This is a genomic window from Sporosarcina sp. NCCP-2331 (assembly GCF_023707945.1).
Lineage (GTDB): Bacteria > Bacillota > Bacilli > Bacillales_A > Planococcaceae > Sporosarcina > Sporosarcina cascadiensis.
The window spans coordinates 1-57671 of sequence record NZ_BRCD01000001.1; the positions used below are offsets into that span (position 1 = coordinate 1).

The following is a 57671-nucleotide window of genomic DNA, read 5'->3' on the forward strand; positions in this document are numbered from 1 at the left end:
ACCTTCATTGAAATGATTACGTACCGCAAAGTAAAACAGTTTCAATTATTGCCGGATTCAGGAGTTACGGGGCAGGTATTCACTGAAATAGCAGTCTATTTACCCAGAGATCCCTCTGCGCCCCCGGTCTCACAGCTGACACAGTTGGCCGGCAAACGCCATTGCAACGCGTCTGCCGGGGTGGTACAATGGGAGGCAGGATACTGATTAAAGGAGTGGATATTCATGTGGTTCATCTACATCATGTATGCATTGTTCGCGTTTATTCTCGGTGGAACAGTACTCGGCTTAGTCCGTACGTTCAGCAGCAATAACTAATAATAAATAGCAGCGTATGAAAGGGTACCCGCCTTTTCATACGCTGCTATTTTTACTTTATGACCGGAAAAGAGACACCAGCCAGGACGTCGCATCCATTCCGCAGCTGCTGCGGATTTCATCAATCGTTTTATGCGCCAGTACCTGCCCGCCCTTCAGGACAATCAGTTCATCGAGCAACGGCTCTACTTCCTTTAGTTCATGCGTGGACATCACAATCGTCTGCCGCTCCGTATCAGTAAAGCGGATCAGCCCTTTCGCAATATCCTCGCGCACCATCGGATCCAGCCCTGAAAATGGTTCATCCAGCAAATAATAGTCCGCATCCCGTCCCAGTGTAACAGCAATTTTGACACGGCCGCGATTGCCTTTGGACAGCGTGCTGATTTTCGTGCCCAATGAAAGATCCAGAAATTCCGCAATCTCCCGTGCCTTCTTTATTTGAAAATCCTCAAATTGCGAATCATAAAAATCAAACAACTGGCTGATCGTAAAATATGGATAAAACAAATCAGTATCCGGCATATAGGCAACTGTTGCCGCTACGCGTCTGGTAATCACCTGACCGTCGAGCGCCGCCACGCCCGTGTTCGGCGACAGCAAGCCCGCCATCAGTTTCAGCAGCGTGGTTTTCCCGCTGCCATTTTCACCGACAAGCCCGACGATTTTCCCTTTAGGCAATGAAAGCGTTACACCATCGAGCGCCTGCTTAAATCCATAGCGTTTTGAGACTGCTTGCAATTTAATCATCACTGCCACCCCGTTTCTGCAGATAGCTGACCATTTCATGTGTCGTAAAGCCCAGTGCTTCGACATTCTGAATGAACGACTGTACTTGCTGCTCCTTCATTTCTTCCCGAAGTTCCTGAATCCGCTCTATATTGTCCGTCACGAATGATCCCTGCCCCCTTCTCGTTTCCGTAATTTTCATTTGCTCCAGTTCCTTATAGACCCGCTGCATCGTATTCGCATTGACACCGACTGACACGGCATAGTCACGGACAGACGGCAGTTTCTCCCCCGTTGCGAGTGCGCCGCGGATAATTTCACCGATAATATGATCGACGAGCTGCTGGTATATCGGTTTATCCGGAAGGAATTCCATGCTCATCGTCACAACCTCACTTTCTTTTCAAACAACCGCGATCCCGCTGCGAACAACGCATAGATAAGGACTACATAAAACAACAGACTGCCGACAGAGAACACGATCCCGTTCGGCACAAGTCCTGTGAAAAAGTAACTCGTCTGTTCATTGTAAAATGGTTCATTGGTTAGTTTTATCGGCAGCAACTTGCGCAGCCAGTCGAAGAAATTGTTGACTCGAAGCATTTCCCCTATCGTCAAGGCTAAGAAGAAGAGCATAACCGTCAGCGGAACCGCAAAGAAACGCGTACGGAACCGGATGACCTGATACAGACACCAGAAGAAAAAACCGACCGCCATCATGAAACTCAGTTTTAACGAGATGGCAAGCAGCACACTGACAAGCGCCAGTACTTCCTGCCATACAGACGCCATTGACCCATCACTCAGGATAAAAAGTGCGATGCCCGCCAGCATGCCACCGAAGAACAGCGTAATGATGGCAATGAATGCTGCGAACAGTCCTTTAGCACCCGCTAACTGAAGCATCGTTCTCGGCGAATGAAGCCAAATTTCTGGAGTATTCATTTCTTTCGCCAGACTGTAAAACAAAATACCGACACCCGAAAAGATATAAAATGCAAACCAAGTTCCCGCTACGATATGTGTGTGTTCATACAGAACTCCAGAAATTCCCACCCAATTAGCAATTGCAGAAGGCATCGCTAAAATAACGAGTACATTCAGCACAACAATCCATATCGTAAGCCCTTTCAGCAGCACCCATTCTTTGCGGAACAACCCGCGCCAAGCTGCACTCATATTCATAGCCTCACTTTCCTTTCAAACAGCCAGGCGGAAGAAAAGAAGAGAAACGCCAGGAACACAATTACTAATAAAATTTGTCCGGCATACAGTGTTTCAAAATTCAAGGCGTAATAAAAATTTCCGACCTGTATATTCTTTGAATTAAAAGCACCCGGCAATTGACCAAGATGAGCTAGTTTTTGGTATAGCTCAGATTTCAAAATAAATTGCAACAGCCACATTGAAACAAATAAAACACCAAGCCAGATGAATATGGTTCCTCGACGGGCATACGACTTGATCATCCGATAGACAACGGCTAAGAATAAACCGACAAGCATGAATCCGGCTGCCCCTAAGAAAAGGGAGGAAGTGAAAGCATAAATCATACGAATGAACTCCGCCACTCCTGATCCACCTATGAAAGCTTCGGTAACGGATGCGTATACAGCAAGCGTAGTCCCTGGCACCAGCATAATAATCAATCCCATTACAACTGCAAACAATACTTTGCTTCCGAACAATTGATAGACCGACTGAGGTGAATGCAGCCAGACATCCGGTCGTTTCCATTCACTCGATAAACTGTTCAAAAGTAAGGTGACAGGTACGCATACAGCGATCAATATCCACATCATCAATGAAATCCCCAACATGAAGGACATCTCTAGTTTTCCTTCCACGAGAAATGATAATCCAGCCGCCACAACGATGACCAATAAAACCGCCATCACTGCCGTGGCGTAGAGCCAATCTTTCATCATCAGCCATTCCTTTTTCCAAAGCCCTTTCCACACCGTCATCATCTTTCCGCCTCCTTCTCTCTAGTGTATTAGTTACATAGTACACTGTATGATAAAGTTTGGCAAGTGGTGATATTGCCTTGCGCGCGAAAAAGCGGTGGAACGCGCAAAAACAGTCTCCATCCGCACGAAAAAAGTGGCTGACCGAACCAAACCTGGCCGGCAACGCGCGTAAAATCTGTTCTGCCGCACATTTCACATGTTTCACCGCACCAAACCGGCGGCCAGAGTAGAACAGCAGCGTAATATTCGGCAGAATGATCATTGAACACAGGTTTGCGATCATAAACTCCCGCCGTGCGCTCATACCGTCCCGCCATCCGCTCATTCAGCATCCGCACATGATCATACGCCCCGCGAATATGATCATAACAACCCCGTGCGTGATCATAGAGCCGCTTTCAGCCACGTCAGACAACGTGCTGGCCAGGCAAAAAAAAGAGACTGCCAGAAAAGTCACGTAACATGACTTCTCTAACAGTCCCGCATCTTACCATCAATGTTTCATCAAACGGCGCTGCTGACGCAATTCCCTCCTGGCCGGCGCCGAATCAAACAGCCTACGCTCCACTTCCGACTCCGGAAAAACTTTCGGCACAGGCACCGGCCGGTTCGTGTCATCGACGGCGACCATCGTACAGAAAGATTCCGTCGTCAGCTTCGTTTCCCCTGTCACGAGATTTTTCGAATGAACTGAAACAAACACTTCCATAGACGTGCGCCCGACAGACGTGACGACAGCTTCGAGTTCAATCATTTCTCCGAGCATGGCAGGCGAGACGAAATCGACCGAATCAATCGAAGCCGTCACCGCCGCCATCGTCCCAGCATGCTTCATCGCACAGATCGCCGCAATTTCATCAATATAGGCGAGAACCTTTCCTCCGAATATAGATTGGATATGGTTGGTATCAGGCGGCAGAACTAACTTACTTTGAATCGTTCTGGATTCACTCATCGACTTTTCTGCAGACATTGCGACAGCTCCCTTACATGTTCTTTTCCTTAGTATAGCGGAAAAGTTGTGTATTTCATTCATTATTGATTCAAATCAAGGCTGATTGTATGCGGCGGATTTATAATATAACGGAGGTGAGAACGATGAAAAAGTGGATGATGCTTAGTTGTATGTTGCTAATCCTCTCTGGCTGTGACAATGCCGAATCAGTAAAAACACTGGCGGAACCTGTACCTGACCAATTACTGCCTGCCCAGTCGGAAGGGATTTCATTGGCATTGATACAGGACGAGTTTGAAGGGTCACCGGCTGTGATTCCAACAATTGTCCGGAACAACACAGATGATCCCTATGAAATCGGGCCGTTCTATCATTTAGAGTTTTACAAACAGGCACAGTGGTATATCATCACGTACTCGGATGCCGTGTTCCTGCTCGATCCGCATTACCGCGACGGCGGGATTCCGCTGGGAGCGCACAGTGAAATGGCCCAGGAATTTTCCGTCGAGGACTTGGGCGTTACACTGTATCCCCGCAAATACCGGCTCGTCAAAACGATTACCCAGCGCAGTCCTTACCATGAAATAACTGTCGCTGTACCGTTTACCGTATATTAGTTTTGGATTCGCCGCACGCTGCAGAGTTTCTGACGGTATGCTGAGCCGGCAAGCGGAATCTGCTCCACATTCCTTCCCGTCGCCGGCGCATGCATTATCTGCCCTCCACCGGCATACATCGCCACATGGCTGACAGGTCCGTCCTGCGTTTCCCGAAAGAACAGCAGGTCGCCTTTCCGCCAATCTTCCTGTTTCAGCGAAATCGGAAGTCCGGTCTCCGCCTGGTCCGCCGCATCTCGCGGCAACAGTACACCGCAGGATTTCCACAGCTGGTGGACGATTCCCGAGCAGTCAAAACCCCATCCCGACATGCCGCCCCATACATACGGCAGTCCCAAAAACTTTCTGCCTTTTTCAAGTGGCCTGCCGCTTTCATTTTCTTCAATTTGATTCACGTCTCGCGTACGGATTAATTTCCATCCATGCGGTGTCCATACGCGGAACTGATCGCCCTGACGTCTGCTGACCGGAAAAACCGTATTGAATGAAACTTGCATAAAACGCTGACCTGTTTCATCGTTCAGCCAGGCCTTTGGAACAGTCACTCGCACATGGCCTCTCGTATACGAAGCACAGCGCTGAGACAATTGCACAAGCGGCACCCAGCCAGGATAGCCGCGTGGATCTTTCGACGAAGGCTGTCCGCTGGCAATTATTTTCGCCCAATCCTCCATGACTTCTTCCACAATGACCGGCTCGCCGTATAATAGCTGTGTCTGAATCCGATTTTCTTCACTCAGCGCGAGGCGATCTTCAAACATCAGCTGTCCAAACCACTTCTCCAGTTGGACTGGCTGCTGAAGCGCAGGCAGATCGACGAGCCGCGGTGCATCCGGATCGGTCCAGACGGTTGCGACACTGACCGCGCATACCCAATTTTCATTCATTTGCATATTCCTTAACCCATTGCTTCATGCGTTCCGAATCAAATCCTAATCCCAGTCCGCCCGCAAACTCCATGACGGAACCTTTATAAACAATCCCTCCGCAATCAAATACACCCGCCAATAAAAGCGGCGCATCTAAATCCGTACGCGTTATATTTGGCTGGCTCGCTGCAAAATGAGCAGCTGCTGTGACACCGACAGCCGTCTCCATCATGCTGCCCGCCATGCATTCCACTCCGTAGCTTTGCGCCATTGCATTAATCTTCAACGCTTCGTGGATTCCCCCCGACTTCATCAATTTAATATTCAGCAAATCGGCAGCTCGCATTTCCAGCAGTTTTCTCGCATCACCTATCGAAAACAGTGATTCGTCTGCCATAATTAACGTCTCCGTATGCATGGTCACTTCACGCAATCCTTCGAGATCATTCGCTGCAACGGGCTGCTCGACCAGCTCGATATCCAAGCCGTCATCTTCAAACTGCCGGATGACCCGGATTGCTTCTTTCGGTTTCCAACCTTGATTGGCGTCCAGCCGAAGCACAATATCGGGCCCGACTTCTTGCCGGATGGTCCGGATTCTTACGCGCTCTTCCTGAAAATTCCCTGTACCGATTTTTATCTTCAGTACAGAGAATCCCTTTGCCGTATGTTCTGCTGCTTCTTTCACCATTTCTTTCGGAGCGCCCGCGCTGACCGTCAAATCGGTCGTCAAACGGTCGCTGTATCCCCCGAGCATCTGCATCAGCGGCAACCCGCAGTGCTGCGCGAAAATGTCGTGAACGGCCATATCAACTGCTGCTTTCGCACTCGAATTGCCAAGCAATGAACGCTGAACTTTTTCAAACAGCACTTCACGCCTTACCACGTTTTCTCCTATTAAAACCGGTGCGAGCACCCGTTCAATGGCATAGCGGATACTTCCGACAGTTTCACCGGTGATCACATGCGCCGGCACGGCCTCTCCCCAGCCGGTCAACCCGCTTTCCGTTGTCATTTTTACGATGATCGACTGCACATTGAAAACAGTCCGCAATGCCGTGACAAACGGTTTCTTAAGCTTTGACTGCACCACAAATGTTTCGACGGTGCGGATGTTCATTCATTCCACTCCCGGTAAGATAGTGAGTGTCCTTTCATTCGCATTCAGACGTCCTTTGACACCGAGCGGGATGGCAATATGCGGTTCGCAGTGTCCTATTTGGAAGCCCTTTACGACAGGTTTGCCCAGATCTTTGAAATAGTGGGCAAACACCTCGTCAAGCGACAGCGATTTCTCTGGATTGGAAGGTTCTGCTTTTGCAAAATCACCGATAATGACCCCCGATGCTTCACGCAGCTTGCCCGCCAGACGCAGCTGATTCAGCAGGCGGTCGATCTTGTAAGGCTCTTCTCCGACATCCTCAATGAACAGTAATTTTTGATTCGTCTCGATTTCAAATTCACTGCCAAGGCTGTTCGCGAGCTGCGTTAAGTTGCCGCCGACTACTTCTCCTTCTGCTATGCCTGCGCTCAGTGCTTCAAGCGGCGAAATCGCTTCTGTATAATGCACTTCTACAGGCTCAAACAGCTGGCTGAACATCTTCCCGGATAGTTCATGGAATTCATCCTTTGCCACACAGGAAGCAAGCATCGGCCCATGGAATGTCACCAGACCTGCACCTTGACGAATCGCTGTGTGCAAATACGTAATATCGCTGAATCCCCAGAACACTTTCGGATTTTCATGGATCAATTCCATGTCCAGACGATCTGCAAAGCGAGCTGAACCATATCCGCCGCCAGCGCACAGAATTCCTTTCACTTCGGAATCGCGGAACATTTCATGCAGATCAGCAAGACGCTCCTCGTCGGTACCTGCCAAATAGCCATTCTTTTTATAGACAGACTGCCCGATTTTATATCGAAGACCGAGCTGTTCCAAAAATGAAAACGAACGTTCCACGTCTGCCCGTGCCACGGGACTCGCCGGCGCCACAATTCCAATTACATCACCTTTTACTAAACGATTAGGACAGATCATACTAGTCATCACCCTTTCTGTGTCCTACTCTATCATATTCATTGCGGAACGCAGATAAAACCGCCGGCTTCATCTATGCGGAAGCCGCGGTTTTTGAGGTGCTATGAGCGCACGGGAGGTGGTTATGATCACGGCGGGTTGCTGTATGAGCATGCAGCGTGAGGCTATGATCACGTACATGCCGGCTATGAGCGCTGCTGCGGTTTCAATGAGCATGCGGCCGCTGTGTATGATCATCTGCCAATAAACGCCTTCATTCCGAAACACCCCATTTCCAAACACGGCTGTTCTCCGACTTTGGATCAATGGAATAATTCACAACACGTTTATTCACACCCAGAATCTCATAGCGATACAGTGTCGGGGCAAGCGGTACGTCTTCTGCCATCAAAGCCTGCCATTCGTTATAGATTTCACGCCGTTTCTGCGAATCAAATGCCGCTTCAGAAGTTCCCGCCTCGAGCAGCTCATCATTCTTTCCGCTTACATACCGCGAATAATTAAACATCGCGCTGCGTCCATAAAGACCGGACGGATCCGGGTCAGATCCTGCCCCCCAGGCCCCTTGAAAAATATCCACTTTCGGGTCATCTGATTTCACCAGATCATAAAATGCATTGAAATCATGCAAGCGGCCGTCCGTCAGTTCCACCTTCAGCCCGACATCCGCCCAATTTTGTATATAGTACATGGCAATAGGCTCCGCCGCGTCTCCTCCCGCCATGGAAGCAAAACGCAAAGTGAACGGCTGGCCGTCCGGATCTTCCCGGAAACCATCGCCGTTCACGTCAAGATAGCCTGCTTCATCGAGCAGGGCTCTGGCTTTTTCCGGGTCATACGGACGGCCGGCATTTTTTTTGTCATGATATGTTTCAAAAACCGGAACAATTAATGTGGACGCCGGAAAACGCAGGCCGTGATAGACGTACTTTCCTACAGATTCATTATCCAGCGCATGCCACATTGCCTGCCGCACTAATTTGTTCGCAAGTTTTGATTTGGGATCCATACGATTTTCCTTTTTCTTTTCATCCCAATTGCCCAATTTAAAGCCGATATAGGTGTAGGCCAGATCGACATCTCCCAGCAGTTCAATATTGCCAAGCCTCTGCACGGCTTCCGTCTGATCTGCCGGGATTCTGGCTATATCGATGTCTCCTCTTTTCAATGACTCTGTTACAATTGCCTCATTCACGGTCTTCAGCACAACAGATTGAAGTTGCGGCCTACCTCTCCAGTAGTTTTCATTACGTTCCAATAAAACGGACTCGCCGGGCACGATCTTGACGATTTTATAAGGACCGTAACCAATCGGCGTGACGCGTATTTTTCCCGATGACTCTAATTCTTTCATTGTCAGCTCGCCGTTTGTGACGTCACCCGTATGATGTCGAGGCACGGGCGACGACCAGAAACCCGACAGGATAGAAGGTGAGGCAGTTTTGAACGTGACGCTGATTGTCTGGTCATCCTGCACCTGTATCCCGGAAATTTCTTTGGTCTTTCCCGCATGATAATCCTCCATGCCTGCCACGTTTTCAATCATAAATGTGTAACGTTCGCCGGAATAATCAGGATGACCGATCAGCTCATAGGCATACAGCAGATCACTCGCCTTCACCGGTTCCCCGTCATGCCAATTAACGCCGTCTTTAATCCGCAGTGTAATCGTTCGTCGGTCTTCAGACAAAGTGAATGATGCCGCGCCTTCATTGGAAATTTCGAAATCACTGTCTGTTGAAAGCAGTGATTCGTCAAACCAGTTCATGATTTCGGCATCGAATGAACCGCTGTAAAATGCCCGGCTCAAAGTCCCTTCAAACGGATCTGAACTGACCAGTGCGACGACCATCTCACCGTCTTCTACCGGCTCACTTTGATTGGATACTTCTAAAGGAAAAGTGAGCGATCCAGCTTCCTGTGCTTGCGGCTGCACCGCACTGCATCCCGCGAGCATTATCCCAAAACTGATTATTAACAGCAATTTTTCGCGCAAATTCTTCTCCCCCTTATTAAACCCGCTGTCTTGCATCTGCGGCCCGTTTCACCGCCTGGCCGATATAATTAATGCACAGCATAATGACTAAAATCAGCAAAGCAGCCGGCAGCCAGACCCACCATTTGTTTTGGACGATATCAGGATTTTTCGCCAGGGCAATCAATGTACCGAGCGAAGGCGTACCGGACGGCAGGCCGAACCCGAGAAACGTCAGACCTGTTTCCAAGCCTATATTGCCAGCGAGTGTCAGCGTCATATTGACAATAATGAGCGAGCTCAAATTCGGCAGCATCTCAAACAGCATAATCTTCCAATCCGGCGTACCTAGTGTTTTGGAAGCACTGATATAATCCATTTCCCGCTCTGCCAGCCCTCTTGACCGAATAAGCCGCGCTTTGCCGAACCAGGCGAAAATACTCATAATGAAAATGAAATGATAGACAGTGTAATTCGGCACCAGCACGACGAAAACGATAATAATCATTAGCGATGGTAAAATCATTAGGAAATCCAGTATGCGGCTGATAATTTGATCGGCCCATCCGCCGTAATACCCGGCAATGAGACCAATTGTCAATCCATAGAAACTGGACAGCAGCGTAACGCATATGCCGATCGTCAGGGAATTCCGCGCACCGAGCAGCAGCTGACCGAAAACATCTCTGCCGCCGTCATCGGTACCGAGCCAGTGTGTAGCGGAAGGAGGATGGTAGATTTGGGAAAGTTCAATACGGTTCACACGGTCTATCGAAAGAAAGAGAGGAGAAAGATACGCGATGGCCATAATAAAGATCAGTATGACCGCCGACACATAGGCCATCCGATCTTGACGGATCTCTGCCAGTATCTTCGACAAAAAAGAAGAATGACCTGAACTTTTATGCTGTACTCCTTTATTCAAACTGATCATCATATGCTCCCCTCCTTCATCCGAAACGAATCCGCGGGTCTGCGATGCGCAAGATAATGTCAGACAGCATCGTTCCGACAATGACCGCCGCTCCCGAGATGAGGACGAGTGCAGTCACTACTGTAAAATCACGCGTCATTATAGAATCAATGAAAAGTCTCCCCAGCCCCGGATAGCTGAAAATTGTCTCGATAAACACCGATCCTGCAATCAGCCCAGTGATCTCATAGCCTAAAAACGCAGCGATAGGAAAAATGGAATGACGCAATATATGATTCCGGTATACCGCGTTCTCAGGCACTCCTTTTGCCCGTGCCGTCTTCACGAAATCCTTCATTTTCGTATCAATCATTTCATTGCGTAAGTACTGCACAGTTGAATACGTCAGCAGCAAGGAACCGGACAGCACAGGCAGCACTAAGTGTTTCAGCTTATCTAAAACATACTCCGGCGTTCCCTCCGTGATCCGAATATCGACACTGCCGCCGCTTGGAAACCAATTCAGCAGGAAGCCAAAGACATAGAGCATCAACAAGGCAAATACGAAGACCGGGGTGGCAAATGAAATATAGTTATAGGTGACGATCAGCTGATCCGCCCAGCTTCTTGTCCACCTGCCCGCGATCATCCCAAGCGGTATCGCAAGACTGTAGGTCACGGCCAATGTTGCGACAGAGAGCCAGATTGTATTTTCGATCCGCCCTGCCAGCAGTTGTGTAACCGGCTGTTTATGCACAAAAGACTGACCCAGATCACCGTGAAGCGCATCCCGGATCCAGCGTCCGTACTGCACAATCCACGGATCATTCAAGCCGTGCTGCTCTCTGATTTTCTCCATCTGTTCCGCCGACACATTCGGTTTTCCCATAAATGCTCCCGTCACCGCATCCCCGGGCATCTGTTTTGCCAAAAAGAATATGAGGATACTCAATAGCAGCAGCTGCGGAATCATCAAGACGGTCCTTTTTATAATAAATGTCAGCATGCCTTTGCCTCCTTACTTCACAGCCGCGCCCAGTGCGTGTCCGAGATCTGCTGCAACTCAGCGTCAAGAAACGTATCCGCCAGCCGATCAAATTCTTCATTAATTTGCAGGCGCTGTTTGATCTTGTGCTGTCTTTTTTCGGGATCCATTTCCGGCATGGCAGCGAGCAGCCGTTTTGTGTAGAGATGCTGCGGACGTCTGAAAATATCCTCAACAGTTCCTTCTTCCACTACACTTCCCCTATACATGATGCCAATCCGATCGCACAGGTGGCGGACCACTCCTAAATCATGTGAAATAAACAGCATCGTCAGCCGAAACTCTTCTTGAATTTCTTTCATGAAATTCAATACTTGCGCCTGCACGGAGACATCGAGCGCCGATACCGGCTCGTCGGCAATTAATAGCTGCGGCTGCAGAGCCATTGCACGCGCAATACCGATACGCTGTCGCTGACCGCCTGAAAACTGGTGCGGATACTGATAAACCGACTCTTCATTCAAACCAACCCGCTGTAAAAGTTTCTGTACCTTCTTCAATTCATCTGCCTTAGAGAGCTTTTCGAAATTACGCAGTGGTTCCGCAATAATATTCCAGACATTTTTTCTCGGATTCAACGAAGAATAAGGATCCTGGAAGATCATTTGAATTTCTTTCATTTGCTGCTTTCGCGCCTTTCGGGTGAGCTGCGACAAGTCTTCTCCATTGAAAAAGATTTGACCTGCTGACAGTTGATGTAAACCAATGATCGCTTTTGCTGCTGTTGACTTCCCGCAACCTGATTCACCAACCAGCCCGTATATTTCGCCTGGCCGGAGTTCAAGGCTCAATTGGGCAATGACAGGAATGACAGCGCTCTTGCGTTTGAAAAAACTGCCGGTCTTTGTATAATGAACGGACACATCACGTAGCTGCAGCAGAGACATCTTTTTCTTCCTTTCCATCCGGTAAATAGAAATGTTGATAGCAGCTGCAGCGCACGAAATGGCCGGGTGCAATTTCCTGTAGCACCGGTTCTGCATCATGTCCTTTCTCGGCAATCCACGGAATACGCGGCGCAAAACGGCAGCCGGCCCGCTCCAGATTTTCAATGGCAGGCACGATTCCCTCTATTGCATGCAGTTTCTGCTTCCTTTCATTAGATGAAGGGAGTGAATGAAACAGCGATTGTGTATAAGGGTGACGCGGATGACGGAACAGCTCTTCGGCCGGCGCCAGCTCCACAATCTCTCCGGCATACATGACCGCCACCCGATCCGCCATTTCCGCTACCACGCCCAAATCATGGGTAATCAATAAAATACCAGTTTGCGATTGCCGCTGCAGTTCTTTCATCAGCTCAAGAATCTGCGCCTGCACTGTCACATCAAGCGCCGTCGTCGGTTCATCTGCAACGAGCAAAACCGGATCGCAGGCTAATGCGATGGCTATTAAAATCCGCTGCCGCATACCGCCTGACAGTTCGTGGGGATACTGTTGATAGACTTGTTTATATTTTTGAATTCCTACAAGTTTCAACAATTCAAGAGTTCGCTGTCTTCTCTGTTTTGTGGATAACATTGAATGGTATTTCATCGGTTCTTCTATTTGCCGTCCCACTTTCCACAATGGATGCAGGGCGGTCATCGGATCTTGAAAAATCATCGCGAGTTTTTTCCCTCGGATTTGATTGAGTTCTGAAGTGGACAGCTGCAATAGGTTCCGTCCCTGAAAATCGATGGAACCTTCCACTGCTGACTGATCTGGCGGATGCAAGCCCATAATCGACAGCGCGAGTGCACTTTTCCCACAGCCCGATTCACCGACGATGGCGAGCACTTCATTTCTGTGGATAGTTAACGATATTCCGTCAACTGCTCGATGAAACCTGCCGTTAATTCGAAAAGATGTCCGGAGATTGTGGATAGTCAGCAAGTTATCCTCCATCTCATCAGCTCCTTTGCGGATAGTGTGAATAGTTCCGGGAAAATTATGCATGCGAATTAAATAGTTATGCACAATTTGGGTTTTATGGACAGTTTGTTGCGATGGACAATGAATTTCTTGCGATGCGAAATGGGATTGGTTCGGTGAGGTAGTGGTTTCGCGCGGCGAGGCGTTAGTTTGGAGCGGCAAAAAGGGCTTTACGTTTGGCGCGCCAGAAGGCCTTTTTCGCGCGCGGCTGATCCATTGCACAGAAAAAACCGAACAACTGAAGTTCACCAGTCGTCCGGTCTGCCATTATATTTGAGATACTTGATTTTTCGATGCAGCGATTAAAGTATTGATTTTCGGCAAGTCATTCTCATGCAGAGCCGTTACAATTGCGCTGCCGACAATGACGCCGTCAGCCAAAGCACCGAGTGTCTGCACCTGTTCAGGAGTGGAAATTCCGAAGCCTGCCAATACAGGTACCGAGCTTGCTTCTTTCAGCTTCTGCAGATGTTCTTCCAAACCTTCATTGAATGAATTCCGCACGCCTGTAATGCCGTTCACTGTGACTGCATAAATGAAACCTTCCGCCGCTTCCGCAATCGCTTTGATCCGCGCAGCCGGACTTGTCAGTGAAATCAGCTGAACGAGTGCGACTTCCGAATTTTTCAACGCTTCTTTCAGCAGTCCGCTTTCTTCCAGCGGCAAATCCGGTATGATCAGTCCGTAGACACCGCTGTTCTCGCAATCCGCCGCAATTTTATCCAATCCGTAACTCAGCACAGGATTTAAATACGTCATGATGACGAGCGGAACTGTCACTTCTTCCTTAAATGAAGCCAGTTCGTTCATCACTTTGCGCAGTGTCACGCCTTCTGCCAGCGCACGTTCGCCCGCCTGCTGGATTACTTCTCCGTCCGCAACGGGATCTGAAAATGGAATACCGACTTCAATTGCCGTGGCACCTGCCTCCTGTAAAAATAAAATGGTCTTTTTCAATGTCTCCAGCCCACCGTCTCCAGCCATGATATATGGTACGAATGCTTTGTCTCCTTGTTCATTACACTCTAAAATAGCTTGTTTCACTCGTGATTTCGTCATTTCCCCCGGCCTCCCAACGCGTCGCGCACCGCAGCCACATCTTTATCGCCGCGTCCTGATAAACAGATGACGAGCAGTTCGTCTTCTTTCATTTGTTTCGCAAGCTGTACTGCATAATAGACAGCATGCGCACTTTCAATAGCAGGAATGATGCCTTCCGTGCGTGACAGCAGCTGCAGCGCTTCAAGGGCTTGCTCATCTGTGACAGAATCGTACTGCACACGTCCGATATCGTCTAAATGGCAATGTTCAGGGCCGATTGCAGGATAATCCAGACCTGCTGAGATAGAATGTGCTTCCTGAATGAAACCATCTTCGTCCTGCAGCACATACATATACGCGCCGTGCAGCACGCCTTCTTGCTTGCCCGGTACGGCTGCCGCGTGTTTTCCAGTGGAAATTCCGCTGCCCGCCGCCTCGACACCGTACATTTTGACACTTTCATCTGCAACAAAAGGATGGAACATGCCGATTGCATTACTGCCTCCGCCGACACATGCAACGACTGCATCAGGAAGACGTCCTTCTTTCTCCTGAAGCTGTTTCTTCGTTTCATTGCCGATTACGCATTGGAAATCACGCACAATCTGCGGAAATGGATGCGGACCGAGTGCTGAGCCCAAAATATAATGCGTATCTTCCACATTAGCAACCCAATAGCGCAGTGCTTCATTCACTGCGTCCTTCAGTGTGCCTGATCCTTTATCCACCGAAACAACCTTCGTTCCGAGCAGCTCCATGCGGAAAACATTCAATTCCTGACGGCGGATATCCTCTTTCCCCATGAATACGACACATTCAAGACCGAGCAGCGCGCAGGCTGTTGCCGTAGCCACTCCGTGCTGGCCGGCACCAGTTTCTGCAACGATTTTCTTCTTGCCCATACGAATCGCAAGAAGTGCCTGCCCCAATGAATTATTGATTTTATGGGCGCCCGTATGGTTCAGGTCCTCACGCTTCAAATAAATTTTTGCACCGCCTGCATGCTTTGTCAGACGCTCTGCTAAAAATAATGGATTTTCCCGCCCGACGAAGTCTTTCAGATAATAATCCAATTCTTCTGTAAAGGCCGGATCCTTCTGTGCTTCTTCGTATGCTGTTTCTAACTCCTGCAATGCCGTCATCAGCGTTTCCGGAACAAATTGTCCGCCGAATCTGCCGTAACGTCCTTTAGTTTCTGCTGTCTGCATCCTGATCACTCCTGCCCTTCGCTCTATGAATAAACGTCCGAATACGTTCACTGTCTTTTTGTTTATCAATCTCCACGCCGCTCGATACATCGACCATAAACGGCTGAACCTGTCTGATTGCCTCCTGCACATTTTCTGCATGCAGTCCGCCTGCTAAAATCGTCTTCGCGAGCGGCACACCGGCATCTTCAAGCAGTGACCAGTCGAACGTCTTGCCGCTGCCGCCTTTGTACTCTATCCCGGGGGTATCAAATAAATAGTAATCCACGTCGTAAACAGCCGCCCGTTTCGCATCTTCTTCATTCTGAATGGCAAGCGCCTTGATAGACGGCAAACCAACTTCCCGAATGAATTCCGGCGACTCCTCCCCGTGATACTGAATATAATCTAGCGGCACTTCCTTGAATGTCCGCTGCAACTCTTCCTTTGATGCATCCACGAATACACCGATCTTCAAGACAGCATCAGGAATAATGGCAGCAAGCTTCTGCGCCTGTTGAATCGATACTTCCCTGCGGCTCGGAGCGAAGACAAAACCGATTGCATCAGCTCCGGCATCCACCGCCGCTTTCACATGCTCTGCTTTCATCAGTCCGCAAATCTTCACTTTTGTCATGAACGAACTACCGGCTTATCCACTTGCAGCGCCTGCAATGCTTCCTTCACAGAATCACTGCGCATCAACGATTCTCCGACCAGCACTGCACTTGCGCCGGCCTCTGCAGCACGCTCTGCATCTTCAGCATTCCAAATGCCGCTTTCACTGATCAAAACCCGCTCTTCATCGAATGGAAACTCTTTCGCAATCCGCTCTGTCTGCACCAGATCCACTTCAAATGTATGCAGATCCCGGTTATTGACGCCAATAATTTTCGCATCAATCGCCAGCGCACGCTGCAACTCTTCCGTATCATGCACTTCCACCAATACATCCAATCCGAGCCTGTTCGCATACGTATACAGTCTTCCAAGCGTCTGATCGTCTAGAGCCGCCGCTATCAGCAAAATTACCGAAGCACCTGCACTTTTTGCCTGGTCAATCTGAATTTCATGAATCATGAAGTCTTTGCATAATAAAGGAATTGGCACCACATCTGCAACAGCCGCCAGATCATCGAATGAACCTTGGAAAAATTCTTTATCCGTCAGAACAGAAATACATGCGGCGCCTGCTTTGTAATAAGCCGAAGCCTGTCTGACGGGATTTGCGCCTTCTGCAATCAGACCTTTTGAAGGAGACGCCCGCTTTATCTCTGAAATCACTTGCAGCTGTTTTGCAGTCTGCAGGGATTTATAAAGAGACGGCCGTGTAATTGCACGCTCCGGAAATGTTGCATCCTTTGCCAGCAGCTGCTCTACCTCTATTTTTTTTTGCACTAGAATTTTATCTAAAATCGTCATTGGACAACCGCCTTCTGCTGAATTGATTCGCTGAACGCGACCACAGCGTTTAATTTTTCTAATGCTCTACCTGATAAAATACTATCAGTTGCCCGTTTGACACCTTCTTGTATCGTCTTCACCTGACCATTCGCAAACAGTCCGATACCCGCATTCAATACAACCGTGTCAAACTTTGGCCCTCGCTCTCCATTCAGTATCGCACGCGCCATCGCTGCATTTTCTAGCGCATCCCCGCCCCTGATCGCAGACAGCGGCGCGTAATCCAGACCTACATCATCCGCCGTCAATGAAAACGGAATTAAATCACCATGATCCAATAGTACAAATTCATTCTGCCCGGCAAGAGATGCTTCATCCATGCCGCCTGCTCCGCTGACGACAATCGCCCGCTTCCGTCCAAGCATCCGTAGCACAGATGCGTACTCCATAATGAAGTCGGGACGGTTGATGCCCGTGAACTGTGTTTCCAATGCTACCGGATTCGTCAGGGGGCCGACCAAGTTGAAAATCGTCGGCTTGCCGATTTTATTGCGAATGGCGCCAATCCGTTTCATTCTCGGATGGATGGCAGGTGCAAATAAAAATGCGATTCCTTCCTGTTCCAGCAGATTCTGCATATCAGCTATCTGAAAATCCGTATGAATGCCGAGTGCATCCAGCACGTCCTGGCTGCCTGCCGCACTCGAAATTTTACGGTTTCCGTGCTTTGCCACCTGCACGCCTGCCCCCGCGAGGACAAATGAGGCTGTTGTGCTGATATTGAATGTATTGACTCCGTCCCCGCCCGTACCGCAGTTGTCCAGATAGCGTGCTGCTGCCGGCGTGAATTCATTTGCATAGGACTTCATAACGGCTGCAAGGGCTGCGACTTCATGTGAAGTTTCTCCTTTTTGCGAAAGAGCCGTTAAAAACGTAATAATTTGGTCCTCATCTGTCTGTTCATTAAAAAGCAGTTCGGCTGCTTCTCTCATTTCTTCATACATCAAGTGACGCTGTTTCTCTACTATGCTCAAAAACTTCTCCATGCTCATCTCTCCTCATCTCTTCTGGTAATTCAATCACTTCGCTATTTCAACTGCTTCAAGCAGTGAACGGGCTTTATTGGCTGTTTCTTTAAATTCCAGCGCCGGGACAGAAGCTTCCACGATTCCTGCTCCTGCCTGGACGTACGCTTTGCCTTCCTTGACGAGCATTGTGCGGATCGTCAGGGCAAAGTCTATATTGCCGTTGAGGCCGATATAGCCGATCGCGCCTCCATAAATGCCGCGGTGCTGATCTTCAAGTTGATCAATGATGGCCATCGCTGCCGGTTTAGGTGAACCTGTCACGGTACCTGCAGGCATTGTCGCTTTCAAAGCATCCAGTGCATGCAGTCCGGGTGCAAGTTCGCCTTCCACTTCCGAAACGAGATGCATGACGTGTTCGTAACGCACAGTTTCCAAATAATTTGCTACTTCAATCGTTTCCAGACGGCACACTTGCTGCATTTCTTTTTTACTGACTTCCACCAGCATGTCATGTTCAGAGAGCTCTTTCGGATCGTTGCGCAGTTCTTTCTCGAGAGTCAGATCTTCCGCTTCATTCCTTCCTCTTCTGCGGGTGCCGGCAATCGGATTCGTCAGCACTTTGCCGTCTGTTACTTTGACGAGACTTTCAGGAGATGTTCCGATGACTGTGTGATCGTCGAACTCCATATAGTACATATAGGGTGACGGATTTCTTCGGCGCAGCCTGCGGTACAGGGCGAATGGATCGCCTTTAATGTCCGCTTCCAGTCTTCTGGAGATGACAACCTGCTCCGCCCGCCCTTCTTTGATTGCGTCGATGACGAGCTGAACCCGGCGTTCAAACTCTTCCTGCGATATCGCACAATGATAATCGGAAAGCGACACGTCTTCCTCTTTCTCTGTGCTGCCGTTGACGATCATCTCTTCGATGGCATCAAGGTCCGGCGTTTCGTACACCGGATTAATTTCCGTATGCAGCAGTGTCACCTCGTGCAGATGATGATCATAGATGACCACCGTATCGTAAATATTGAAGTAGACATCCGGTATGTGCAGGTCATCTGCCGAGCGCTGTTCCCCATTGCGTGCAGCTCCGTACCCTACATAGCCGACCGCACCGCCTGTAAACGGGAAACCGGAGTCTTCCGTAATTCTCGGCATCAGCCGTTTAAGCAATGTGTACAGATCACCTTCATGTGTGTACGTCTTATTTGTTGAATAAACGATTTCCTCCACGATGCCGTCACTTCCGCGGTAGGCTTTTTGAGGATTCAGTCCAATGAATGAGTAGCGTCCTGAGCCTTCTGCCTGCGAAGAACTCTCCAATAAAAATTTATGCTTGCCTTTCAATCTTCTGAAAATCAATATAGGCGTTAGTGAATCTCCCTCAATCTTCCGTGATGTAACCCGTAAGTTCTTCTCTGCCGTCATGTCCATTCTCCTCTTCTCTATAGACTGTGCCCGGTACACTTCAAAGTGAATATAAAAAGCCCCCTGCAAACAGACAGATTCAGCCTGTTGCAGAGGACGATTGGTAACCGCGTTGCCACCTCAAATTGAAGTGCCGCAGCACTCCCACTTTATGTGTTTTCACACTGCCTGTAACGAGGGCACACGTCTGTTTCTCACCGAAACAGCTTCCATAAGTCCATTCACGACTGCCGTGTATCAGTTCCCACCAACCACTGACTCTCTAGCAAGCACGCACAATCGCTACTCTTCTTATTCCTATCTTTTCACTATTCTCTTCTCAAACTGTCTCAGCTAAGCTAACGTGGACGATTCCGCTGTCGAAACCTTCTGTCCATCCTATAATTACACTAATCTTAATATGCTGAATCTTTAATGTCAACTACTTCTTCCGTTAAAAACGGGTCTTCATCAAAATATGTGCTTGACAGTTTATTTCATGAGCAGTTTAAGATTTGACTGTGATGGCGCAGTATAGAATGGTAAGTGGGAAGATACCGTTTCCCTGCGTTCCAGGCGGACGCGTTCCGGAGGGCCCGCGGTAAGCCAACTTGAAGTGCAAAGATGTGCTCCTAACGCTTCGCTTTTACTCGCAAAAGCCGTTCTTCGTGACGGCTCTCGCTTCGCTCCCGCAAGTTGTCTCACCTGTCGGGCTGATCCTCCCGGAGTGGTTTTGCCGCAGGCTCACACGAAGTGAGTCATGCAACCGTTGCCGCAGGACGCGGCGTACTTAGGTTGCCTTCCACTTCGGTACACTGGCATGTTTTTCAATATTCTTTGTGTGAGTAGGCAGTATGAGCATACTATTCGGGACTATTATAATAAGTATGTTGTTCATGCAATACTTAGTATTCTGCAAAGGTTAGCAACGAAATACGTACCCTGCAAAAATCAATGTGATATTCTTTCTACACACCAGCGAAGGCGCAACTGCGGGGTCGGCCGTTGCTAAGCGAACAGCGCAGGGTTCGCTTTGCCGTATTTCTGCGTTCTTTGCAGAAATTAAGGCAGTGTGGCATGTTCTTCGCCAGTAGGCTCACAGCGTAAGGCAATCCCCCAGCGCCTAAGCGGGTTTAAACTGCAGCAGGATTTTCGCAATACACACGTGACAGGTTGTCAAGAACAGACTTCGGTGTTCGGCCCTAAAACGTTTCAAAAATGTTATAATCACCTTATCGTAACCAGTTCGGAAGGAGAGTATATATGCGCATCAATAAATATCTGAGTGAGGCGGGTATCGTGTCCAGGCGCGGTGCAGATAAGTGGATTGCTGACGGCAGAGTCAAAATAAACGGCCAGCTTGCAGAACTCGGCAGCAAAGTCGAAGCCGGTGATCAGGTGGAAGTGGACGGCAAGCCGGTGGAGAAAGAAGAACAATTAGTCTATATTGCCCTCAATAAGCCGGTTGGCATTACCAGTACAACAGAACGTCATATTAAAGGAAATGTCATCGATTTTATTAACCATCCCCTGCGGATTTTTCATATCGGACGGTTGGATAAAGATTCGGACGGATTGTTATTGCTGACGAACGATGGCGATATCGTCAATGAAATCCTCCGCGAAGAACACGGTCATGAGAAAGAATATATCGTCACTGTGGAAAGTCCTATTACTGAATCTTTTATTTCGCAGATGGAAAAAGGCGTGAAAATTCTCGACACGGTAACCAAGCCATGCACCGTCACAAAACTCGGTTCCCGGACTTTTTCTATCGTACTGACACAAGGGCTGAACCGTCAAATCCGCCGAATGTGCGCAGCTCTCGGCTATCATATTCAGCGGCTGCAACGCGTAAGAATACTGACAATCGAATTAGGTGATCTGCCGATTGGCCAATGGCGGGAACTAACTGATTTAGAGAGAACAGAATTATTTCACAAACTCAACTACAGGCCAAAGAGATGAACCAGGCGGAAGCAACCAGGGCTTCCGCCTTTTTATACTTTATTACTCTCCGTGGAAATACATCCTATATCCTCTAATCCGCCTTATTTTTCCCTTTAAAACTAGTTCATTCCTCTCTTTTCATGTGTTATAATTATACGAATTCACTATTTTATCTTACTAATAAAATATATTAATATACATTAGGGACTTTTGAACGCTTTGCCGTTAGTTTTATATTCTATGTATCTAAGAATTGCCTGTAGAGAGGAAGTTACCATGATGCCATTACACACGCCAATATTTAATCCATCTTTGTCGACTTTATTTGAAGAAACGTTCTGTGTATCGCTGATTGATCTGGATGGCAGACTCACGTATGTAAACCATAATTTTTGTAAGTTAACTGGATACAGTGAGGAAGAACTAATCGGCAGTACTTGGGAGCTGTTAAATAAAGGTCTGACGGTCGGCGTGACACTGAATGCTTTAAAGGAATATTTTAAGAAAGAAAAAGTCTATCAGGAATCTGTAAAAATCTATGCGAAAGATGGGACTAACTATTGGCTTGATATCACGATTGTCCCTATTTACGATACAGCTAACGTCTTAACACATTATCTCTCCTTAGACATTGATGTGACTGGATCAACACTGGTTTCCCACGAGTTTGCAAAAACGCGGACAGATTTACAAAACTTCAAATATGCATTAGATCAGTCGGCAGTCGTAGCCATTACGAACGCTCAAGGTATGATCACTTATGTAAATGAACAATTCTGCAAGCTTTCCAAATACTCCAGGGAAGAACTGATCGGAAAAACACATCGGGTAGTCAATTCGGGCACCCATTCGAAAAATTTCTTCCAAGATATGTGGCAGGCCATTCAATCCGGTAAAGTCTGGCATGGAGATATCTGCAATTTATCTAAAGCCGGCGATTATTATTGGGTAAATACCACCATTATTCCCTTCATCGACTCGAATGGGAGACCGTATCAATATATTTCCATACGACAGGATATCACTACACATAAAGCAGCTGAGAAATCCTTGGAAATCGCTATGAAGAATGATTTCGCAACGACAGTCAAAAACCTTCAAAATGGAATTTTCAAATATACAGTTGAAGATAATGAAATTACTTTCACATTGCTCGAAGGGAAAATCATTGAGCTGCTCGGAATTACAAAGGAAATGCTAAACGAAATATCTTCCGAGTGGAACTATGATCTTTACTACATCCGCAGACAACTGCTGGACGGATCGCTCGGACGCAGCTCACAATTTGAAGTGGTTTATAAAACATTCACATTCCTTGTTTACTTATCACCTATTTTCGAAGAAGGGAAAGTGTCTGAAGTCGTTGGCACCGCTATCGATATTTCGGACCGGAAAGAGGCAGAACGAATGGTCGAGCATATGGCGTTTCATGATCATTTGACAGATTTGCCAAACCGCCGGCTGTTGAAACGTACGGTGACACAGCTCATTGCAGACCGCAAAAAAAGTCAGGAAGCATTCGCACTGCTTTATATCGATTTGGATCGTTTCAAGAATATTAATGACTCCATGGGCCATTATGTAGGTGACCAGCTCTTGAAAGCAGTCGGTGAACGGCTGAAACTGATTATACGTCATAATGACATGGTGTCGCGGCTCAGCGGAGATGAATTCATCGTTCTCTGTACTTCTGCCACTAAAACAGGCGTGACGCTAGTAGCACGCAGAATAGTGGAAGAGATATCGAAGTCATTTCAGATCGATCATCTGGAAGTATTTATTGCTCCGAGCATCGGTATCAGCGTCTTCCCTGAAGACGGCATGGATTACGATTCGCTCCTTCGAAATGCAGATTCTGCGATGTATTTGGCGAAGCAGTCGGGTAAAGGGACGTATCAATTTTTCACAGAAGAGCTGTATAACGAACTGATCGAACGGACTCTGATCGAGATGGAGCTGAGACAGGCGCTCAAGAAAAATGAGCTGTCGCTTCATTATCAGCCCCAGCTAGATTTTATGACGGGTGAAATGAAAGGCGTAGAAGCATTGCTGCGCTGGAACCATTCTTCCAGAGGCATGATTTCGCCGGGAAAGTTTATTCCTATTGCTGAAGAGACCGGGTTAATTTTACCCATTGGTTTATGGGTATTAGAAACGGCTTGCAGGCAGGCGAAAGAATGGCAAAACCTTGGCTACACTCCTATCCGTATGAGTGTCAACGTTTCACTGCGTCAATTTAAGACCCATACTTTTGTTTCAGATGTAAAACAGACATTGAAACTAACTGGCTTGGAGCCGCATTATTTGAATATCGAAATTACCGAGAGTATGACTTCCGATGTGGATTATTGCCAGAAAATTCTTCAACAGCTTCGGGAAATTGGTATTAAAGCAAGTATTGACGATTTTGGAACCGGCTATTCTTCATTAAGTTACCTTAGCAAGTTTCCGATTACTCACCTGAAAATAGACCAGTCATTCATTAGAGAACTGACTGACAACTCCGTCATTGTCAAGGCTATTATTGACCTAGCTAAGAATTTGCACTTGAGTGTCATTGCAGAGGGAGTAGAGACCGTGGAGCAGGCAGACTTTTTGAAGCGGCTCGATTGTGATGAAGCACAGGGTTTCCTTTATTCACGGCCGGTCCCCAGCGAGGAAATCATCCCTTTGCTGAGTGGAAAGGCGTGATAATTTACTGCTTAGTATTGGATGGTAAGTGGGAGTATACCGTTCCCCTGCGTTCCAGGCGGACGCGTTCCGGAGGGCCCTCGGTGAGCCAAGCGAACAGCGAAGGGTTCGCTTTGCCGTATTTCTGCGCTCTTTGCAGAAATTAAGGCAATACAGAGTTTCTTCTACACGCTAATTTCGCTTCGCTCCCTTTAGTTGTCTCATCCTGTCGGGCTGATCCTCCCCGAGTGGTATTTGCCGCGGGCTCACACGAAGTGAGTCATGCAACCGTTGCCGCAGGACGCGGCGTACTTAGGTTGCCTTCCACTCCGGTACACTAGGCTGGTTTTTCAATACTTTTTGTGTGAGCAAGCAGTATGAGCGTACTATTTGGGGCTATTACGATAGACAAGGTGTTTCATGCAAAACTTATCATTCTGCAAAGTCTAAGTTTCTTGTGATCAATGCATTTCCAAAGTCCAAAAACGAAAACACACCAACTAAATCTACACATTGCAAAAGAGCAATATGCTATACATTCCCCACACTAGCGAAGGCGCAACTGCGGGGTTAGCCGTTGCTGGGAGACTGTTGGCATGCTCTTCGCCAATAGGCTCCCAGCGTAAGGCAATCCCCCAGCGCCGCAGCGGGTTTAAACTGCAAAAACATACTTCATTCAAACCTCCCGCAAAGTCGAGCAACGAAACCATACCAACTAAATTCACACTTAGCAAAAAATCAGCATAAGATATTTTCTGCAACACCAGCTCAGGCCCAACTGCAGAGCGGCTATGAGCGCGGAGGCCGGTTCAATGATCACGGCGGGTTGCGGTATGATCACGAGGCCGAGCCGAATGATCACGTGGCAGGTGTGTATGAGCGGCTGAGGCTGAGTCATGAGCGCTTGAGCGGGTACTATGATCATCCGCAAAACATCTTTGGCAGGCAGCCGCGCTTTTCGCCAGCTGGCTCAAAGCAGAAGTCAATCCCGGGCGACGAAGCGTTTTTAAACTGCAAACACACACTTCATTCAAACTACCGGCAAAGTCGAACAACGAAACCCGCAAAAACTAAAACTCACCTTCTAAATTAATGACTTTTCATCAGCATGTAACATTACTAATTCATTTACTAGTATGCTATAGTTTTCTTTATATTTAAACTTTTTCATTAAGTCAAATTACTGAAAGAGTTTGCACAAGGGGAGATGTTGATGGGAGCAAATCAAATGCGGCATTCAGTTACCGCATTGGCAGGATTTCAGTGGCTCTTTTTCATGTTTGCCAACACGGTCGTTATTCCAATTTCCGTAGGGGCAGCATTTGAATTAGAACAAATTGAAATCGTTTCTGCAATCCAGCGTTCATTTATCTTTACAGGAATTGCATGTCTGCTGCAAGGGACGCTCGGACACCGTTTAGCACTGATGGAAGGTCAATCCGGGCTTTGGTGGGGGGTTGTACTCAGTCTGGCAGGCACAGCGAGTGCAATGAATGTAAGCTTAACGACTGTTGGGGGTAGTATTGCAGTCGGCGCGATGATATCAGGGGTATTAGTCGCGATTTTAGGAATGCTCGGTATGGGTGAGATATTAAAAAAATGGTTTACGCCCGCCGTCATGTTTGTCTTTCTGTTATTGCTGGCGAACCAGCTGATCACCATCTTTTTAAAAGGGATGATTGGTCTGAATGACGGAAATTACATAAACTTATCTACTGCATTGTTTTCATTTGCTCTGGCTGCACTGACCATACTCGTGCATGTAAAAGGCAAAGGCATCCTCAGCAGCTTGAATCTGCTGGTGGGAATGACGGTCGGCTGGATCAGTGCTGCGCTGATATTCCCGCAAGAAGCCGCGGAAACAATTAAAACGACGCCGTTTATCCAATGGTTCCCATGGGGTGAACCGACGATTGAAATGGGGATTGTCATTACGGTGATTATCACAGGCTTATTGAACACAACCAACACGGTCGCCACATTAAAAGGCGCGGAAGATATTTTTGAGAAGGAAACGACAAAAAAACAGTACAAAATATCCTTCCTTATTACCGGAGGATTGAATGTCGGAGCGGGTGCACTCGGTTTAGTTCCTTACGCTCCTTACGCTTCTTCAATCGGTTTTTTACAATCCAGCGGCATCAAAGAACGGACACCTTTCTTCATTGGTTCGGGTCTGTTTATTATCTTGGGGCTGGTGCCGCCGTTAAGTGCGTTTTTCTCTACTATCCCACAAAGCGTCGGAAATACGGTGCTGTTCGTTGCGTATTTACAGTTATTCCGGTCTGCACTGCGCAATGTGGAAGGTCTGACGTTTGAACCGAAGACTATTTATCGGGTCGCATTGCCCGCTTTGCTCGGCTTGTCGATCATGACGCTTCCTGCCGAAGTGTTCGCTTCTCTGCCTGAATTGCTGCAACCGCTCCTTTCCAGCGGATTGCTGGTCGGAATTTTGGCCGCCCTGTTAATGGAGCTCATTTTCTGGATCGGGCAGCGCATCAGCACACGGACAGCGTCATAATGTAAAGCCCTGACCAATCACTGGTCAGGGCTCTTATACGTATAGACAAGAAAGCGTTCGTTAGGGTCATACAGCTGTAAATGGGTAATAGGGAGTTCTGCAGCTCTTTCGAATGAAAGATGCTCATTCAGGAACTGTTCATAAGCTGACGTCGGATAATATAAAATCACTTCAGCATCTCGATCTGCTTCTTCGAGAGACAACACAATATTTCGGATGACTGACCGGAAAATATCAAGTGAGAACGGGTTGAAAAAGTAGAATGTAGAAGCATCGGCAGGTATACTAAAACGCTCAGCCAAAATGCATTCAAAGGACACTGCCCCCTTTTTCTTTGGAAACGCCCCGCGATAATCTATCAAATTATTCATCGCATCCTGATACAGCACGCTGTTCATTTCAATTCCTGTAATATCCAGTGCATAAAGATAATGAACGTAAAACGGCACTCTCCCTTTGCCGCAGCCAAAATCGATCCAGCCGCCGCTTGTTAAGACTTCATGCTGTGCAAATAAGTAATCCAGCGCGTCATATGGAGTCGCTTCATACCGATTATAGTGAGCGGACTGAAGAGCCCACTCGCGTATACCCGCCGTCTGAATATGAAGCCGGCGGTCAAGCTCTCGTTCTTCCACCCTGTCATCTCCTTTCCCCCTGTCCATTCATTCAATAAAGCAACTCAAGAAAACCCCAACACATCTTACTCATGTTGAGGTTCGTCAGGCGCTACAACGGTTTTATTCCGACCTGTCCGTTTTGCTTCATATAAACTCTGATCCGCCAGTTCAATCAGCCGGGCAAGGTGTTCTGCATGTAATGGATATGCCGCTACGCCTGAAGAAATCGTTACAATCTCTCCGCATGGGCTGATTTTGTTTTCCAGCGTTTCACGAAGTCGTTCTGCCTTGAGAAAAGCCGTTACTTTATCTGCTTTAGGAAGCAAAATCACAAATTCTTCCCCGCCATACCGGCAGCAGATATCATCTTTTCGAACACATTCCTGCATTAAGTCCGTTAAGTAAATCAATACCTCATCGCCGACTGCGTGGCCATAGCGGTCATTCACACGCTTAAATTTATCAATATCCAGGATAATTATCGCAAAAGGCGTCCGTTGCTCGACCCACTTTTTCATATAATCGTCCATCGTCCGGCGATTTGTTAATTTCGTCAACGGATCAGTAGTCGATTGATGAATGAAATAATTCATTTCATTTCTGAAGTAATCCAAGCTGTGCAGCATTGCCGCTTTTAACTGTCTGACCTCATAATACCACTCCGAGACATTTTCCATTTTTTCTTTATGGTCAGTTTCTGTACTCGTTTCCGCATAGTATGCCAACTTTTGCAGCGGTAATGCAATCTTTCTTGACAGATACCATACTAAGAAAAAGGCCAGGAATAACAACGGCAGCGATTTCCATGCCATCTCCCATACCATGCTTTTTGCAGACGCGACGGAAATCTCAACCGGCCGCTGAGATATAATTCCCCAGTCTGCTATAGGAACATAAGAGTAGCCGGCCAGCATGGCGATGCCTTTCGTGTTGACTATCTCCTCTGCTCCGTCTACTCCTGTAATCACTTTTTTCACGACTGTATTACTGGACACATCATCTTTTAAACGATCTTGTAATTGGTGGTAGATCAGCATTCCATTCCCATCGACCACATATACATATGATCCATTATCATAAAAATGCTTACCCAGCATTTTCTCTAGGACATTCGATTTATTGAGATAGATGGCACCGCCCATATAACCTCTGTATACACCGTCATCTGACATTAACGGAACACTTATGAAGATCAATAGCTCTCCTGTAATACCGACATACGGTTCTGAAATTATTGGCTTCTTTTCCTTCAGTGCCTGGCGCGCGCCGGCCGATGTCAGTTTTTCGCCAAGCAAGTCAAGACTTGGCGGTGATACTCCTATCACTGTACCTTCAGGGTCAGCGATTGCAACAGAGTTAAATGTGTCGGTCTGTGTCCGAATCCGCTCCGCAATGGTATTCAACTTTAACCGGTCACCCGGCTGATCAAGTAATGGCATGACTTCTTCTGCGTTCACTGTCAACGTCTGAAGGATGTCCCGTAAATATGTATCTGTGGTGGAAGACAATTTCTCGGCATACGCTTTATTCGTTTCCAACGTTGATTCAATTAAGTTTTGCTTATTTACGCGATAGCCGACTGTAGTGCTCGTTAGGAAGGTCAAAACGATCGCCAATATTGCTACGATCTGAATTAAATTTCTCAAGGACCATCTCATTTGTCTTCCATTCTCCTTCTCCCCATGATGCTATTAACCTATTATATCACAGATAACATGCAATGTTATCCATCTTTTCACTTGATTTTAGTTCAAACGTTACATCCATTCTAATGATAGTCACAAATCAATATGATTTTAATAGGAAATTCCTACACGATAGCCAATATGCTGCTTTTCAATTAATTCATGATAAGCAAATGCTGCGGTATCGCCCACAGTAATCTGTTTTCCTTCAATTGGCAGCCGGTCCCGTTCGATTCGATAGTTTCCAGCTGCCTCTCCGTCGGGTAAATAGGTAGGACAGACAATTGTCCATTCCAATGAAGAGCCGCTTAGCATATCGTATACTTTATGGTGCTCTTCCGCTGCAAAAGTCAGTTTACGATGGGATTCATTTGATTGGTACCGCAGTTTCGAAGGTTGAGTCCGGCTTTCTAATATTCCTGCAGTCCCGATTGTGACGAGACGGGAAACACCACAAGCTTTCATTCCCTCGATAAAGGAAGAAGTTGCTTCAGTCAATGTGGTTGTGCCGTCTGTACCTAATGCGCTTACTACTGCATCGACGCCTTCTATGACTTGTTTTACTGCTTGTGCATCTCGCACGTCCCCTTGAATGACAGTCAAATTCGACTGCGGAGTACATTTTTCAGGTGTCCGTACAAAAGCCTTCACTTCATGGCCGTCTGTCAATGCCATCCGTACGATTTCACTGCCCGTTCTCCCCGTTGCGCCAAATACCACAATTTTCATCTGATCTCTCTCCTATTAATTAATCTGCTATAATGTTTGCTTATTTAATACGTGGTCATCTTGATCCAGCGCTGGAGAGCGTAAATTCCCCGCTGGAAAAAGGTCAGTTTATTTTGATACTCTTCAACATCCACCGTGTAAAGGGCGTCTTCATTGTTCCAGAGTCTGTCGAAATACGCATTGATTTCCTCGGTCAGCTCACTGTCTGCAGGGGCGACAATGCGTAAATTCGCTTCCAGATTATAATCGCGAAGTGTCCGTTCTGTCAGATTGGATGAACCATTCGTAATGAAAGTTTGGTCTGCCGTCTGCACGGTGACGAGCTTCGTATGATACTGGCCAATGACGGTATTATACCAACGGACTTGAATCTTGTCGTCAGTGTTTTCCTGGATTTCCTGTACGACCGGACGATTTGGCAAGCCGGACTTCTTACTGCCGAACGAGTTTTCATTCGGGTCGAGAATCATCTCGATGTCCACACCGCGATTGGCTGCTTCTTCCAAAGGCCGTATGACCTGCTGTTCAGAAAGATAGAACATACCCATGCGGATACGATCACCCGTCTTGGCTCTCTCTATATCTTTCACCAGAGCATCGAGCACCTTACTTTCTGTCAGATACTGCACTTTATATGGGCCTTTTTGCTTTTCCAGTCCCTCTGCACGCGGCAGCTTTCCTTCATTGGTATATTGCAGTACTGCTTCTTCTGCTTCCAATATGTCGTTTTGCACGGGACCCGTCACTTTAAATGCCACATTCCCATGACGGCCGCTTGCAGCATGAGGGTTGGAGGAAGTAACAAGTGCCGCTTTGTCCGTCACCACTGTTTTTCGGTGGTTCGCTTTGACATTAAGCAGTTTTAAATACGATGTGAATTTGACTTTGGGCGCATCACTTGCCAAGAAATTAGGAAAATGTGCTTTGCCGTCTATTTCAATCCACTGAAACAATATGCGGTACAGTCCTGAATAGATCGGCATAGAATCACGCAGCGGTTCAAGATCCGTATAAACTACTTCGACTCCTGCTTTATCAAGCTCCTTAAACCATCTTGATTCATAGGAATCATAACCGGTATTTAAAGGATCAGTTATGTAAATGATCGGCATGTCGGGATTACTTCTCTTTTTTTCCACCAGCACTTCCGTCATCTGATCGGCAAGCTGCGGGAAATCCTCTTTTTCATCATAATAATCATCCATTAAAAAGAAATCGAGAACGACAAACTGTTCAGCTTCCTCAATCATTTGAAATACTTCATCAAAAATATGCAGTTCCGATTTATAATCTTCCTTCGATTTTGTTTTAGAATAGGACAGATCATAAATGAATTCTACGTCTTCCACTTGATGCAGGCCGCCCGCATAAGATATTCCAGAAGGCAGTGGTTTATAGGTTTGCCAGAGCATGACTCCTGCATAAAGCAGCGTGAACAGCAGCAACGCGTACGCGGCAATTCGTTTTTTTGTCCATTTCCTTTTTCTATTCGCCATGGCGCTGCTCCCTTCCGGAGTGTATCGCTTACTATAGATAAAATTCCCTCTCTGACTCTTTATAAACTATGTTTGCCAGCTTTACTTTATAGATAAGTAAGGGCGGTCAGCACGCCATTCTAAAATGAAGAAAACCGGCTCGTGCGCTGGGCACCGAGCCGGTCTTCTTTTACTTAATCGTCCTCTTGTTCTTTTTCTTTTTCGTACTCCCGATACTTCTTCTTTTCAAGCTCTTGATATTTTCGATCTCTATTCAACTTGGCTTTTTCCTGCTTTTCTTTCTCTCGGCGCATTTTTTTCTCTTTTTCGCTCTCTTTACGCTTACGTTTTTTCTTAACTTCACCCTCTACATGCTCAAATTGGCGAATATCAGTTGGTCTGACTGTAATCGGTTCGCGTGAGAGCAGTTTTCCCAATGAAAACATCAGCAGCAGCATCAGCAGCGTAAAAGGTAATGCGGACACCAGAGAAGCTGACTGCAGTGCTTCCAAACCACCTGCTGAAAGAAGAACAGCAGCAATCGCTGTCATCAGGAAGCCCCAGACAAACTTTACTACCAACGGAGGGAATAAACTGCCTCGCGTAGTCATGCTTGCTAAAATGTACGTGGCTGAATCAGCAGACGTAATAAGGAAAGTAAATATTAAAACGATAGCCAGAAAAGAGACCAGTCCCGTCATCGGCAACTGCTGAAGCGTTGCGAATATGGCAGACGTAACGTCTTGATCCACTTCTTCCGCGATTTGTGTGCCGTTGCGCAAGTCACTGTACAGCGCGGTTCCACCCAGTGTCGCGATCCACATACAAGAAAAGGCAGGGGGGATTACCATTACACCCATGACGAATTCCCGAATTGTCCGTCCTTTTGACACCCGTGCAACAAATGCACCGACAAAAGGTGACCATGCGATGGTCCAGGCCCAGTAGAAAATCGTCCAGTCTTTCACCCATGTACCGCCTTGATAAGGTTGCAGCCGCAAGCTGTACGTAATGAAATTATTAATATAATCCCCGATAGCAAGCGTAAATGTTTCCAGTATGAAGACTTTTGGTCCTACCAGGAAAAAGAACGCCAGCATGGCAATTGCCATTCCCAAGTTAAAGTTCCCTAAATAAGCGATTCCCTTCCCCAACCCTGAAGCGGCGGATGTCATGTACGCAACAAACACGACCGCAATGATGAGGAGCTGAATGGTAAAAGTACTCTTAATGTTGAAGACGTATTCCAGCCCTCCGCTCATCTGCAGAACACCCATACCGAGAGAAGTAGCAATCCCCATAACTGTCGCGACCACAGCAAATGAATCTATGCCTGTTTTCACATGACGGTTGCTGCCGATCAGCGGCTCGAGTGCAGTGGAGATCAAGCCGTCTTTTTTCTTCCGGAACTGCATAAAGCCAATAACGAGACCTACCATTCCGAAAATCGCCCACTGTGAAATTCCCCAGTGGAAGAATGAATAGCCCATAGCAACGCGTGCTGATTCTTCCGTTTGCGATTCCACTCCTGCAAGCGGTGATTTGAAATAGTGACTCATCGGCTCTGCTACGCCCCAGAATACAAGACCCACACCGAATCCGGCGGAAAACAGCATGCCGATCCATGTGAAGAAAGGATATTCCGGACGCTCCGTATCGCCGCCCAGACGAATAGCACCGAACTTACTGATAGCCAGTCCCACTAAAAAAACAATGACGATAAATACAGCGAGCAAATAAAACCAGCCGAAATTATCTGTTGTAAAGTGGTAAAGTCTTTCTGAAACTGCTCCAAACTGATCCTTCTTAAGCGCGCCCAATAATACAAGTATAAAAATAAATATTGCAGATATAGAGAACACGGGGTTTTTCCAAAACTTTTTATTCACAACTAAATCGACTCCTAGTGTTCATATGGTAACTTCCTTACTAACTTCCATACCCTTTCTTGAAAAGATATAACGCAAATACTTCCTATTTGGAACAAGTTATCACTGATTCTAGTCTAGCTGTATATAATACACACCAAAAAAGGCATCTTCAAGTGAAAATGCCTTTTCGCTGACTCAGTTAAAGTCTTCTTCGATTCCTTGTGACCATCGCATAGCCTGTAAAAAGATTTCTCCCAGTTTTCTTTTCGGAATTCCGAGCTCTTCTGATAACCGGCTAACCTTGTCCCATTCAAATCGCTCCACTGCCACAATCAATTCCAGATAAGCTGTCATCTCCGTCGTACTCCCGTTGAGAGTGTCGATAATCACATCTGACAGGGATAATAAAGGCAGGATATCTTCCCATTTCATACTCATCACTGCATCAATCAGGGAAAACATTCCGGTTAGGAAGTACTCATCTTTATTCGGCTTGCCATTATATTTCGCGAGCAATTCAAACGCTCGTGCACGTCTGAGGGAAAGTTCCACCAGCGCGGTAACACGACCGCTTTTTGCATCTCTCGCCAGATCATGCAGCATCAGCACTTGCAGCCACTTCTTTGTTTCATCCAGCCCAATCAGAACAATCGCCTGCTTGATCGAACTAATCCGCCTCGGGATTTCAAATCCATACGAATTAATAAATCGCAGCAGCTTATAAGAAATGGATACGTCACGCATAATGACTTCAGAAAGATCGCTGATCGATGGTGACTCCTTTTGAAAATACTCTACAATCTGCATGTGAATCAGTGTGTTGGCCGGTATTTCCGCACTCTTAATAATTTCCGGCTTCGCAAAGAAGTACCCTTGGAATAAATCATATCCGCTGTTTAATGCCAGCTGATATTCTGCTTCTGTCTCCACTTTTTCAGCCAATAAAATAATGTCCGGATAATCCTTCAAAAAGACTCTTATCGCATCCCGCTCTGCCTTACTGGTATTCATAAAATCCACTTTAATGATATCGATTAGTTCAAACAGCCGCGGATGCTGTGTGTATTGACTTTGTAAAATGAAATCATCCAGGGCGATTGTAAACCCCGCTTCTTTGAAGTTCTCCAAGCGCCGCAAGAGTGCAGGGGTAATTTCAACATCCTCCAATATCTCAATAACTACTTGATTGGGATCTAAACTCATAAATAAATCCTGAGCGAGCAGCTTCCCAGAAAAGTTGATAAATGAAAGCATGCCGTCAGTAACCTGATCCACTCCTACTGAAAGGAAGGTATTCACCAGCAGGCTGATCGTTGCCTGTTCAGGATTAATATCAGGAAAAAAATTCTCTTCACTATTTCTGTATAATAACTCATATGCATATATATTTCCTTGCCGCTCGAGTATCGGCTGTCTGCCGATAAATATCGAGTAATCATTCATTTGGTTCAGCTCCATGTTTAATTTGAGGTTCAGGCAGTATCATCTTCTCTATATGTATGTAATTTGCATGAATTCACTTCATTATATATATATGTGAATGAAGTGGATTCTCTCCACTTTTCAACTCACTCCTGTCAAGAGAACTAAAGTTTATCCGTATTTACTACTTTTATTTTGATACATCAACCTTTACTCCCTCTATTGTACTTGATTAATAGAAATATAGAAATGTATTACTCAGAAAGACTCTCCTTCAGGACTGGTACTTGACAGATTTATCTACCACAGTCTTTTATGCAGTATAGGCTGGTTAGTGAAAGTGCGGGTAAGTAGAAGGAGACCGTTTCCCTGCGTTCCAGGCGGACGCGTTCTGGAGGGCCGGTGAGCCAAGCGAACAGCAAAGGGTTCGCTTTGCCGTATTTCTGCGCTCTTTGCGGAAATTAAGGCAATACAGAATTTCTTCTGCACGCTAATTTCGCTTCGCTCCCCATAGTTGTCTCATCCTATCGGGCTGATCCTCCCGGAGTCGCCTAAAACCAGTGCTCCTAACGCTACGCTTTTACTCTCAAAAGCCGTTCTTCGTGACGGCTTTCACTCCGGTACACTGGCTGGTGTTTCAATCATTTTTATGTGAGTGGCAATATGAGCATACCAGCTTAGATTATTATAATAAGTACTGTATTTCATGAATTACTTATCATTCTGCAGAAGCTAAAATTCTTGTGATCAATGCATTTGCATAGTCGAGAAACGGTAACAACACCAACTAAACTCATACTCTGTAAAAATGCAGTATGTCATACATTCCCCACACCAGCGTAGGCGCAACTGCGGGGTCGGCTGTTGCTAAGCGAACGGCGCAGGGTTCGCTTTGCCGTATTTCTGCGGTCTTTGCAGAAATTAAGGCAGTGAGGCATGCTCTTCGCCAGTAGGCTCATAGCGTAAGGCAATCCCCCAGCGCCGCAGCGGGTTCAAACTGCAAACACATACTTCATTCAAACCTCCTGCCAAGTCGAGAGACGAAACCACGCCAACTAATTGTTTAGGAATCGACATTCAATGGTATCTTTTTAAATAGGATAGTTTATGGAGGTGATCTGCATGTTAAAAAGGAAGATGAAAAACGCTCAGCGTTCTCAAGAAATCATAAATGTATTTTTAAAAAATGGATTCAGCCATATTTTGTTCCGTCTGGGACTGACTGACCGAAAGTTTTCAACAACAGATGAAGCCGCAGATCTAAATTTATATCATGTAGGCAAAAAATTGCGGACTGCTTTGGAACAGCTGGGCCCTACTTTTGTCAAGCTGGGACAGATCGCCAGCGGACGCAGGGATTTAGTTCCGGCAGAGATTGCAGAAGAGCTGGAGAAGTTGCAGGATCATGTAGTGGCTTTTCCTTTCAAAGACGTGCGCAGGATTGTTGAACAGCAGCTGGAAGGAACGTTAGAAGAGTTATTTCAGGAGTTTGAAGAAGAGCCGCTCGCTTCTGCTTCTATCGGCCAAGTACATAGAGCCCGCCTGATCAGTGGAGATTTAGTGGCGGTGAAAGTCCAGCGTCCGAATATCCAGCAGCAGGTAGAGACGGACCTTGCCATTTTGCATGATTTGGCCGGCTTTTTGGAAAAGAATACGGGTTGGGCGAAAGCTTATCATCTGCGCGATCTAATTTATGAGTTTTCTCATTCCCTGCGTGAGGAGTTGGATTATCAGCTCGAGGCACGCAATGCAGAGAGAATCGGACGCCAGTTTGAAAAAGTTGCTGAAATCCAGGTGCCCCGTGTGTACGATGAATATTCTACACGTGTTTTGCTGACTACCGAGCTGATCACCGGAATAAAAGTGAGCAATATAAAACAACTCGATGAAGAAGGCTATGACAGGCAGATTCTGGCACAACGCATAGCGGACTCCATGCTGTCCCAAGTGATGGAACACGGGTTTTTCCATGGGGACCCGCATCCCGGAAATATCTTCATTACTCCCGGCAATACGGTCTATTTTATTGATTTTGGGATGATCGGACAGCTGAGCAAAGAAATGACCTATCATTTCATCTCTCTCATGCTCGCATTGCAAAAGGGGAACATCGAGCGGATGATTGATGTCTTTTCAGCGATGGACATTTTGGATGACGATACGAATACTGATGCTCTTTACCGTGATTTGCAGATTATTGAAAGAAAGTATTATGAAACTTCTCTAACGGATTTGCAGCTAAGCGATGTCTTTATGGAAATTTTCTCCATTGCGTACTATCACCGAATCCGGCTGCCCAACGAAATGGCGATTTTATCCAAAGTCATCATCACATTAGAAGGTGTGATCAGTAAACTTGATCCATCATTGAGCATCATGAAAGCCATTGAAGCGTACAGCAAAAAAGTTTTCCTAAAGCAGTTCGACCCGCGCAGACTGCTAGAAAACAGCTGGCATACCTTTGCAAAGAATGCTGAAATTGTCGCTGAACTTCCAACAGACATTAAAAAGGCGATTAGGACGATCGAAAAAGGCAAAGTAGATTTGGATATCGGCTTGAAAGAAACAAATGTTATTTTCCGGCGCTTCGATAAAATTGCCAACCGGCTTTCATTCAGTATTGTTCTGCTGGCCTTCAGTATATTAATGGTTGGTCTCATTGTCGGATCTGCGATTGCAGGACAGACGGCTATGTTTTTCCGTCTGCCACTGATTGAAGTCGGTTCGGTCATTGCCACATTGATGTTTGCCTATCTGCTGGTTTCCATCGTGCGTTCAGGGAGGATTTGACTGTCATCAGCGGAAGCGTGCTATGTACTGCTGATGAAGTATAGCCTTGCGGGAAGAATTTTGTTCCAGCAAGGCTTTTCGTTCTCTATGAGCATGTTACAGTCAGTTATGATCATCAGTGACCGCAATATGAGCGCTTGCGCGGCGGCTATGGTCACACGTGGAGTGGATATGAGCGGCTAGTAGAATCACTACGAGCGCCTGCAGAACTTTCATGCTCATCCACCAGCCTGTGATTTACCCAGTATTTCAATAAACTTCGATGCCGCAGGTGACAGCGATACCTCTTTTAAATAACACACACCAATACTGCGTTTTGGAATCTGTTCGAGAAACTCTACTTCATGCAGCCTGCCTCGTTCTAAGTAGTCGGATGAGAACTCTTTCACTACACAGGCGATGCCAAAGTTGATCTGAGCAAACTCCAGCAGCAGTTCATGGGATCCCAATTCAAATTCCGCATGAATTTTCACGCCTTTATCTAACAGAAAATCTTCTACATATTGACGGGAATTAGACTTCGGCTCCAGCAGAATCAGGGGCAGCTTCGTCAGCTCCTGCCAAGGTACAGGCCTCAGAAAGAGCTTTTTGAAGCGTTCGCCGTAAACGAATGTATCCTGCACTTCAAAACATACCTGTTTTTCGAGCGCATCGTCTTCTACAGGAAAATTACAGACTGCGATGTCTGCTTCGCCTGATTTAAGTGCTGCGATGAGCTCCCGTGTCGTTCCGTTAATAATTTTAAAACGAATACTTGGATAATTGGTATGGAATGCCTCTAAAAAGGGCAATAAATAGTAACGGGAAATTGTATCGCCGACACCTATTTTCAATTCGCCCGCAGACAGATTCTTCATTTCCTGTAACTTTTCATTGCCGGCCTCCATTAAATTCAGTGCAGAATTCACATATTCAAACAGCAGAGACCCTTCATCCGTCAAATAAACACCTTTTGATGTCCTGTTAAACAAACGTGTATCTAACTCCCGTTCCAGCTGAGAAATGATCTGGCTGACAGCGGGCTGTGACATGAACAGCTGACGTGCCGCTTTAGAAAAACTTTCATTCTGAACTACTGTACGAAAGACTTTATACCATTCAAGATTAATTGACATATAACTTCTCCTTATATCCCCTATTCAATATATTAATTTTACTTATACCATGAACACAAGTTATAATACAAAGAAGAGTGATCAAATTGAGTTTCACTAAGGAGCGATTCATTTGGAAAGAGTAGTAGGTACCGTTGTCAGAGGGTTGCGTTGTCCGATCATCAATGAAGGCGATAATATCGAGCAAATCGTAGTAGACAGTGTGCTGGAAGCTTCCAGAGTTGAAAATATAGAATTTCAAGATAAGGATATTGTCTCCATTACGGAATCAATCGTAGCGCGGGCACAGGGTAATTACGCTACGATCGGCAATATCGCAACAGATATCGAAGCGAAATTCGGTGATGATACGATTGGTGTCATTTTCCCTATTCTGAGCCGTAACCGGTTTGGAAATATTCTGCGCGGAATCGCGAAAGGTTCAAAGAGGATTGTTCTGATGCTCAGCTATCCTTCCGATGAAGTCGGCAATCACTTAGTGGAGCTGGACCGTCTGGATGAAAAAGGAGTCAATCCTTGGACCGATGTTTTGACGGAAGCAGAATTCCGCGAGCATTTCGGCGAGAATAAACACCCATTTACTGGTGTAGATTATATTCAATACTATAAATCATTAATGGATGAATTCGGCGTTGAGCACGAAGTCATTTTCTCCAATAACGCAAGAACCATTTTAGATTATACCAAAACCGTTTTGACATGCGATATTCATACACGTTTCAGAACTAAGCGGATTCTTGAGGCAAACGGAGCGGAAAAAGTCTACAGTTTGGACGATATCCTTGCACATTCCATCGACGGCAGCGGCTTCAATGAACAATTCGGCTTGCTGGGTGCCAACAAAGCGCAAGAGGACAGCATCAAACTGTTTCCTCATAAATGTCAGCCTGTCGTGGATCAGATTCAGGAGATGCTGAAAAAAGAAACCGGCAAACATATCGAAGTCATGATTTATGGCGATGGTGCGTTCAAAGATCCGGTCGGTAAGATATGGGAACTGGCAGACCCAGTTGTTTCTCCCGCTTACACAGAAGGCCTGGACGGTATTCCGAATGAAGTAAAGCTGAAGTATTTGGCTGACAATGACTTTTCTGATTTACGCGGAGAAGAATTGAAAAAGGCGGTTTCTGATTATATCGAGAAGAAAGATACAGATTTGATGGGTTCCATGGCTTCACAAGGTACCACACCGCGTAAGCTGACAGATCTAATCGGTTCTTTATCCGACTTAACGTCAGGCAGCGGCGACAAAGGAACGCCAATCGTTTTCATTCAAGGCTATTTCGATAACTATACGAATTAATTCAGCTCGTGCATGAGAGAAAAATCTCATGCACGATTTTTTTGTCCAGCCCGCTATCCTGTAAATAGTTGTTCATAATTTAATAGAAAGGATTGTGACTATGGCAAACGGTGTAATCAAGCGCAACAACGTTCACATCAGCGGCTCAGGCAAGATTATATAAATGAACCTGATTATTTCTTTGCACGAATCGCGTTGAAGAATTCGTTGTGATCTTAGATGATCCTGGTCATCAGAATAATCATAAAAAGGCGAAAAAGCAAGCCATATTTACGTACGGGCTGATGATGCCCAGTATACTTCCAAAAAGAACGGACGTAATCAGTTGACGTCATTATAAAAGACACTGCAAGTTTGGAGGCCGCTGAAAAAGTTCATTTAAAGAAGATAAGCAACTGCGCGAACAGAAGTCCGGTCGCACAGTTGCTTTTTTATTCTCCTTATCTAGTATCCATAGTATAATTGGGAGAACTATCCAAGGTGGTGCGCCCATGATTTCCAACCGAGAAAAACAGAATGTAAGCCCGTATCTGGCGCTGTATGATGTGCTGATCCCGCAAGATCATCTACTTCGACAAATCAACGAACTCGTAGACTTTTCATTTGTCATAGATGAACTCCAATCGAAATATTGTTTGAATAATGGTCGCAACGCCATTCATCCGATTCGTATGTTCAAGTATTTACTGCTCAAATCGATTTACGACTTATCAGATGCAGACCTTGTCGAACGTTCACGGTACGATATGTCCTTTAAGTATTTTTTAGAAATGGCTCCGGAAGAGGAAGTCATCAATTCGAGTTCTTTGACGAAATTTCGCCGGCTTCGCCTGCAGGACATGAACCTGCTGGATCTTCTCATTGGGAAAACCGTAGAAATTGCCGTCGGGAAAGGGCTGCTTCTCAGTAAAACGCTCATTGTGGACGCTACCCACTCTCAAGCACGCTTTACACAGAAATCACCAAAAGAGTTTCTGAAGACGAAGTCGAAAAATGTGCGGAAAATAGTCTATCAACTGGAAGAAGATATGGTCGGGAAGTTCCCTGCGAAACCTGTATCAGATGATCTCGAAGAAGAAGTACAGTACTGCCGGCAAGTGGTGGAAGTAGTGGAAACACAATCAAAGGTAGCACAAATCCCTGCCGTAAAAGAGCGAGTCAATGTATTGAAAGAAATCATTGAGGACTATGAGAACCAATGGAGCTATTCCAACGATCCGGACGCACGACTTGGGCATAAATCAGCGGACACCGCTTTCTTCGGCTACAAAACGCATATTGCGATGAGCGACGAACGAATTATCACAGCGGCCATCGTGACAACAGGCGAAAAAAGTGATGGACAATATCTTCCCGAATTACTCACGAAAAGTAAAGAGGCTGGCATGGAGTTCGAAACGGTTCTAGGCGATACAGCGTATTCAGGTAAAGGCAATTTAGAATATGCCAAATTGGAGAAGCTCCAATTGATCGCAAAGTTAAACCCCTCCGTTACCGATGGAAATGAAAGACGAACAACCCCATTCGATTACAATAAGGATGCAGGAATGTTCGTTTGCCCGGCTGGACACCTGGCAACTCGAAAGGCACGAACAGGCAAAAAAAATCAGAAGAAGAATCAGAGTACCACGTATTATTTTGATATTGAAAAATGTAAGGTATGTCCGATGCGCGAGGGATGTTATAAGGAAGGCGCAAAAAGTAAAACATACAGTGTGACGATCAAGTCGCTTGAACATGAAGAACAAGCCGCCTTTCAAGAGACCGAGGAATTTAAACAACTCGCCAAAAACCGTTATAAAATTGAAGCGAAAAATAGTGAATTGAAACATCCGCATGGCTATAAAACGGCTAAATCAGCGGGTGTATTCGGCATGGAGGTACAAGGAGCCACCACCATATTTGCGGTGAACTTGAAACGAATTTTCAAGCTGCTGAGCCAAAAAGAATAAAAACAGATCAAGAAACAGGGCACGTTCCATCAAAAATCGGATGGAACGTGCCCTATTTTCGATTGAAGAGCCATGTATTGAAAAAAACGTAAGTTTTTCAGCGGCCTCCAAGTTTGCAGTGTCTTTTTCAACCTCTTTATTCAGCTGCTGCGGGTATTTCGTTCTTTCTCCTATTGCTGAACAGCATAAACAAGCCGAGTGCAATGAGCACCACAACTGTCAGTACAACGTAAAGTTCCCTGTAGCCGATGACCGGAATAAGCGAGCCCAATAAGTAAGGACCAAAGCCAAAGCCGAAATCCAGGAAAATAAAGAATGTCGATGTCGCAACGCCGAGGCGTTCAGGCCGTACACCCTGGAGCGCGATTGCCTGTGCGCATGACTGGAAGTTCCCAAAACCGAGGCCAAGTATACCGCCCGCAAGAAGCAGCATCCAGCCGGTTTGTACGCCGCTCAGCAGCAACAGGCCGCCGGCAAATAGAATTAGTGATGGATAGACCACAAATTTATTCCCTTTCAAGTCCAATAAACGTCCTGAATAAGGCCGCGACAGCAGAACCGCTATCGCGTACACTAAAAAGAAAAAGCTTGCAGTGCTGACTAAATCGACTTCTTCAGCATAAAACGAAATAAAGGACAGTACGCCTGAATAGGCAATAGCTGCGAGCAATGTGACAAGTCCGATCGGCAATGCCCGTTTCTCCAGCAGGCTATGAATACCAGGCTTTTCAATTGCAGATTCAACTGATTTTTTCGGCATGACCGCATCAGTTTTCCTAACAAAAAAGAACATGGCTGCACAGCATACACTTAATACTAAACAGAATAAGAAGAGCACAGAGTATTCATAATGCTGACTCAGGAAAATCCCGAAGAAAGGCCCGATCGCAGTAGCCAGAACGGAACTTAAACTGAAATAACCGATTCCTTCTCCTCTTCGTGACGGGGGTAGCATCTGCGCTACCATTGTCCCTGTCGCCGTCGAGGCAATTCCCAGCCCAATTCCGTGGAAGAAACGATTCGCCATCAACAACGGCAAGTTGACAGCCCCAAGGTAGAAAGCTGATGCTAACACCGTAACCGTCAGTCCGATCATTAGTATCTTCCGGCTGCCGACCTTTTCAATCAGTCCGCCGATCGCCAGCCGCGCAATAAGTGTCCCGATAATGAAGATACCGGAAACAAGCCCCGCCGTACTTGTCGATACACCGTATTCCTTAACTGAAAAAGGTGCGATGGTTACCATCAATAAATACATGACCAACATTAAAAAGAAATTAATAATTGATGTAATGATAAAGTCCTTTGTCCATATCTTTCTATTCTCCATTTGATCACTCTCTTAGTTGATAAGATTTTTTCTAGCTGATTCCATGACCCGAATTGCCGTTCCTATATCCTCGTCAGAAACTCCGTCCAGCATTTCGCAATACAGCATTTCCAGCTCTGCCATTATCGTTTCTACTGTATGATGTCCCGACTCCGATAAATCAATGTGCTTTACACGCCTGTCCAAACCCGGACGGACAACAACGAGATCCATTTCCATTAAACGCTGCATGATATTTGTAATACTCGGCTTTTCTACTTGCTGATGCGCAGCAATTTCTGCAGAGGTCATTTCCCCCTTCATCTTCAATAGCTTCAGAACACCCCATTGTGAATGAAATAGATTATAAGGAGCAAGAAGTGTATTCACCCGGTTCAGCAGAGGACGATACAGCTGAATATATTCCGTAAAAAAATGCTGCTGCCGTTTCATATGATGTATTCCTCTTTTCGATTAATTAGTTTGTCTAACTAACGTAATTTAATCATATTATCTTCTATTTGTAAAGAATCTGGATTAATGCGAGGAGACAAACTATGTTTTTGGCAGCATACCGTTTCCCTGCGTTCCAGACGGACGCGTGTCTTGCGGGCCCGCGGTGAGCCGACTTGGTCGCAAGCTCCCGCAAGTCGTCTCACCTGTCGGGCTGATCCTCCCAGAGTGGTTTTAGCCGCGGGCTCACACGAAGTGAGTCATGCAACCGTTGCCGCAGGACGCGGCGTACCTAGGTTGCCTTCCACTTCAGTACACTGGCTGGTATTTCAGAACTTATTATGTGAGTAGGTAGTATGAGCATACTGTCTTGATTATTATAATAGGTATGGTATTTCATGCATTACTTAACATTCACTAAATACTCAGGACCTTTGGATCAATGCTTTTACGAGATCGAGAAGTGATACTACGCCAACTAAATTCACACTTTGCAAAAAAACAGCATGAAATACATTCCACAAACCAGCATAGGCGCAACTGCGGGGTCGGCCGTTGCTATGAGACTGTTGGCATGCTCTACGCCAGTAGGCTCATAGCGTAAGGAAATCCCCCAGCGCCGGAGCGGGTTTAAACTGCAACATGATTTTAGCAATACATACATGACAAGTTGTCAAGAAACGATTTTCTTGCAGACCCCATAAAAAAAGAAGAACTCCGGAATTTCTCCGAGTTCTTCTTTTTCACTTTTTAATGTCCCATTACTTTCATTGACTGGACGATCATTTTCGCTGCATGAGCACGGGTCGTCGGATTATTCGGCATAAACTTTCCTTGGTCCCCTGCCGCGATGTCCATTTCATACAAACCGGCAATTGCCCACTGGGTGTCCTTTGAGAAATTTTGAATATCTTTGAAAGGCGCGGCTGCTGCAGGTTTATAAGGTGTTCCTTTTGCAGTCTCGTATGCCCGGCTGAGTAATAATGCGAGCTGCGCACGTGTGATCGGCTTATTTGGCATAAAGTGCCCGTTCACGCCTTTCATCAAACCGTAATCATATGCTGCCTGAATATCAGCTTTTGTACTGTCTGCGTAGTACGCTAAGTCATCAAAATTCATGCTGCTGCTTTTCGGCTTCAGCTGCAAAGCACGTACGACGACGGAAGTTGCCTGTGCACGCGTCAACGATTTGCCGGGACGGAAAGTATGATCCTGATATCCGCCCATGATACCGTTCACAGCAGCTGCTTCAATGAAATCCTTGGCCCAGCTGTCCTGAATATCAGTAAACATGACAGATGGTTCTGCGGGCTCATTCTCCAGTGTGTACACTGTCGACAAGTTGTGCATGCTCTTCTTGCCGTACTGATCTATCGCTTCAACCGTAAATTTGTATTCCTGGTTTGGCAGCAGGTCCGTAATTTCATAAGTCAGCACCGGGCTTATGACTTCTCCGACCATTTTATCGCCGTTATACACTTTATACGTCATAATCATTCCTGTATCCATGACAGGCTTCCAGTTCAACACGACTGTGGAATCATCTTTCTTTTCTGCAGTCAGTGCATCTTTCTCATACCATGGGTAATTAGCTGTCAGTGCTTCATGGAATGCTTCTGCAACGACCCGGTAACCCGCTTCACTCAAATGAATATTGGCAGGATTCGGCAAGTAAGTCTGAATATCTTTCGCAATCAATTCGTCCGTTTTCACGAAATGAGCCGGCGTGCCCTGCATCCCGCTTTGAATCGCATCGTTCAGTCCTTTCATTAACAGAGCGATTTGCGGCTGCAGATCTGCAGGAAGATGCGGGAAGGAATTATAATATCCCATTACATATACTTGCGCTTTCGGATTCAGCTCATAGATTTTCGCTAAAATTTGCTGTGTGTTTTTCGCCGTCTGCATCAAAGCAGCTTGGATTTCTCCCATATTAAACGACGGTTTCCCAGTCTTTTCATCAATTTTGAAATAAGGAAGAACGTCATTCGCACCGGCACTTAAAGTAATCAGATTCGCTTCCTGAATGGACCGGTGAAGAGTGGCGGTACTGTCTTGGGGACCTGTCCCGAGAACCGGCTTTGTCACGTCTGTCTGTAAGTCTTTCAGGACATCACCCGATGTGTAGCCGGGGAACGAAAATCCTTTATTGCTTGTTTGAAGAACTTCCTGTTTCATCAGTTCCTCCGTCAAAAAATCTGCATAGCCTTTACCCGGTTTACCATCCGAATTAATCCCGAATGCCAATGAATCCCCAAGCGCCAGGTAATTGACGGGCGCAATCCACGTCGGTGATTTGTCCGGCTCCGCGGCGGCTGTTTGGAGAGGCATCACAGCCAGCTGCAGCACCAGGGCAAATGCCAGCAACACATAACTGATACTCTGTTTTTTCAATACGTATTCCTCCTTTACCTAAATATTCTAAATTTAATCATAATCGCTAGCTTGCCAGACTGTCAAATTTTAGTACGGACATCCCATAACTCCGGAAAGAAACGATGATCAAGTACGGATTTCAAGTAGTTCACACCTGATGATCCGCCGGTTCCTGTTTTAAAACCAATAATCCGCTCCACCGTTTTCATATGCCGGAATCTCCATTGCTGATGGCTGTCTTCAATGTCCACAAGTTTCTCCGCCAACTGATACAGATCCCAGTACTGATCTACGTTACGGTAGACTTTCAGCCAGGCATCCGCCACGCTTTCATCGCCCTTATAGGTGATTGAGAAATCACGTTTCAGCAATTCCGGAGTAATCGTGAACCCTGCGCGTGCCAGTGCCTGAATGGCAACATCATAAATGCCGGGTGCATGATAGGCTTTTTCCAGCATTTCCGACAACGCCGGATCTTTCTCATAAATCTTAATGATCTGCGGCTGCTTATAGCCGAGCGCAAACTCGATCAGCCGATTCTGATACGACTGGAATCCTGATGCACGGCCAAGGCTGTCACGGAATTCCATATACTCTGCCGGTGTCATCGTAGCCAGTACATCCCACGCCTGAATGATCTGCGTCTGTACTTTCGACACCCGGGCAAGCATCTTAAATGCTTCCGGCAGTTCATCCTTTTCAATTGAATCGATCGCGGTCTGCAGTTCATGCAAAATCAGCTTCATCCACAGTTCACTGACTTGATGGATGATAATAAACAACATTTCGTCATGATGCCCTGACAGCCTGTGCTGGCTCGACAGCATCTTATCCAAATCTAAATACTCACCGTACGTCATGGACTCACGAAAGTCCGTATGAATTCCCTTTTCCGTCATGACTGCCACCTCCTGACGACCGCACGCACTGGGCTGCCGTCTGCTTCTTGCAACGCAAGCGGCAGCGCAATCAGCTCATACTGACCAGGCTCCAGTGTGTCCAATACTAAGTTCTCGATAATGATGACATCATTGCGGTACAGCGAATGATGTCCCGGCAGCTCTTTGCTGTCTTCCGCGTCAACTGAAGGCGCATCCGTACCGATCAGACGCACCCCGCGCTCTTTTAACAGCGGTCCCACATCTTCACCGATCACTGTGTAATCCACAGGAAACTTCTCGGAAGTCGGATGGCTGCCTGTTTTCAATAAAACCCGCTCGGCTCCATCAAAGTCGAAGGACTCCAGATCTGCACGAGCTACACATTTCAAGCCTGTTACATCAAGGAGAACAGCGCGGCCGATATAAAGATCAACCGGCAGATCCAAAATACGCTCTCCTTCATTATCATAATGAAATGGTGCATCTGTATGCGTTCCAATATGCGTGCTCATCGTCAGCTTCCCGATATTGACGGAACCCGATTGTTCCTTTGATACCGCCACTTCATAGGTAAACGGCGTATCTCCCGGCCACTCCGCGATTTTGGCCGACAGCGGCTGTGTAATATCAATCCATTCATTCGTCATGCCACTACACCCCGCTCATTTTTAAACTGTTTGTACGTTTCATCCGCCATAATGCGTTTCAGAATCTGCACTGTCTGCCATACATCTTCAAATGAATTGTACAGCGCAACCGGAGCCAGTCTGATGCCGTCTGGCGCTCTGAAATCCGGTACCGCACCTTCCGCTTTCAGCGCCTGGCAGATCCTCGCCGCCTCTTCATGCTGTAGCAGTATATGTCCTCCGCGCGAAGCATCTTTCGGATTGCCGATGCCAAATGAAAAGTCCTGCAATTCTTCCTCTATGCAGCCCATCATGAACTTCGTCAGCTCAAGAGATTTCAAGCGGATCTTCTCTATCCCGATTTCTTCAAACATTTCCAATGAACCGATCAAAGGCGCGGCGCTCAATATATGCGGTGTTCCGATTTGATAGGCACCGGCATCGGCGGCAGCTGTCATCGTGTGATCCATATCAAACTGCTTCGATTTATCCGAACCAAACCACCCGGCCAGACCTGCTTCTTTACCGAAATGCTGTTCATGGACGTACAGTCCGCCGACAGAACCCGGACCCCCGTTCAGATGTTTGTATGTGCACCAAAACGCAAAGTCGGCACCCCAGTCATGCAGTTCATGCGGGATAGAGCCGATGGAATGGCAGAGATCAAAGCCGATTGGAATGCCTTTTTCATTCGCCGCCTTTGCAAGCATCTCCATGTCCAGAACCTGTCCGCTGCGATACAGGACGGCAGGCAGCACGATCAATGCCACTTCCTCTGTCATCGCTTCGATAATGCGTTCCTCGCAGAGCGTCAGTCCGTCATCACTCGTAACGCGGATCAGTTCCGATTCGGGATCCAGGCCATGCAGCCTGATCTGGCTTTTCAGCGCATAGATATCCGAAGGAAAATTCAATTCATCCGCAAGTATTTTGGTGCGTTTGCCGGAAGGCCGGTAAAATGTCGCTGCCAGCTGATGCAGGTTTGACGTGGTGGATCCAGTTGCAATTACTTCTGTTTTTTCCCCGCCGACCAGCGGCGCCATACGTCCCCCCAGCTGCTCCGCCATATAAAACCACGGATGCGCTCCTCCTGTCCAGCCGTCGATGCCGAGTGTCTTCCAGGAATCCAGCAGCTGCGTCAGCGTCTTTTCTGCCCGCTTAGAGAGAAGCCCGAGCGAGTTGCCGTCCATATAAATTTTATCCGCCGGCAAATAAAATTCCTCGCGGTAAGAGGACAGCCGATCTTTTTCATCAAGTGTTTTTGCATACATAAGTGTATGGGAGTGCATATACATTCTCCTTTCTTTCTGTAATTAAATAATAGCATATTAAGAGAATATAAAAACGCTTACAGTACGTGTGACTTCACCGCTTTTCTATGCTACGATCTGTTAAAAAGGAGTGATTGGCAAATGGAGACATTTACAGAACGCGCAATACAGGTCATCCTGCAGATTCCTCCGGGTTATGTCATGACATACGGGCAAGTCGCAGCTGAAGCAGGCAATCCGCGCGGTGCACGGCAAGTGACCCGCGTGCTTCATTCGATGAGTGCAAAATACGGATTGCCGTGGCACAGGATCATCAACGCAAAAGGCGGCATTTCCACTCCCGAGAATGCAGAGTCCAAAGGTGAAACACAACGGCAGCGATTAGAATCGGAAGGCGTTCAATTTGATACCAATGGACGCATATCACTCGAAATTTATCGCTGGCACCCTCCCCTGCAGACATAAAAAATGCTTGGTCGGATGGATCTCCGCCAAGCACTTTTTATATCATTGCAGCAAACTCAAAAACTTCTTCGTTCTCTCATGCTGCGGATTGGTGAAAATTTGTGCAGGTGCGCCTCTTTCCACAATAACGCCACCATCAATGAAAATGACTTCATCTGCCACTTCCCGTGCAAAACGCATTTCATGTGTCACGACTGCCATCGTCATGCCTTCCTGCGCCAAATCCTTCATGACGCGCAGCACCTCATTGACCAGTTCGGGGTCAAGTGCAGATGTAGGTTCATCGAAGAGCATGACTTTCGGGTCCATAGCAAGCGCCCGCGCAATCGCCACACGTTGTTCCTGACCCCCTGAAAGCTGGTGGGGATATTTCTCTTTATGATCCGCCAATCCTACTTTTGCCAGCAACTGTTCCGCAGTTTCACCGGCTTCTTTCTTGGATACTCCTTTGACAGTTGTCAATCCTTCCGTCACGTTTCCTTTGGCTGTTAAGTGCGGAAACAGATTATAACTTTGAAACACCATGCCTGTAAGCCGGCGGAACGCTCCAATTGCTTTTTTTGATACCGGCTGGTTGAAATCCAGTTGCTGACCGTCAATGGAAATGCTTCCGCCGTTTGGTGTTTCTAATACATTGAGACACCGCAATAATGTAGATTTGCCAGATCCGGAAGGTCCGATGATGACGACAACCTTTCCAGCTGCGATTTCCAAGTCTACATTATTAATCACTTCTAGCGGTCCAAATGACTTTTTTAATCCTTGTATCGTAATCATGAGAGACCTCCTGACTTGCCGACGAACCGGTCGAGCCGCACTTCAATTCTGCCCTGTATAATGGAAAGGATGAAACAGATCACCCAATAGACGAGCGCCGCCATACTATAGACGAATAAAAATTCATAGTTCATCGACGCTATTTCCTGTGCCCGCCTGAACGTCTCCGCCACTAAGATTGTCGCGGCTAATGAAGTGTCCTTCACCAATCCAATAAAGGAATTCGAAAGCGGCGGAACAGAGACCCGGGCAGCTTGAGGCAAGATGATCTTGCGAAGTGCCTGAGAATAGTTCATGCCGATTGAATACGCTGCCTCCCATTGACCTTTCGGGATGGACAAAATGGCTGCTCGTATAATTTCTGAAGCATAAGCCCCCACATTCAATGAAAAGCCTATGACCGCCGAAGGGAAAGGATCAATAACAATCCCCATCGTCGGCAGGCCATAGAAGATAATAAATAATTGTACCAGCAGCGGAGTACCGCGAATAATGGAGACATATACCCTCGCAATTCCCCGCAGTATTTTGCTGGAAGAGATTCGTGCCAAAGCTGTAAAAATCGCGATTACGAGGCCGATGATGAACGTAATGACCGCCAAAGGAATCGTGAATTTGATAGCCCCTTCAATCAAAGGCCCGATGGATGTCGATGCAATTTCCTGAAGTCTCTGTATCCGGTCGGGGCTTAAGAACACACTATTAAGATACATCTTCGCCGAACCATTTTTCGGAGATCTCTTTTAACGTGCCGTCTTCGCGCATCGCATCTAATGCTTTATCCACTTCATCTATCAAGTCTTCATTGCCCTGTCTGAATAAAAATGCGTTTTCCGATTCGTTTTCAGCTGAGGTATTTTCTTCTTCCACAATTTGAATTGGTGCATCCGGTTTCTGTTTCAAGTAATCCAGCGCTGAAATCTTGTCATTGTACGTGCCATCCACTCGCTTGGAGATGACCAAATCAACTGCCTGGTTAAAGCCATCCACTTTGATGATTTCTGCTCCATGTGATTTCGCCAGCTCACCGTAGTTGCTTGTCAGTGTCTGTGCAGCTTTCTTGCCTTCCATCCCATCGAATGCAATCTGCTCATCTTTAAGAGTGACCAGTACGGAATGAGAGCGTGTATACGGCTGGGAGAATGCGTATTTCGCTTTACGGTCATCATTGATTCCGACTTGATTGGCAATGACATCGAAACGCTTGGCATCCAATCCTGCGAAAATCGCATCCCATTGCGTCTCAAAGAATTTTACTTCCACGCCGAGGCGTTTCGCGACCTCTTCAGTCACTTCCACATCATAGCCCGTCAATTTACCAGATTCATCATGGAAAGAGAATGGTGCATAGGTTCCTTCTGTTCCTACATTCAGGACCCCTTTTTCCAATACTTCATCCAACAGGCCGTCCTTTGCAGCTGAATCACCCGGCGATTCTTCTGTTGGTTTTTCATTTGAACCATTGGCCTTGTCGTCATCTTTCGTCCCGCAAGCAACCAATACACCTGCCAATAAAATCAATAGAAATGGTAGTAAAAACTTTTTCATTTCTTAAACCCCACTATTCTAATAAGTATTTGTGTTTTAAATCATAGAAGATTGATATGGCTCTGTCAACATATAAAATTCCTTGTACAAGTTATTATACTACACAGAATTGGCAAACAAAACAAAATACTCTGGTTAACAGCAGTTCAAAACCTATTAAAAGACTTAGAATTCGAAAGGAATAAGAAAACTGCTTTCAGGACTTTATCCAACTTGATCATTCATGCCACGAACATGATTATAGAACATCTATCCTGCTGATATCGTATACATATTCAAAGTTTTAAACCCGAAAAAAGGGGGGAAACAATCGCTATACTACTAACTAGGGGTTACATTTATATGGAAAAGGAATCTGAGAACGCACGAAGGAAACTGAATAAAACATTGAAACCGTCCTGGGTGTTCGCTATAGCACTTGGTTCTTCAGTCGGATGGGGCGCTTTCATCCTCCCGGGTGACTGGATTCGCGATTCTGGACCGCTCGGCGCGGTGATCGGGCTCGGCATTGGTGCGGTGATCATGATGATTATCGCATCCAGTTACGGCGTAATGATCAAGAAGTTCCCCGTGTCGGGCGGCGGTTTTACATATGCTTTTGTCGCAGCAGGAAAGATTTGGGCTTTCATTTGCGGCTGGTTCTTATCGCTTGGCTATATTTCGATTGTCGCGTTAAACGCTTCGGCGCTGACGTTATTACTGAAGTTTTTGGCACCCGGCTTTATGAAGCAAGGCTATTTGTATTCTGTTGCCGGATGGGATGTCTATTTGCCGGAAGTTCTAATTGCCAGCGCGATCATCTTGCTGTTTGCGCTCATTAATACAACAGGCACCAGCGTCTCAGGACAGATTCAATTTTATTTCAGCGTGCTGCTTGTAGCAGGCGTTGTGCTGCTCGGTGTCTTTACATATGGCTCCACTGATCAGCCTTTCACAAATTTGCAGCCCTTCTTTAAAGGTAATCAATCCATTCTGACTTCGATTCTGGTCATTCTTGCAATCGCTCCGTGGGCATATGTAGGATTTGACAATGTACCGCAGGCAGCGGAGGAGTTCAATTTCTCTCCTCGCAAAGCAACGATGCTCATTGTCGCTTCTTTATTCACATCTTTCTTAATTTATGCCATTATGATAGGTCTGACCGGCTGGACTTTCCCTTCAACCGCCGCTCTTGGAAACGGTGATTTATGGCTTACCGGAGAAGTAGTTCGCTCCTCACTTGGAATCGCAGGACTTGCTGTAATGGCAGTGGCGATAGTGATGGGAATCTTCACAGGACTCAATGGTTTTTTCATGTCATCCAGCCGCTTGCTGTTTTCCATGGCGCGTGCGCGGGCTTTGCCTAACTTCTTCCGAACGATTACGAAGGAGAAACAGACGCCGGTATGGGGCATTTGGTTCGTTGCTCTGATTACTTTGCCTACCCCCTGGTTTGGCCGGCAGGCACTGACTTGGATCGTAGATATGTCATCGACCGGAGTATCTGTTGCCTACTTCTTCACTTGTCTGGCTGCTTATAAAGTGCTGGCTTGGGGAAAAGAGAAAATAGGCCGGGAAATCGCTCCTGTCAAAAAGTTTCTTGCGTTAATTGGAATGATCGCAAGCGGTGCCTTTCTCGCCCTATTGCTTGTGCCGAATTCACCAGCTGCACTTTCTACCCCTTCCTATATCCTGCTGTTCGCCTGGGGATTGGTCGGCATCGTGTTCTACCTGGTCATTCAGAAGCGATATAACAGCTTGACACAGGAAGAAACCGAGTATTATGTACTTGGCAAGACGATAGAATCCGAAGTAATGGAAGCGACTGATGACTCTGATAAAGACCTGCCGCTGCCGGATGCTACTCGTTCATAAGCAATACTCCTTTCCAAGCCGTTATACCGGCATAAACCTTGGGTATACTAAGGTTATAACGGGAAAGGAGGTTTTTTCGTGTCCAGAAAATTAGTAGCCGCCATTCAGGAGCAGTCTATCCTGCTGGATGATCCGGCAGCTTTCAACCAGCTGCTGCAGGAAATAGGTGATGCAAAAATTGTGATGATTGGCGAAGCAACGCATGGAACTTCCGATTTCTATCGACTGCGCGCCGAGTTTTCCAAACGGCTTATACAAGAAAAAGGTTTCGCCGCCATTGCTGTGGAAGGCGACTGGCCGTCTGTCTATGCAATAAACAGATTCGTCAAGGGCTATGACAGTCAGCCGCAATCAGTCAAAGAACTGCTGATCAGTTCGTTCGGCAGATGGCCGGCATGGATGTGGGCGAATGAAGACGTAGAATTGTTTGTCTCATGGTTAGCCAAGGAAAATCAGCAGCGCACCTCTGACGCGAAAATCGGCTTTTATGGAATCGATTTATACAGCCTGTACGAATCAATCGATGAAGTCGTGAACTTTCTGGAAAGCAATCCGTCCTACGGAACTGATCTGGAGTTTGCCAAAAAAGCTTTTTCCTGCTTCGAACCTTATAATCGCATGCCCGAACATTATGCACTGTCTTCTGCACACTTCACAGACGAATGTATAGCAGAAGTCACCAGCCTGCTTCAGTCAATTCGCGCCAATGAACAACGCTACCCCCAAGCGCACGAGCAGGATTTAAATCTCGAAATGAATGCCTTAGCCGCAAAAAATGCAGAGGCATATTACCGGACGATGCTCCAAGATGATGCCTTGTCATGGAATATTCGGGATACTCATATGGTGGAAGCAATTAAAGAAATACAGAATTACTACGGAGAAGACGCGAAAATCATTGTCTGGGAGCATAACACGCATATCGGTGACGCAACCGCTACCTCCATGGCCGATCAGGGACTTACCAATGTCGGCCAGTTAATCCGCGAGCAGTACGGTAGAAAACATACTTATGCTATTGGTTTCGGTACGTATGAAGGAACCGTCATTGCGGGCAGCAGCTGGGGAGAAACACCGGAAGAAATGAATATTCCGCCCGCCCGCTTTAATACATGGGAAGGGCAGCTGCACGCAGCAGGCGCCCAGGACAAATTGCTGCTGTTCAATGATAAGAACAGAAAGCAATTCGACGAATGGATTGGCCACCGCGCAATCGGCGTCGTCTACAATCCCGAATTCGAAGCCTACGGCAACTTCGTCCCCTCCCGCGTCAGCGAACGCTACGATGCCTTCCTATACATCGACCGCTCGACTGCACTGATGCCGTTGAGCTGGTGAAACTTTTCATAGCAAAAAAGCAGAGACCTCGGTCTCTGCTTTTTACTTCGCATTCTAAAAACTCACAACAGCCCGATCCACTTCCAATACGTCGCACTAAATAACAGGATGAGCAGGTAACCAAGGATCGTTAACGGAATTCCAGTTTTCAAGAAGTCCTTAACAGAGAAGGCTCCAGTTCCATAAGCGAGCATATTCTGCGGTGCGCTTACCGGCAGCAGGAAGCCGAAACTGATGACAAACTGTTGAATCAAGACGAAACCAATTTCATTGACATCCAATGAAATAGTGGTGGTCAGCGCAATGAAAATCGGTATGAGCGCAGACGACAGACTGGTTGCACTGGCAAATCCTAAGTGGATCAGGATATTAAACAATGACAGTAGAGCAATCGTTGCGAGCAGCGGCATACTATCTAATCCCATGGCGCCGAATACTTTATCCGACAGCCACTGAGCGCCCGTTGTGTCGAGCAAAATGGTTCCGAGTGAAATCCCGACGGCGAATACCAGAATTGTTCCCCACGGAATCATTTGTTGCACAGTCTTCCACTCAAACACACCTATTTTCGGTGTCAAAAGAATCGCGATGGCCACAATGGTCACCGTAGTGGTGTCAAATGGGTGCAATTTTTCCTCCGTTGCCCATAAGAACAGCAGAACAAGTGACACGATAATCAGACGAAGCTCGGAAGATTTCATTTTGCCGAGTTCGCTTAACTGGCCTTGAATTAATTCTTTTCCGCCTTCGACCACCTTTGTCTCAGGCTTTATGACTGCTTTCATAATAAAGTACAATGCGACCGACATGATGATTGACCAAGGAGCAGCGTACAAGAACCATGAACTCCAGGCGACCGACACACCAAATTCTTTCTCAATAAACCCGAGTGCCACCATGTTCTGTGCGGCACCTGTCTTAATTCCGACGTTCCAGATCGACACGGACTGTACTGCCGTAATAACCAGCAGCGCACCCAGACGGCTGTTTACCGGCAGACCGAACGCCGCGACCATACCGAGCAGGATCGGCACTACGGCACCGGCTCTTGCTGTTGCACTTGGCACGAAAAACGCCAAGATAATGGAAACGAGGATAGAGCCAAAAATGATGGCGCCTGTTTTCACGCCTACTTTCGATAAAATATATAGAGCGAGACGCTTATGCAGATTCGTCGTCTGCATGGCAGTTGCTAGGAACAGTGCAGCTGCTACTAATGCAACCGCAGGGCTGGAAAACCCGGTCAATGCCATTTTTAGCGCACCGCTTGTCCCGAGCATTTCATCGGGGTTTTCCATACTCGGAGCCAGTCCCAGCAAAACGGCTGCCAGTCCCAGAATCATGGCTGCACTGACGGGATACGGAACTGCTTCTGTCACCCACAGGATGACCGCGAATGCTAAGATGGCTAATGCACGCTGGCCGGTAACGGGAAGATCTGCGGGATTCGGGAGCATGACGATTACAATAAGAACGACAAACGCTAACATAATCCAAATTCCATTCAGATTCCGCTTCTTTTTAGGCTGCAGAGCTGTTTCTTCAGTTGTTGTCACAAGCATCAATCCTTTCTAATTACGGTTTCAGTTTTACTCTTACCCGCTCCTGCCTCCAATTAACGCTTTCTCCGTAAATAAGCCGGGCATCTGCAATAGCATACCCGGCATTGATTAGACTTTGCGTTTAACATTCTTCAGAATTACTTCACTCTTCGGCAAGCTCGGCATGCTGACCAGACTGTAGCTTAGATCCTGCTCCGGCACGTCAAATGACATACGATTTGCCAGGTAATCCAGACTGACTTTCATAACCTCAAGCGTCACCCATTCTCCTGCACAGCGATGATTTTCTATATAATCTCCACCGCCTTGCGGAATCAGGTTATAAGGTGTAATCTGCTCATCCGCAAATCTCGACGGATTAAAAACATCCGGATTATTCCACAGTTTCGGATCGTGGTTCGTTCCGTAAAAATCCAGAATCGTCAGAGTGCCTTTCTTAAATACATAACCATTCCACTCAAAATCTTCTTTCACACGCGCTGCGTTAAACGGAAAGAATGGATAGACACGCCGCACTTCCTGTACGAAGTTCTGCAGATCCTTCTCTTTTCCGGACGAAAGCTTTTTCGCTTCTTCAGTATGCTGAATCAATGCATGTCCAGTAAATGCAATATAGATGGAGATCGCAACGATTGGACGAACGATATTCAAGACTTCTACAGCTGCCACTTTTTCGCTCAGCAGCTTGCCTTTTATATCGCGATGATGGGAAAACACATGCATGGCGGTTCCTTCAAAGGGAATCAAATCACCTTTCCGTACAGATTTGATTAATTCGCCGATCCATTCTTCCATTTCATCGCGGGCCTTCTTTCCCTTCCAATGTGCATAGCCCAGCGTGGCCGGAGTTTCGAAGAGCTTTACCATCGTTTCAGTTTTGTCCTCCACTTCTTTTTCCTTCAGCGGCACGCCGGCCCACTGGCAAGCAAGGCGCATCAGTAATTCCTGCGCTTCTTTGTATAAGTTGACTTCCTCTTGTTGCTCCCAGTCAGCCATTGTTCTTTCCCATTGACCCGCCGCCATTTCCTTCAGCTGTCGGATTTTATCAGGCGCCATAAGAGACATGAATGCTTCTTTGCGGTGTCTGTGAGCATCTCCGTCCAAGGTCTGCACACCTTTCTCGCCCAGCAAAGTCTGCTGGACTCTTTTCGGAGCGGCTCCTTTCCTGACGAATTTCTCTGTATCATAAAACAGTCTGGCCGCTTCTTCCCCGGACAGAGTAATTACTTGTTCCCCGAGTAAGCGCGTCTCGAACACGTCGGACTGCAGACCTTTCCTGCGGTTTCGTAAAAATTGATAGCCTTCTCTCAGCATGCCGGCCGTATGATCTTTCCCTTCAAGCTTCGGCATGGGTTTCATTTCTCGCACTAGACACCACTCCTTTTCTTCTTCTCTACCCGTTTCAATATGCAGGTAATCGGCCTATTCAGCTATTGACTTATCTTCTGAACATGGTATTATTCAAACGGTATATCTTTCTTTACATGTAATCAGAACTTATATACAGTGAAGTGCTGACTTCAGTAGTTTCATTCGCAGCAGCAAAAAGAGACTGGGCGGGAAGTGCAAGTTCAGGCAGCGGATGAAATGAATTACACCAGCAGTTTTCCTTCACACGCAATGAAGAGGACAGTTTCTGCTGTCAATTAGGGTGGTATCGCGGAGAACTCCTTCGTCCCTGCAACACGGGGACGG

Annotated in this window: 49 protein-coding genes and 1 other annotated feature; of the genes, 11 read left to right on the forward strand and 38 right to left on the reverse strand. The window is 46.7% G+C overall.

From position 1 onward, the window contains the following. Positions 1 to 207, forward strand: a 207-nt coding sequence (locus NCCP2331_RS00005) for a hypothetical protein (protein WP_251667719.1), incomplete at its 5' end; no start/stop codon positions are given. Positions 208 to 375: 168 nt separating this feature from the next. On the opposite strand, the gene NCCP2331_RS00010 is transcribed toward NCCP2331_RS00005, so the two are convergent. The 5 genes from NCCP2331_RS00010 to NCCP2331_RS00030 all read right to left on the reverse strand — a co-directional run bounded on the left by NCCP2331_RS00010 (position 376) and on the right by NCCP2331_RS00030 (position 3990). Further along, the gene (locus NCCP2331_RS00010; RefSeq protein WP_251667721.1) at positions 376 to 1068 is read right to left on the reverse strand and encodes an ABC transporter ATP-binding protein; all 693 of its coding nucleotides are present in this window, start codon (positions 1066 to 1068) and stop codon (positions 376 to 378) included. Further along, positions 1061 to 1429 (reverse strand): GntR family transcriptional regulator, encoded by a 369-nt coding sequence (locus NCCP2331_RS00015; protein ID WP_251667723.1) that lies wholly within the window; start codon positions 1427 to 1429, stop codon positions 1061 to 1063. Before NCCP2331_RS00015 ends, NCCP2331_RS00010 begins: the two co-directional genes overlap by 8 nt. 2 nt (positions 1430 to 1431) lie before the next feature. After that, positions 1432 to 2226: a hypothetical protein gene (locus NCCP2331_RS00020; RefSeq protein WP_251667724.1), complete on the reverse strand. Its 795-nt coding sequence runs from the start codon at positions 2224 to 2226 to the stop codon at positions 1432 to 1434. Between the two features lie 2 nt (positions 2227 to 2228). Beyond that, positions 2229 to 3017, reverse strand: coding sequence for a hypothetical protein (locus tag NCCP2331_RS00025; protein ID WP_251667726.1), 789 nt, complete (start codon positions 3015 to 3017; stop codon positions 2229 to 2231). 493 nt (positions 3018 to 3510) lie between these two features. Continuing rightward, complete coding sequence (locus NCCP2331_RS00030) at positions 3511 to 3990, reverse strand: acyl-CoA thioesterase (protein ID WP_251667728.1); 480 nt, start codon at positions 3988 to 3990, stop codon at positions 3511 to 3513. Positions 3991 to 4115: 125 nt separating this feature from the next. On the opposite strand from NCCP2331_RS00030, the gene NCCP2331_RS00035 reads away from it, so the two are divergent. Further along, positions 4116 to 4589 (forward strand): immunoglobulin-like domain-containing protein, encoded by a 474-nt coding sequence (locus NCCP2331_RS00035; RefSeq protein WP_251667730.1) that lies wholly within the window; start codon positions 4116 to 4118, stop codon positions 4587 to 4589. Here the strand turns inward: NCCP2331_RS00035 and NCCP2331_RS00040 are convergent. From NCCP2331_RS00040 to NCCP2331_RS00105, 14 genes are all read right to left on the reverse strand, one after another. Further along, positions 4586 to 5476: a C40 family peptidase gene (locus NCCP2331_RS00040; protein WP_251667732.1), complete on the reverse strand. Its 891-nt coding sequence runs from the start codon at positions 5474 to 5476 to the stop codon at positions 4586 to 4588. The genes NCCP2331_RS00035 and NCCP2331_RS00040 overlap by 4 nt on opposite strands. Then, the gene (locus NCCP2331_RS00045; protein ID WP_251667735.1) at positions 5469 to 6578 is read right to left on the reverse strand and encodes a mandelate racemase/muconate lactonizing enzyme family protein; all 1110 of its coding nucleotides are present in this window, start codon (positions 6576 to 6578) and stop codon (positions 5469 to 5471) included. The genes NCCP2331_RS00040 and NCCP2331_RS00045 overlap by 8 nt, the downstream gene beginning before the upstream one ends. Beyond that, entirely contained in the window at positions 6579 to 7508 is a 930-nt protein-coding gene (locus NCCP2331_RS00050) for a S66 peptidase family protein (RefSeq protein WP_251667937.1), read from the reverse strand. Positions 7509 to 7752: 244 nt separating this feature from the next. Next, complete coding sequence (gene opp4A, locus NCCP2331_RS00055) at positions 7753 to 9495, reverse strand: oligopeptide ABC transporter substrate-binding protein (RefSeq protein ID WP_153722499.1); 1743 nt, start codon at positions 9493 to 9495, stop codon at positions 7753 to 7755. A 16-nt stretch (positions 9496 to 9511) separates the two neighbouring features. Then, a complete protein-coding gene (locus NCCP2331_RS00060) occupies positions 9512 to 10411 on the reverse strand; it encodes an ABC transporter permease (RefSeq protein ID WP_251667737.1) in 900 nt (299 codons plus the stop codon). Positions 10412 to 10424: 13 nt separating this feature from the next. Next, a complete protein-coding gene (gene opp4B / locus NCCP2331_RS00065; protein ID WP_153722497.1) occupies positions 10425 to 11393 on the reverse strand; it encodes an oligopeptide ABC transporter permease in 969 nt (322 codons plus the stop codon). Between the two features lie 17 nt (positions 11394 to 11410). Next, positions 11411 to 12319 (reverse strand): ATP-binding cassette domain-containing protein, encoded by a 909-nt coding sequence (locus NCCP2331_RS00070; RefSeq protein ID WP_153722496.1) that lies wholly within the window; start codon positions 12317 to 12319, stop codon positions 11411 to 11413. Beyond that, positions 12297 to 13319, reverse strand: a complete 1023-nt coding sequence (locus tag NCCP2331_RS00075) for an ABC transporter ATP-binding protein (protein WP_153722495.1) — start codon at positions 13317 to 13319, stop codon at positions 12297 to 12299. Before NCCP2331_RS00075 ends, NCCP2331_RS00070 begins: the two co-directional genes overlap by 23 nt. 294 nt (positions 13320 to 13613) lie before the next feature. Next, the gene (gene trpA / locus NCCP2331_RS00080) at positions 13614 to 14405 is read right to left on the reverse strand and encodes a tryptophan synthase subunit alpha (RefSeq protein WP_153722494.1); all 792 of its coding nucleotides are present in this window, start codon (positions 14403 to 14405) and stop codon (positions 13614 to 13616) included. Next, positions 14402 to 15595: a tryptophan synthase subunit beta gene (gene trpB, locus NCCP2331_RS00085; RefSeq protein ID WP_153722493.1), complete on the reverse strand. Its 1194-nt coding sequence runs from the start codon at positions 15593 to 15595 to the stop codon at positions 14402 to 14404. The genes trpA and trpB overlap by 4 nt, the downstream gene beginning before the upstream one ends. Continuing rightward, positions 15576 to 16211, reverse strand: coding sequence for a phosphoribosylanthranilate isomerase (locus tag NCCP2331_RS00090; RefSeq protein WP_153722492.1), 636 nt, complete (start codon positions 16209 to 16211; stop codon positions 15576 to 15578). The genes trpB and NCCP2331_RS00090 overlap by 20 nt, the downstream gene beginning before the upstream one ends. Next, complete coding sequence (gene trpC / locus NCCP2331_RS00095) at positions 16208 to 16996, reverse strand: indole-3-glycerol phosphate synthase TrpC (protein WP_153722491.1); 789 nt, start codon at positions 16994 to 16996, stop codon at positions 16208 to 16210. The genes NCCP2331_RS00090 and trpC overlap by 4 nt, the downstream gene beginning before the upstream one ends. Beyond that, the gene (gene trpD / locus NCCP2331_RS00100) at positions 16993 to 18024 is read right to left on the reverse strand and encodes an anthranilate phosphoribosyltransferase (RefSeq protein ID WP_376776783.1); all 1032 of its coding nucleotides are present in this window, start codon (positions 18022 to 18024) and stop codon (positions 16993 to 16995) included. Before trpD ends, trpC begins: the two co-directional genes overlap by 4 nt. 33 nt (positions 18025 to 18057) lie before the next feature. Then, the gene (locus tag NCCP2331_RS00105) at positions 18058 to 19437 is read right to left on the reverse strand and encodes an anthranilate synthase component I family protein (RefSeq protein WP_228551089.1); all 1380 of its coding nucleotides are present in this window, start codon (positions 19435 to 19437) and stop codon (positions 18058 to 18060) included. A gap of 89 nt (positions 19438 to 19526) precedes the next feature. Continuing rightward, positions 19527 to 19745 (reverse strand) — a binding site (T-box leader). 934 nt (positions 19746 to 20679) lie between these two features. Here NCCP2331_RS00105 and NCCP2331_RS00110 point away from each other — a divergent pair. The 3 genes from NCCP2331_RS00110 (at position 20680) to NCCP2331_RS00120 (ending at position 26557) form a co-directional block, all read left to right on the forward strand. Next, positions 20680 to 21384 carry a pseudouridine synthase gene (locus NCCP2331_RS00110; RefSeq protein WP_153722488.1) on the forward strand — a complete coding sequence of 235 codons (705 nt, stop codon included), beginning with the start codon at positions 20680 to 20682 and terminating at the stop codon, positions 21382 to 21384. Positions 21385 to 21642: 258 nt separating this feature from the next. Beyond that, positions 21643 to 24057, forward strand: a complete 2415-nt coding sequence (locus NCCP2331_RS00115; RefSeq protein WP_251667739.1) for an EAL domain-containing protein — start codon at positions 21643 to 21645, stop codon at positions 24055 to 24057. 1192 nt (positions 24058 to 25249) lie between these two features. Then, the gene (locus tag NCCP2331_RS00120; protein WP_228551087.1) at positions 25250 to 26557 is read left to right on the forward strand and encodes a uracil/xanthine transporter; all 1308 of its coding nucleotides are present in this window, start codon (positions 25250 to 25252) and stop codon (positions 26555 to 26557) included. Positions 26558 to 26574: 17 nt separating this feature from the next. Here NCCP2331_RS00120 and NCCP2331_RS00125 read toward each other — a convergent pair whose 3' ends face one another. The 7 genes from NCCP2331_RS00125 to NCCP2331_RS00155 all read right to left on the reverse strand — a co-directional run bounded on the left by NCCP2331_RS00125 (position 26575) and on the right by NCCP2331_RS00155 (position 35433). Beyond that, positions 26575 to 27192, reverse strand: a complete 618-nt coding sequence (locus NCCP2331_RS00125; protein WP_251667741.1) for a class I SAM-dependent methyltransferase — start codon at positions 27190 to 27192, stop codon at positions 26575 to 26577. Positions 27193 to 27257: 65 nt separating this feature from the next. After that, complete coding sequence (locus NCCP2331_RS00130) at positions 27258 to 28832, reverse strand: sensor domain-containing diguanylate cyclase (RefSeq protein ID WP_153722486.1); 1575 nt, start codon at positions 28830 to 28832, stop codon at positions 27258 to 27260. Between the two features lie 138 nt (positions 28833 to 28970). Next, positions 28971 to 29588: an NAD(P)-dependent oxidoreductase gene (locus tag NCCP2331_RS00135; protein WP_153722485.1), complete on the reverse strand. Its 618-nt coding sequence runs from the start codon at positions 29586 to 29588 to the stop codon at positions 28971 to 28973. A 44-nt stretch (positions 29589 to 29632) separates the two neighbouring features. Next, entirely contained in the window at positions 29633 to 31084 is a 1452-nt protein-coding gene (locus tag NCCP2331_RS00140; protein ID WP_153722484.1) for a phospholipase D family protein, read from the reverse strand. A 173-nt stretch (positions 31085 to 31257) separates the two neighbouring features. After that, positions 31258 to 32952: a BCCT family transporter gene (locus NCCP2331_RS00145; protein WP_153722483.1), complete on the reverse strand. Its 1695-nt coding sequence runs from the start codon at positions 32950 to 32952 to the stop codon at positions 31258 to 31260. 177 nt (positions 32953 to 33129) lie between these two features. Next, positions 33130 to 34377: an EAL and HDOD domain-containing protein gene (locus tag NCCP2331_RS00150; RefSeq protein WP_194841143.1), complete on the reverse strand. Its 1248-nt coding sequence runs from the start codon at positions 34375 to 34377 to the stop codon at positions 33130 to 33132. A 900-nt stretch (positions 34378 to 35277) separates the two neighbouring features. Further along, positions 35278 to 35433: a hypothetical protein gene (locus NCCP2331_RS00155; RefSeq protein WP_251667743.1), complete on the reverse strand. Its 156-nt coding sequence runs from the start codon at positions 35431 to 35433 to the stop codon at positions 35278 to 35280. Positions 35434 to 35478: 45 nt separating this feature from the next. Between NCCP2331_RS00155 and NCCP2331_RS00160 the strand changes: the two genes are divergently transcribed. Continuing rightward, a complete protein-coding gene (locus tag NCCP2331_RS00160) occupies positions 35479 to 37146 on the forward strand; it encodes an ABC1 kinase family protein (protein WP_251667745.1) in 1668 nt (555 codons plus the stop codon). A 218-nt stretch (positions 37147 to 37364) separates the two neighbouring features. Here NCCP2331_RS00160 and NCCP2331_RS00165 read toward each other — a convergent pair whose 3' ends face one another. Continuing rightward, positions 37365 to 38261 carry a LysR family transcriptional regulator gene (locus tag NCCP2331_RS00165; RefSeq protein WP_251667748.1) on the reverse strand — a complete coding sequence of 299 codons (897 nt, stop codon included), beginning with the start codon at positions 38259 to 38261 and terminating at the stop codon, positions 37365 to 37367. A 112-nt stretch (positions 38262 to 38373) separates the two neighbouring features. Between NCCP2331_RS00165 and NCCP2331_RS00170 the strand changes: the two genes are divergently transcribed. Both NCCP2331_RS00170 and NCCP2331_RS00175 read left to right on the forward strand, forming a co-directional pair. Beyond that, positions 38374 to 39564: a coenzyme F420-0:L-glutamate ligase gene (locus NCCP2331_RS00170; RefSeq protein WP_153722478.1), complete on the forward strand. Its 1191-nt coding sequence runs from the start codon at positions 38374 to 38376 to the stop codon at positions 39562 to 39564. Between the two features lie 491 nt (positions 39565 to 40055). Beyond that, positions 40056 to 41516: an IS1182 family transposase gene (locus NCCP2331_RS00175; RefSeq protein WP_251667750.1), complete on the forward strand. Its 1461-nt coding sequence runs from the start codon at positions 40056 to 40058 to the stop codon at positions 41514 to 41516. A 136-nt stretch (positions 41517 to 41652) separates the two neighbouring features. Here the strand turns inward: NCCP2331_RS00175 and NCCP2331_RS00180 are convergent, their stop codons facing one another. The 6 genes from NCCP2331_RS00180 to kynU form a co-directional block, all read right to left on the reverse strand. Then, entirely contained in the window at positions 41653 to 42846 is a 1194-nt protein-coding gene (locus NCCP2331_RS00180; RefSeq protein WP_251667752.1) for an MFS transporter, read from the reverse strand. 12 nt (positions 42847 to 42858) lie between these two features. Then, positions 42859 to 43278: a MarR family winged helix-turn-helix transcriptional regulator gene (locus NCCP2331_RS00185; RefSeq protein ID WP_251667754.1), complete on the reverse strand. Its 420-nt coding sequence runs from the start codon at positions 43276 to 43278 to the stop codon at positions 42859 to 42861. A 750-nt stretch (positions 43279 to 44028) separates the two neighbouring features. Continuing rightward, positions 44029 to 45672, reverse strand: a complete 1644-nt coding sequence (locus tag NCCP2331_RS00190; RefSeq protein WP_251667756.1) for an S-layer homology domain-containing protein — start codon at positions 45670 to 45672, stop codon at positions 44029 to 44031. Positions 45673 to 45734: 62 nt separating this feature from the next. Further along, a complete protein-coding gene (gene kynA / locus NCCP2331_RS00195; RefSeq protein ID WP_251667758.1) occupies positions 45735 to 46553 on the reverse strand; it encodes a tryptophan 2,3-dioxygenase in 819 nt (272 codons plus the stop codon). Next, the gene (kynB, locus tag NCCP2331_RS00200; RefSeq protein ID WP_251667760.1) at positions 46550 to 47182 is read right to left on the reverse strand and encodes an arylformamidase; all 633 of its coding nucleotides are present in this window, start codon (positions 47180 to 47182) and stop codon (positions 46550 to 46552) included. The genes kynA and kynB overlap by 4 nt, the downstream gene beginning before the upstream one ends. After that, on the reverse strand, positions 47179 to 48450 hold the full coding sequence (kynU, locus tag NCCP2331_RS00205; RefSeq protein WP_251667762.1) for a kynureninase: 1272 nt from the start codon (positions 48448 to 48450) through the stop codon (positions 47179 to 47181). The genes kynB and kynU overlap by 4 nt, the downstream gene beginning before the upstream one ends. 123 nt (positions 48451 to 48573) lie before the next feature. On the opposite strand from kynU, the gene NCCP2331_RS00210 reads away from it, so the two are divergent. Further along, entirely contained in the window at positions 48574 to 48897 is a 324-nt protein-coding gene (locus NCCP2331_RS00210) for an MGMT family protein (protein ID WP_153722471.1), read from the forward strand. A gap of 42 nt (positions 48898 to 48939) precedes the next feature. Here NCCP2331_RS00210 and NCCP2331_RS00215 read toward each other — a convergent pair whose 3' ends face one another. From NCCP2331_RS00215 to NCCP2331_RS00225, 3 genes are read right to left on the reverse strand one after another with little or no spacing between them, the layout of a single operon-like run. Next, positions 48940 to 49674, reverse strand: a complete 735-nt coding sequence (locus NCCP2331_RS00215) for an amino acid ABC transporter ATP-binding protein (protein ID WP_153722470.1) — start codon at positions 49672 to 49674, stop codon at positions 48940 to 48942. Next, positions 49671 to 50387, reverse strand: a complete 717-nt coding sequence (locus NCCP2331_RS00220) for an amino acid ABC transporter permease (RefSeq protein ID WP_153722469.1) — start codon at positions 50385 to 50387, stop codon at positions 49671 to 49673. Before NCCP2331_RS00220 ends, NCCP2331_RS00215 begins: the two co-directional genes overlap by 4 nt. Beyond that, the gene (locus NCCP2331_RS00225) at positions 50377 to 51222 is read right to left on the reverse strand and encodes an amino acid ABC transporter substrate-binding protein (RefSeq protein WP_251667764.1); all 846 of its coding nucleotides are present in this window, start codon (positions 51220 to 51222) and stop codon (positions 50377 to 50379) included. Before NCCP2331_RS00225 ends, NCCP2331_RS00220 begins: the two co-directional genes overlap by 11 nt. 342 nt (positions 51223 to 51564) lie before the next feature. Here NCCP2331_RS00225 and NCCP2331_RS00230 point away from each other — a divergent pair, with 342 nt between their 5' ends. After that, the gene (locus tag NCCP2331_RS00230; RefSeq protein WP_251667765.1) at positions 51565 to 53076 is read left to right on the forward strand and encodes an APC family permease; all 1512 of its coding nucleotides are present in this window, start codon (positions 51565 to 51567) and stop codon (positions 53074 to 53076) included. Positions 53077 to 53154: 78 nt separating this feature from the next. Next, a complete protein-coding gene (locus NCCP2331_RS00235) occupies positions 53155 to 54414 on the forward strand; it encodes an erythromycin esterase family protein (protein ID WP_251667767.1) in 1260 nt (419 codons plus the stop codon). 62 nt (positions 54415 to 54476) lie between these two features. On the opposite strand, the gene NCCP2331_RS00240 is transcribed toward NCCP2331_RS00235, so the two are convergent. Further along, complete coding sequence (locus NCCP2331_RS00240) at positions 54477 to 55904, reverse strand: DASS family sodium-coupled anion symporter (protein ID WP_251667938.1); 1428 nt, start codon at positions 55902 to 55904, stop codon at positions 54477 to 54479. Between the two features lie 180 nt (positions 55905 to 56084). Further along, positions 56085 to 57335 carry a CYP152 family fatty-acid peroxygenase CypC gene (gene cypC / locus NCCP2331_RS00245; RefSeq protein ID WP_251667939.1) on the reverse strand — a complete coding sequence of 417 codons (1251 nt, stop codon included), beginning with the start codon at positions 57333 to 57335 and terminating at the stop codon, positions 56085 to 56087. Positions 57336 to 57671: the final 336 nt, after the last annotated feature.

What these genes read in the sequence shown, in the direction of transcription:
- NCCP2331_RS00010 (WP_251667721.1), bottom strand. Translation starts at nt 1,068, where the DNA reads ATGATTAAATTGCAAGCAGTCTCAAAACGCTATGGATTTAAGCAGGCG.
- NCCP2331_RS00015 (WP_251667723.1), bottom strand. Translation starts at nt 1,429, where the DNA reads ATGAGCATGGAATTCCTTCCGGATAAACCGATATACCAGCAGCTCGTC.
- NCCP2331_RS00020 (WP_251667724.1), bottom strand. Translation starts at nt 2,226, where the DNA reads ATGAGTGCAGCTTGGCGCGGGTTGTTCCGCAAAGAATGGGTGCTGCTG.
- NCCP2331_RS00025 (WP_251667726.1), bottom strand. Translation starts at nt 3,017, where the DNA reads ATGATGACGGTGTGGAAAGGGCTTTGGAAAAAGGAATGGCTGATGATG.
- NCCP2331_RS00030 (WP_251667728.1), bottom strand. Translation starts at nt 3,990, where the DNA reads ATGTCTGCAGAAAAGTCGATGAGTGAATCCAGAACGATTCAAAGTAAG.
- NCCP2331_RS00035 (WP_251667730.1), top strand. Translation starts at nt 4,116, where the DNA reads ATGAAAAAGTGGATGATGCTTAGTTGTATGTTGCTAATCCTCTCTGGC.
- NCCP2331_RS00040 (WP_251667732.1), bottom strand. Translation starts at nt 5,476, where the DNA reads ATGAATGAAAATTGGGTATGCGCGGTCAGTGTCGCAACCGTCTGGACC.
- NCCP2331_RS00045 (WP_251667735.1), bottom strand. Translation starts at nt 6,578, where the DNA reads ATGAACATCCGCACCGTCGAAACATTTGTGGTGCAGTCAAAGCTTAAG.
- NCCP2331_RS00050 (WP_251667937.1), bottom strand. Translation starts at nt 7,508, where the DNA reads ATGACTAGTATGATCTGTCCTAATCGTTTAGTAAAAGGTGATGTAATT.
- NCCP2331_RS00060 (WP_251667737.1), bottom strand. Translation starts at nt 10,411, where the DNA reads ATGATGATCAGTTTGAATAAAGGAGTACAGCATAAAAGTTCAGGTCAT.
- opp4B (WP_153722497.1), bottom strand. Translation starts at nt 11,393, where the DNA reads ATGCTGACATTTATTATAAAAAGGACCGTCTTGATGATTCCGCAGCTG.
- NCCP2331_RS00070 (WP_153722496.1), bottom strand. Translation starts at nt 12,319, where the DNA reads ATGTCTCTGCTGCAGCTACGTGATGTGTCCGTTCATTATACAAAGACC.
- NCCP2331_RS00075 (WP_153722495.1), bottom strand. Translation starts at nt 13,319, where the DNA reads ATGGAGGATAACTTGCTGACTATCCACAATCTCCGGACATCTTTTCGA.
- trpA (WP_153722494.1), bottom strand. Translation starts at nt 14,405, where the DNA reads ATGACGAAATCACGAGTGAAACAAGCTATTTTAGAGTGTAATGAACAA.
- trpB (WP_153722493.1), bottom strand. Translation starts at nt 15,595, where the DNA reads ATGCAGACAGCAGAAACTAAAGGACGTTACGGCAGATTCGGCGGACAA.
- NCCP2331_RS00090 (WP_153722492.1), bottom strand. Translation starts at nt 16,211, where the DNA reads ATGACAAAAGTGAAGATTTGCGGACTGATGAAAGCAGAGCATGTGAAA.
- trpC (WP_153722491.1), bottom strand. Translation starts at nt 16,996, where the DNA reads ATGACGATTTTAGATAAAATTCTAGTGCAAAAAAAAATAGAGGTAGAG.
- trpD (WP_376776783.1), bottom strand. Translation starts at nt 18,024, where the DNA reads ATGGAGAAGTTTTTGAGCATAGTAGAGAAACAGCGTCACTTGATGTAT.
- NCCP2331_RS00105 (WP_228551089.1), bottom strand. Translation starts at nt 19,437, where the DNA reads ATGACGGCAGAGAAGAACTTACGGGTTACATCACGGAAGATTGAGGGA.
- NCCP2331_RS00110 (WP_153722488.1), top strand. Translation starts at nt 20,680, where the DNA reads ATGCGCATCAATAAATATCTGAGTGAGGCGGGTATCGTGTCCAGGCGC.
- NCCP2331_RS00115 (WP_251667739.1), top strand. Translation starts at nt 21,643, where the DNA reads ATGATGCCATTACACACGCCAATATTTAATCCATCTTTGTCGACTTTA.
- NCCP2331_RS00120 (WP_228551087.1), top strand. Translation starts at nt 25,250, where the DNA reads ATGGGAGCAAATCAAATGCGGCATTCAGTTACCGCATTGGCAGGATTT.
- NCCP2331_RS00130 (WP_153722486.1), bottom strand. Translation starts at nt 28,832, where the DNA reads ATGAGATGGTCCTTGAGAAATTTAATTCAGATCGTAGCAATATTGGCG.
- NCCP2331_RS00135 (WP_153722485.1), bottom strand. Translation starts at nt 29,588, where the DNA reads ATGAAAATTGTGGTATTTGGCGCAACGGGGAGAACGGGCAGTGAAATC.
- NCCP2331_RS00140 (WP_153722484.1), bottom strand. Translation starts at nt 31,084, where the DNA reads ATGGCGAATAGAAAAAGGAAATGGACAAAAAAACGAATTGCCGCGTAC.
- NCCP2331_RS00150 (WP_194841143.1), bottom strand. Translation starts at nt 34,377, where the DNA reads ATGAATGATTACTCGATATTTATCGGCAGACAGCCGATACTCGAGCGG.
- NCCP2331_RS00155 (WP_251667743.1), bottom strand. Translation starts at nt 35,433, where the DNA reads ATGTCGATTCCTAAACAATTAGTTGGCGTGGTTTCGTCTCTCGACTTG.
- NCCP2331_RS00160 (WP_251667745.1), top strand. Translation starts at nt 35,479, where the DNA reads ATGTTAAAAAGGAAGATGAAAAACGCTCAGCGTTCTCAAGAAATCATA.
- NCCP2331_RS00165 (WP_251667748.1), bottom strand. Translation starts at nt 38,261, where the DNA reads ATGTCAATTAATCTTGAATGGTATAAAGTCTTTCGTACAGTAGTTCAG.
- NCCP2331_RS00175 (WP_251667750.1), top strand. Translation starts at nt 40,056, where the DNA reads ATGATTTCCAACCGAGAAAAACAGAATGTAAGCCCGTATCTGGCGCTG.
- NCCP2331_RS00180 (WP_251667752.1), bottom strand. Translation starts at nt 42,846, where the DNA reads ATGGAGAATAGAAAGATATGGACAAAGGACTTTATCATTACATCAATT.
- NCCP2331_RS00185 (WP_251667754.1), bottom strand. Translation starts at nt 43,278, where the DNA reads ATGAAACGGCAGCAGCATTTTTTTACGGAATATATTCAGCTGTATCGT.
- kynA (WP_251667758.1), bottom strand. Translation starts at nt 46,553, where the DNA reads ATGACGGAAAAGGGAATTCATACGGACTTTCGTGAGTCCATGACGTAC.
- kynB (WP_251667760.1), bottom strand. Translation starts at nt 47,182, where the DNA reads ATGACGAATGAATGGATTGATATTACACAGCCGCTGTCGGCCAAAATC.
- kynU (WP_251667762.1), bottom strand. Translation starts at nt 48,450, where the DNA reads ATGCACTCCCATACACTTATGTATGCAAAAACACTTGATGAAAAAGAT.
- NCCP2331_RS00210 (WP_153722471.1), top strand. Translation starts at nt 48,574, where the DNA reads ATGGAGACATTTACAGAACGCGCAATACAGGTCATCCTGCAGATTCCT.
- NCCP2331_RS00215 (WP_153722470.1), bottom strand. Translation starts at nt 49,674, where the DNA reads ATGATTACGATACAAGGATTAAAAAAGTCATTTGGACCGCTAGAAGTG.
- NCCP2331_RS00220 (WP_153722469.1), bottom strand. Translation starts at nt 50,387, where the DNA reads ATGTATCTTAATAGTGTGTTCTTAAGCCCCGACCGGATACAGAGACTT.
- NCCP2331_RS00225 (WP_251667764.1), bottom strand. Translation starts at nt 51,222, where the DNA reads ATGAAAAAGTTTTTACTACCATTTCTATTGATTTTATTGGCAGGTGTA.
- NCCP2331_RS00230 (WP_251667765.1), top strand. Translation starts at nt 51,565, where the DNA reads ATGGAAAAGGAATCTGAGAACGCACGAAGGAAACTGAATAAAACATTG.
- NCCP2331_RS00240 (WP_251667938.1), bottom strand. Translation starts at nt 55,904, where the DNA reads ATGTTAGCGTTTGTCGTTCTTATTGTAATCGTCATGCTCCCGAATCCC.
- cypC (WP_251667939.1), bottom strand. Translation starts at nt 57,335, where the DNA reads ATGAAACCCATGCCGAAGCTTGAAGGGAAAGATCATACGGCCGGCATG.